Origin of the sequence: Candidatus Photodesmus blepharonis (genome assembly GCF_000731795.2) — a bacterium.
GTDB lineage: Bacteria > Pseudomonadota > Gammaproteobacteria > Enterobacterales > Vibrionaceae > Vibrio > Vibrio blepharonis.
Genome location: NZ_JGVK01000006.1, coordinates 1 through 57,671, shown reverse-complemented (window position 1 = coordinate 57,671; position 57,671 = coordinate 1). Strand labels below are relative to the sequence as shown.

Annotated in this window: 49 protein-coding genes, 1 tRNA gene, 1 other RNA gene and 4 pseudogenes (1 of these 55 running past the window's edge); 30 read left to right on the top strand and 25 right to left on the bottom strand. The window is 36.2% G+C overall.

Annotated elements, in window-relative coordinates:
• Both nhaB and dsbB read left to right on the top strand, forming a co-directional pair.
• Positions 1 to 359, top strand: partial view of a Na(+)/H(+) antiporter NhaB gene (gene nhaB, locus CF67_RS01040; protein WP_034413424.1) — the 3' end only. It extends 1,183 nt beyond the left edge of the window; 359 of the gene's 1,542 nt are visible here — the last part of the coding sequence; the start codon falls outside the window, past its left edge; the stop codon is at positions 357 to 359.
• 10 nt (positions 360 to 369) lie between these two features.
• Positions 370 to 888: a disulfide bond formation protein DsbB gene (gene dsbB, locus CF67_RS01035; RefSeq protein ID WP_034413422.1), complete on the top strand. Its 519-nt coding sequence runs from the start codon at positions 370 to 372 to the stop codon at positions 886 to 888.
• 19 nt (positions 889 to 907) lie between these two features.
• Here dsbB and CF67_RS01030 read toward each other — a convergent pair.
• A pseudogene (locus CF67_RS01030) lies at positions 908 to 3,139 on the bottom strand (DNA translocase FtsK); the annotation flags it as partial.
• Between the two features lie 138 nt (positions 3,140 to 3,277).
• The gene (gene lrp, locus CF67_RS01025; RefSeq protein ID WP_034413230.1) at positions 3,278 to 3,772 is read right to left on the bottom strand and encodes a leucine-responsive transcriptional regulator Lrp; all 495 of its coding nucleotides are present in this window, start codon (positions 3,770 to 3,772) and stop codon (positions 3,278 to 3,280) included.
• Between the two features lie 410 nt (positions 3,773 to 4,182).
• On the opposite strand from lrp, the gene panE reads away from it, so the two are divergent.
• The gene (gene panE / locus CF67_RS01020; RefSeq protein ID WP_034413227.1) at positions 4,183 to 5,061 is read left to right on the top strand and encodes a 2-dehydropantoate 2-reductase; all 879 of its coding nucleotides are present in this window, start codon (positions 4,183 to 4,185) and stop codon (positions 5,059 to 5,061) included.
• A gap of 67 nt (positions 5,062 to 5,128) precedes the next feature.
• Here panE and nadC read toward each other — a convergent pair whose 3' ends face one another.
• Positions 5,129 to 6,034 carry a carboxylating nicotinate-nucleotide diphosphorylase gene (gene nadC, locus CF67_RS01015; RefSeq protein ID WP_034413412.1) on the bottom strand — a complete coding sequence of 302 codons (906 nt, stop codon included), beginning with the start codon at positions 6,032 to 6,034 and terminating at the stop codon, positions 5,129 to 5,131.
• Between the two features lie 172 nt (positions 6,035 to 6,206).
• Here nadC and xerD point away from each other — a divergent pair, with 172 nt between their 5' ends.
• From xerD to groL, 9 genes and pseudogenes are all read left to right on the top strand, one after another.
• Positions 6,207 to 7,115: a site-specific tyrosine recombinase XerD gene (gene xerD, locus CF67_RS01010; RefSeq protein ID WP_034413225.1), complete on the top strand. Its 909-nt coding sequence runs from the start codon at positions 6,207 to 6,209 to the stop codon at positions 7,113 to 7,115.
• A 111-nt stretch (positions 7,116 to 7,226) separates the two neighbouring features.
• Entirely contained in the window at positions 7,227 to 8,966 is a 1,740-nt protein-coding gene (gene recJ, locus CF67_RS01005) for a single-stranded-DNA-specific exonuclease RecJ (protein WP_034413222.1), read from the top strand.
• A gap of 320 nt (positions 8,967 to 9,286) precedes the next feature.
• Positions 9,287 to 11,965, top strand: a complete 2,679-nt coding sequence (gene aceE / locus CF67_RS01000) for a pyruvate dehydrogenase (acetyl-transferring), homodimeric type (protein WP_034413220.1) — start codon at positions 9,287 to 9,289, stop codon at positions 11,963 to 11,965.
• A 16-nt stretch (positions 11,966 to 11,981) separates the two neighbouring features.
• Positions 11,982 to 13,211 (top strand): annotated as a pseudogene (locus CF67_RS00995) (2-oxo acid dehydrogenase subunit E2); the annotation flags it as partial.
• Between the two features lie 100 nt (positions 13,212 to 13,311).
• Positions 13,312 to 14,736 carry a dihydrolipoyl dehydrogenase gene (gene lpdA, locus CF67_RS00990; protein ID WP_034413218.1) on the top strand — a complete coding sequence of 475 codons (1,425 nt, stop codon included), beginning with the start codon at positions 13,312 to 13,314 and terminating at the stop codon, positions 14,734 to 14,736.
• Between the two features lie 707 nt (positions 14,737 to 15,443).
• Positions 15,444 to 16,640, top strand: coding sequence for an acetate kinase (locus CF67_RS00985; protein WP_034413216.1), 1,197 nt, complete (start codon positions 15,444 to 15,446; stop codon positions 16,638 to 16,640).
• A gap of 84 nt (positions 16,641 to 16,724) precedes the next feature.
• Positions 16,725 to 18,869 carry a phosphate acetyltransferase gene (gene pta / locus CF67_RS00980; protein WP_034413215.1) on the top strand — a complete coding sequence of 715 codons (2,145 nt, stop codon included), beginning with the start codon at positions 16,725 to 16,727 and terminating at the stop codon, positions 18,867 to 18,869.
• 262 nt (positions 18,870 to 19,131) lie between these two features.
• A complete protein-coding gene (locus CF67_RS00975) occupies positions 19,132 to 19,422 on the top strand; it encodes a co-chaperone GroES (RefSeq protein ID WP_034413213.1) in 291 nt (96 codons plus the stop codon).
• Between the two features lie 62 nt (positions 19,423 to 19,484).
• A complete protein-coding gene (gene groL, locus CF67_RS00970; RefSeq protein WP_034413212.1) occupies positions 19,485 to 21,128 on the top strand; it encodes a chaperonin GroEL in 1,644 nt (547 codons plus the stop codon).
• 96 nt (positions 21,129 to 21,224) lie between these two features.
• Here groL and gltX read toward each other — a convergent pair whose 3' ends face one another.
• Positions 21,225 to 22,646: a glutamate--tRNA ligase gene (gltX, locus tag CF67_RS00965; RefSeq protein WP_034413211.1), complete on the bottom strand. Its 1,422-nt coding sequence runs from the start codon at positions 22,644 to 22,646 to the stop codon at positions 21,225 to 21,227.
• A gap of 655 nt (positions 22,647 to 23,301) precedes the next feature.
• Between gltX and fadR the strand changes: the two genes are divergently transcribed.
• Positions 23,302 to 24,141 carry a fatty acid metabolism transcriptional regulator FadR gene (gene fadR, locus CF67_RS00960; RefSeq protein WP_034413209.1) on the top strand — a complete coding sequence of 280 codons (840 nt, stop codon included), beginning with the start codon at positions 23,302 to 23,304 and terminating at the stop codon, positions 24,139 to 24,141.
• Positions 24,142 to 24,189: 48 nt separating this feature from the next.
• Here fadR and ffs read toward each other — a convergent pair.
• Together ffs and zapB are read right to left on the bottom strand one after the other, a co-directional pair.
• Positions 24,190 to 24,284: signal recognition particle sRNA small type (gene ffs / locus CF67_RS00955), an RNA gene on the bottom strand.
• Between the two features lie 265 nt (positions 24,285 to 24,549).
• Positions 24,550 to 24,792 carry a cell division protein ZapB gene (gene zapB / locus CF67_RS00950; RefSeq protein ID WP_034413208.1) on the bottom strand — a complete coding sequence of 81 codons (243 nt, stop codon included), beginning with the start codon at positions 24,790 to 24,792 and terminating at the stop codon, positions 24,550 to 24,552.
• A gap of 307 nt (positions 24,793 to 25,099) precedes the next feature.
• Between zapB and CF67_RS00945 the strand changes: the two genes are divergently transcribed.
• The 7 genes from CF67_RS00945 to yacG all read left to right on the top strand — a co-directional run bounded on the left by CF67_RS00945 (position 25,100) and on the right by yacG (position 29,709).
• Positions 25,100 to 25,324, top strand: coding sequence for a YcgL domain-containing protein (locus CF67_RS00945; RefSeq protein ID WP_034413408.1), 225 nt, complete (start codon positions 25,100 to 25,102; stop codon positions 25,322 to 25,324).
• A gap of 226 nt (positions 25,325 to 25,550) precedes the next feature.
• Positions 25,551 to 26,216, top strand: coding sequence for a carbonate dehydratase (can, locus tag CF67_RS00940; protein ID WP_034413206.1), 666 nt, complete (start codon positions 25,551 to 25,553; stop codon positions 26,214 to 26,216).
• Between the two features lie 291 nt (positions 26,217 to 26,507).
• Positions 26,508 to 27,113, top strand: coding sequence for a LuxR/HapR/OpaR family quorum-sensing transcriptional regulator (locus CF67_RS00935; RefSeq protein ID WP_034413204.1), 606 nt, complete (start codon positions 26,508 to 26,510; stop codon positions 27,111 to 27,113).
• Between the two features lie 152 nt (positions 27,114 to 27,265).
• Positions 27,266 to 28,144, top strand: coding sequence for a prepilin peptidase (locus CF67_RS00930; protein ID WP_034413203.1), 879 nt, complete (start codon positions 27,266 to 27,268; stop codon positions 28,142 to 28,144).
• Positions 28,132 to 28,743: a dephospho-CoA kinase gene (coaE, locus tag CF67_RS00925; RefSeq protein WP_034413199.1), complete on the top strand. Its 612-nt coding sequence runs from the start codon at positions 28,132 to 28,134 to the stop codon at positions 28,741 to 28,743. The genes CF67_RS00930 and coaE overlap by 13 nt, the downstream gene beginning before the upstream one ends.
• A gap of 36 nt (positions 28,744 to 28,779) precedes the next feature.
• Positions 28,780 to 29,517, top strand: a complete 738-nt coding sequence (zapD, locus tag CF67_RS00920; RefSeq protein WP_034413196.1) for a cell division protein ZapD — start codon at positions 28,780 to 28,782, stop codon at positions 29,515 to 29,517.
• A 30-nt stretch (positions 29,518 to 29,547) separates the two neighbouring features.
• Entirely contained in the window at positions 29,548 to 29,709 is a 162-nt protein-coding gene (gene yacG, locus CF67_RS00915; protein WP_420887585.1) for a DNA gyrase inhibitor YacG, read from the top strand.
• 95 nt (positions 29,710 to 29,804) lie between these two features.
• On the opposite strand, the gene rplS is transcribed toward yacG, so the two are convergent.
• The 5 genes from rplS to ffh all read right to left on the bottom strand — a co-directional run bounded on the left by rplS (position 29,805) and on the right by ffh (position 33,362).
• Positions 29,805 to 30,158, bottom strand: a complete 354-nt coding sequence (rplS, locus tag CF67_RS00910; protein ID WP_034413193.1) for a 50S ribosomal protein L19 — start codon at positions 30,156 to 30,158, stop codon at positions 29,805 to 29,807.
• 46 nt (positions 30,159 to 30,204) lie between these two features.
• Positions 30,205 to 30,948, bottom strand: a complete 744-nt coding sequence (gene trmD, locus CF67_RS00905; protein ID WP_034413189.1) for a tRNA (guanosine(37)-N1)-methyltransferase TrmD — start codon at positions 30,946 to 30,948, stop codon at positions 30,205 to 30,207.
• A 34-nt stretch (positions 30,949 to 30,982) separates the two neighbouring features.
• Positions 30,983 to 31,519 (bottom strand): ribosome maturation factor RimM, encoded by a 537-nt coding sequence (gene rimM, locus CF67_RS00900; protein ID WP_034413185.1) that lies wholly within the window; start codon positions 31,517 to 31,519, stop codon positions 30,983 to 30,985.
• 16 nt (positions 31,520 to 31,535) lie between these two features.
• Positions 31,536 to 31,799, bottom strand: a complete 264-nt coding sequence (rpsP, locus tag CF67_RS00895) for a 30S ribosomal protein S16 (RefSeq protein ID WP_034413183.1) — start codon at positions 31,797 to 31,799, stop codon at positions 31,536 to 31,538.
• A gap of 198 nt (positions 31,800 to 31,997) precedes the next feature.
• Positions 31,998 to 33,362, bottom strand: a complete 1,365-nt coding sequence (ffh, locus tag CF67_RS00890; RefSeq protein ID WP_034413180.1) for a signal recognition particle protein — start codon at positions 33,360 to 33,362, stop codon at positions 31,998 to 32,000.
• A 176-nt stretch (positions 33,363 to 33,538) separates the two neighbouring features.
• Here ffh and CF67_RS00885 point away from each other — a divergent pair, with 176 nt between their 5' ends.
• The 9 genes from CF67_RS00885 (at position 33,539) to gpsA (ending at position 42,756) form a co-directional block, all read left to right on the top strand.
• Positions 33,539 to 34,333, top strand: coding sequence for a cytochrome C assembly family protein (locus CF67_RS00885; protein WP_034413405.1), 795 nt, complete (start codon positions 33,539 to 33,541; stop codon positions 34,331 to 34,333).
• Positions 34,334 to 34,436: 103 nt separating this feature from the next.
• Entirely contained in the window at positions 34,437 to 35,726 is a 1,290-nt protein-coding gene (locus CF67_RS00880) for an HlyC/CorC family transporter (protein WP_034413177.1), read from the top strand.
• Positions 35,727 to 35,997: 271 nt separating this feature from the next.
• Positions 35,998 to 36,444 carry an RNA polymerase-binding protein DksA gene (gene dksA / locus CF67_RS00875; protein ID WP_034413174.1) on the top strand — a complete coding sequence of 149 codons (447 nt, stop codon included), beginning with the start codon at positions 35,998 to 36,000 and terminating at the stop codon, positions 36,442 to 36,444.
• An 876-nt stretch (positions 36,445 to 37,320) separates the two neighbouring features.
• Positions 37,321 to 38,886 (top strand): glutamate--cysteine ligase, encoded by a 1,566-nt coding sequence (gshA, locus tag CF67_RS00870; RefSeq protein WP_034413171.1) that lies wholly within the window; start codon positions 37,321 to 37,323, stop codon positions 38,884 to 38,886.
• Between the two features lie 84 nt (positions 38,887 to 38,970).
• A complete protein-coding gene (gene luxS, locus CF67_RS00865) occupies positions 38,971 to 39,483 on the top strand; it encodes an S-ribosylhomocysteine lyase (protein WP_034413168.1) in 513 nt (170 codons plus the stop codon).
• Between the two features lie 120 nt (positions 39,484 to 39,603).
• Positions 39,604 to 40,575 (top strand): elongation factor P--(R)-beta-lysine ligase, encoded by a 972-nt coding sequence (gene epmA, locus CF67_RS00860; protein WP_034413166.1) that lies wholly within the window; start codon positions 39,604 to 39,606, stop codon positions 40,573 to 40,575.
• 85 nt (positions 40,576 to 40,660) lie between these two features.
• Positions 40,661 to 41,095: a rhodanese-like domain-containing protein gene (locus CF67_RS00855; RefSeq protein WP_034413163.1), complete on the top strand. Its 435-nt coding sequence runs from the start codon at positions 40,661 to 40,663 to the stop codon at positions 41,093 to 41,095.
• A gap of 56 nt (positions 41,096 to 41,151) precedes the next feature.
• Complete coding sequence (gene secB / locus CF67_RS00850) at positions 41,152 to 41,610, top strand: protein-export chaperone SecB (RefSeq protein WP_034413160.1); 459 nt, start codon at positions 41,152 to 41,154, stop codon at positions 41,608 to 41,610.
• Between the two features lie 99 nt (positions 41,611 to 41,709).
• Positions 41,710 to 42,756: an NAD(P)H-dependent glycerol-3-phosphate dehydrogenase gene (gene gpsA, locus CF67_RS00845; RefSeq protein WP_034413158.1), complete on the top strand. Its 1,047-nt coding sequence runs from the start codon at positions 41,710 to 41,712 to the stop codon at positions 42,754 to 42,756.
• A gap of 176 nt (positions 42,757 to 42,932) precedes the next feature.
• On the opposite strand, the gene CF67_RS00840 is transcribed toward gpsA, so the two are convergent.
• Positions 42,933 to 43,469, bottom strand: a complete 537-nt coding sequence (locus CF67_RS00840) for a PadR family transcriptional regulator (RefSeq protein ID WP_034413156.1) — start codon at positions 43,467 to 43,469, stop codon at positions 42,933 to 42,935.
• Between the two features lie 844 nt (positions 43,470 to 44,313).
• On the opposite strand from CF67_RS00840, the gene crp reads away from it, so the two are divergent.
• Complete coding sequence (gene crp, locus CF67_RS00835) at positions 44,314 to 44,946, top strand: cAMP-activated global transcriptional regulator CRP (RefSeq protein WP_034413154.1); 633 nt, start codon at positions 44,314 to 44,316, stop codon at positions 44,944 to 44,946.
• A gap of 180 nt (positions 44,947 to 45,126) precedes the next feature.
• Here crp and truB read toward each other — a convergent pair whose 3' ends face one another.
• The 13 genes and pseudogenes from truB to greA form a co-directional block, all read right to left on the bottom strand.
• Positions 45,127 to 46,092 (bottom strand): tRNA pseudouridine(55) synthase TruB, encoded by a 966-nt coding sequence (truB, locus tag CF67_RS00830; RefSeq protein ID WP_034413152.1) that lies wholly within the window; start codon positions 46,090 to 46,092, stop codon positions 45,127 to 45,129.
• A 17-nt stretch (positions 46,093 to 46,109) separates the two neighbouring features.
• On the bottom strand, positions 46,110 to 46,499 hold the full coding sequence (gene rbfA / locus CF67_RS00825; RefSeq protein ID WP_034413402.1) for a 30S ribosome-binding factor RbfA: 390 nt from the start codon (positions 46,497 to 46,499) through the stop codon (positions 46,110 to 46,112).
• 108 nt (positions 46,500 to 46,607) lie between these two features.
• Positions 46,608 to 48,806, bottom strand: a pseudogene (gene infB, locus CF67_RS00820) (translation initiation factor IF-2); the annotation flags it as partial.
• Between the two features lie 44 nt (positions 48,807 to 48,850).
• A pseudogene (locus CF67_RS05170) lies at positions 48,851 to 49,163 on the bottom strand (translation initiation factor IF-2 associated domain-containing protein); the annotation flags it as partial.
• A gap of 24 nt (positions 49,164 to 49,187) precedes the next feature.
• On the bottom strand, positions 49,188 to 50,672 hold the full coding sequence (gene nusA / locus CF67_RS00815) for a transcription termination factor NusA (RefSeq protein ID WP_034413147.1): 1,485 nt from the start codon (positions 50,670 to 50,672) through the stop codon (positions 49,188 to 49,190).
• 37 nt (positions 50,673 to 50,709) lie between these two features.
• The gene (gene rimP, locus CF67_RS00810; RefSeq protein ID WP_034413144.1) at positions 50,710 to 51,168 is read right to left on the bottom strand and encodes a ribosome maturation factor RimP; all 459 of its coding nucleotides are present in this window, start codon (positions 51,166 to 51,168) and stop codon (positions 50,710 to 50,712) included.
• A gap of 268 nt (positions 51,169 to 51,436) precedes the next feature.
• Positions 51,437 to 51,520, bottom strand: a tRNA-Leu gene (locus CF67_RS00805).
• Between the two features lie 12 nt (positions 51,521 to 51,532).
• Positions 51,533 to 51,862 carry a preprotein translocase subunit SecG gene (gene secG, locus CF67_RS00800; protein ID WP_034413141.1) on the bottom strand — a complete coding sequence of 110 codons (330 nt, stop codon included), beginning with the start codon at positions 51,860 to 51,862 and terminating at the stop codon, positions 51,533 to 51,535.
• A 169-nt stretch (positions 51,863 to 52,031) separates the two neighbouring features.
• On the bottom strand, positions 52,032 to 53,375 hold the full coding sequence (gene glmM / locus CF67_RS00795) for a phosphoglucosamine mutase (RefSeq protein ID WP_034413139.1): 1,344 nt from the start codon (positions 53,373 to 53,375) through the stop codon (positions 52,032 to 52,034).
• Between the two features lie 22 nt (positions 53,376 to 53,397).
• On the bottom strand, positions 53,398 to 54,237 hold the full coding sequence (gene folP, locus CF67_RS00790) for a dihydropteroate synthase (RefSeq protein ID WP_034413136.1): 840 nt from the start codon (positions 54,235 to 54,237) through the stop codon (positions 53,398 to 53,400).
• Between the two features lie 17 nt (positions 54,238 to 54,254).
• Positions 54,255 to 56,144 (bottom strand): ATP-dependent zinc metalloprotease FtsH, encoded by a 1,890-nt coding sequence (ftsH, locus tag CF67_RS00785; protein WP_034413133.1) that lies wholly within the window; start codon positions 56,142 to 56,144, stop codon positions 54,255 to 54,257.
• A 104-nt stretch (positions 56,145 to 56,248) separates the two neighbouring features.
• Positions 56,249 to 56,878 carry a 23S rRNA (uridine(2552)-2'-O)-methyltransferase RlmE gene (gene rlmE, locus CF67_RS00780; RefSeq protein WP_034413130.1) on the bottom strand — a complete coding sequence of 210 codons (630 nt, stop codon included), beginning with the start codon at positions 56,876 to 56,878 and terminating at the stop codon, positions 56,249 to 56,251.
• A gap of 251 nt (positions 56,879 to 57,129) precedes the next feature.
• Positions 57,130 to 57,603 (bottom strand): transcription elongation factor GreA, encoded by a 474-nt coding sequence (greA, locus tag CF67_RS00775; protein WP_034413127.1) that lies wholly within the window; start codon positions 57,601 to 57,603, stop codon positions 57,130 to 57,132.
• Positions 57,604 to 57,671: the final 68 nt, after the last annotated feature.

Sequence of the window (57,671 nt, the reverse complement as noted above, 5' to 3'; positions counted from 1 at the left end):
TTTATATTGTCGATGGCATATTATCAATGATTTCAGATAATGTATTTGTTGGAACTGTTTATATAAATGAAGTGAAGTCTGCTTTAATGAAAGGTGTTATTAGTCGAGAACAATTTGATTACTTTGTTGTTGCGATCAATACTGGTACAAATCTCCCTTCAGTCGCTACTCCAAATGGTCAAGCAGCTTTTCTTTTTTTGCTAACTTCAAGTTTAGCGCCAATAATTCGATTGTCTTATTATCGTATGATTGTCATGGCGTTGCCATATGCTGTGACTTTAGCACTTGTAGGTTTATTTTCTATCCTATTTTTTCTAGAGCCCATGACATCTTATTTTTATAGTGTTGGTTGGATATAAGATAGATAGGTTGAATTTTTTTTCTAGGATTAATTTTTTTTCTCAAAGGCGTTTTTGTTGGCTACTATTGTTGATTTTCGCTTTGTCTTGGGAAATTATCGCGTTGTTTTTTCAACATGTTATGATGCTTCGTCCATGCGTAATGTGCATTTATGAACGTGTAGTACTGTTTGGTATCATTGGTGCGGCTATGCTTGGATTCATCTCTCCTAGGAATGTAATGATCCGTTGGTTTGCCTTAGCGATTTGGACTGGAAACGTAATTTTTGGTTTTAAAGTGGCTATTCAACATCTTAATTATCAATTAGACAGTCCATTTTTTCGCACCTGTGACACTTCTGTCGATTTCCCTAGTTGGATTCCACTAAATCGTTGGCTTCCTTGGATTTTTGAAGCCTATGGAGACTGTAGTGAAGTCTTGAAATATCTCGGATTATCTACGCCGGAGTGGTCAGTGATTATATTTGTAGCCAACTTATTTCTGATAACTTTGACTGTAGTTGCACAGTTTTTTTCATCAGGAAACTAGAAGTATTTATTGCTTTTCAGAGTGAATTCTCGTCTGATCTCTCAGAATTAGTGATTTTGTCAATGTAATTTGGTTTACCTTTTCCTTTCCAGTTATTTACTACTGCATGCACATCATCATCGGGTGCGAAGGTACCATGTATTCTTATCGTATGACTTGAATCAGAAGGTAGATAAAGCATATCACCCATACCAAGGAGTGATTCTGCTCCTCCTTGATCTAGAATAATACGCGAATCGGTCCTAGTTGAAACTGTAAATGCGATACGAGTTGGAATGTTTGCTTTGATTACGCCCGTGATCACATCCACTGATGGACGTTGAGTGGCCAAGATAAGGTGAATACCTGCAGCGCGTGATTTCTGCGCTAGTCTTGTGATCATTTCCTCAATTTTTCTACCAACTACCAGCATTAAATCGGAAAGCTCATCGATTATAATAACAATATAAGGCAATTTTTTCAATGTGGATGTTGAGTTCATGTTAGCCTCTTTATACCAAGATGGTTTTGGGATGGGATTTCCAGATTTGTGAGCTATCTTTAACTTATTATTAAATCCTTTAATGTTTCGAACACCAAGAGCAGACATTAGTTTATAACGAGATTCCATTTCACCTATGCACCAATTTAATGCATTTGATGCATCTTCCATATTTGTTACAACTTTAGATAATAAATGAGGAATACCCTCATATATTGACAGTTCGAGCATTTTGGGGTCAATCATAATAAATTTGACGTCTTCAGGTGTTGCTTTGTAAAGCATACTAAGTATCATAGCGTTCACACCAACCGACTTACCCGAACCAGTAGTACCGGCAAGTAAAACATGTGGCATTTCAGATAGGTCAGCAACAATAGTATCTCCCGCAATACCTTGGCCGAGTACAATGCTTGTCGGTGATTCAGCTTTAATAAATTCTTGACTTCCTACGACATCAGAGAAATAAATTGTTTTGCGGTTTGTGTTTGGTAGCTCAAGTCCAATGTAAGGTTTTCCAGGGATCACTTCAACGATACGAACCGCTGTTGTTGAAAGCGAACGAGTTAAATCCATTGATAAACTTGAGATACGACTGGCCTTTATCCCAGGAGCGAGCTCAAGTTCAAAGCGAGTAATAACAGGACCAGGGAAAATAGCGACAACCTTTGATTTTATTTTATATTCTTCTAATTTCTTTTCAATAAGACGAGAGATATTTTCAAAATTTTCATGATGAGGAAGGTTTTTACATTTTTCGGGTTGATAGAGCAATTCTAAGGTTGGCATAGGCGTAGTTATGTCTTCATCTTCGATAAAATCAAAATTTTGGGTAGAAATTTCATTTTTTTGTATTGTTTTTTTAGTACACTCCGTTCGTTTTTCTGATTTATTCAGTTGTAATGGTGTATTAGAATGAAGCTTTTGTTTTGAATCCTTCGATTGATTCTGAGAATTTTTTTCATATTTATACAGTCCTATTCTTTCAATTGAACTTTCTGACATGCTAAAGTCGAAACTTCGAGCTAAAGCTGTTTGTCCCCTTGTTGGTTCGCTGGTGTTAATAGAGCCAAAATTTATATAAACGTAAGTTCTGCTACCCTGCTTTCTTTTCGTTTTCTGATCACAAGGGATATACTTAATTAAGTGTGTAAAGCCTTTAATAATTTGTTCCCCTAAGCATTCAACAACTGTTAACCAGGAAATGCCAGTTAGAAGCGTAAATCCTGCTCCCCATAGAAACAGAAAAACTAGTATAGTTCCTAATATGTTTAAAGTTGGTAAAGAAAGGTTAGTGAGCACGTCACCGATTACACCACCAGATGAAAAATACCAGATATCATCAAAGTTAATGTCTGCTAAACCGCAGCTGGTTAGAGTCAAAGTTATGAATCCAAGTATACGTGTGCCCCATAACATTAAGTCAAGTGGCAATGCGGCGTTGTTCCTATCGTTTCTTAGAAATCTCCATGCTGTAATTATAAGAAATATAGGAATGGTGTAGGCTAAAGAACCGAAAGTGAAAAATAGTGTGTCAGCCGCCCAGGCCCCTAACGTACCGTCAGCGTTCTTTATTTCTACCCAGCCAACTTGAGACCAAGATGGGTCTGCGGGGTTGAATGTGTAGAGTGCTATTGATAGTAAAACCGAAGATAGAACTGCTAATATGAGTAAACATTCTTTAAGACGTTGTATGCTATTTAAACGGCGAGGATAAGATTTTTGTTCCGTTTTAGCAGTTATCGCTTTTTCTCTGTTATTTTCGAGCATAAAATGACTCAAATCTAAGTGCAGCTGAACTTATCAGTTCAATTATCTTGTGTCGTCGAGATCATACCATGTTTTGATTTCTAAATGAAAGCATGTTTAATTGGAAAAAAAATCGTGACTTTGAAGTTTCCGACAAAATTAAGGATTTTTTATAACTAATTGATTAGTTTGCTTTACTTCTTCCATCACTACGTAGGTGCGTGTATCACTGACACCAGGCAAGCTTAGTAACGTATAACCTAGCAGCTTACGGTAAGCCTTTATATCAGATACGCGAATTTTTATAAGGTAGTCAAAATTGCCTGAAACTAGATGGCATTCTTGCACTTCAGCCAACCTTTGTATTGCAATGTTGAAGTGTTCAAATACGTCAGATGTATCACGATTTAGTGTAATTTCAATGAATACAAGCAGTGACGCATCAAGATGCTGTGGATTGAGAAGCGCTATATAACCTGTAATATATTTTTGTCTTTCCAAACGACGAACACGCTCTAGGCATGGAGTTGGAGATAACCCAACTCGTTTAGAAAGTTCTACATTAGAAATGCGACCATCTTTTTGAAGTTCACTGAGAATATTACGATCAATACGGTCTAGACTTTTAGACGGCTTTTTGTAGTTGTTTGCCATTTCTCTATTCTTTTTGCTATTTTTTTTGCAAAGAAATATGATACAGCCTTTCGATATTCAGTATCAAGTTTTTATTATTTAGGCTGTAAAAGACTTTTCAATATCATTGTATATTTTGTTTTTCATCAGACTTATTGTTTTTGTTTGCACTGATTCTATCAGTTAGTTGGATTTGATGATTTGTATTTTTCAGATAAGCGGACAGGTATGTTTGAAAAGAGGAGAGAATGTCTATAATTTTTTATTGAGATAAGTAGAATTTTTTACTGTGGGTAAGATTTGCAAGTAGTATTATTTTTGAGAAATATCTGTGATAATTTACTAGTTTCTTTTAAGACGATTCTATTTTTGTTTGATTTTAAATTTGTCCTCATTATGCTAGTAAAAAACTTTTTGATAAAGAGCGGAACGTGAATATTGTTGTGATTGGTCCTGGTGCAATTGGCGTTTTGTGGGCGTATAACTTAGCAAATTCAGGGCATAATGTTTCTGTTTGGGGTAGGAGTTCATTTTCAGTAATGAATTTGCAACTTGGCGAAGAGAAGCGACCGTTTACTAATCGCAATCAAGAAGCTTTGGTGGACGCAGATCTGATTTTGGTGACTGTCAAAGTTTGGCAAATACGAAATGCGATCTTACCTATAGAATCTTATTCTCATCGGGATTGTATCATTTTATTAATGCATAATGGAATGGGAGCTGTTGAAAGTATTTATTCTCAAATTTGTCATCATCCTGTCTTATTAGCGACGACTACACATGGAGCATATAAAGTAAATTCGATGCAAGCATTCCATACAGGTGTCGGAGTAACACAAATAGGTGGATATAACGATAAAGGTAAGGAGTGTAATTTTTTAGTTGGAGTACTGAATCAAGCGTTGCCTGAAGTGGTTTGGAATTCTTCAATCAAAGTGGCTTTGTGGAAAAAATTGGCAATTAACTGTGTAATTAATCCGCTTACTGCTATTGAGCAATGCAGGAATGGAAAACTGGCTAAAAGTCAATATCGAAGTAAGTTAGAGAGCTTATTGAATGAAGTTAAAGAGGTTATGTATGCGGAAGGTATTGAAGCAGATCTTGATGATTTAAAAAAGTCTGTGATTCAAGTGATCAGTGCAACTGCAGAAAATTTTTCTTCGATGCAGCAAGATATTTTTTATAAACGAAAAACGGAAATAGATTTCATTACGGGCTACCTCATTGACCGAGCTAAATTATATGGAATTCCAGTTCCTGAAAATAGTCGTCTCTATCAGCAAATTAAAGCTAAAGAAAATAACAAGTAAACAAAATTCAAATAATTATCTTCATTTTTGGGTAGAATAACTTGATATGGACAAGATCAAAGTGTTCTTACTTAAAGCGCATGGAGAAGTCCATTGCTTTTAAGTTTTTAGTTAATCTCCCGATTGAAATATAATCAACTCCAGTTTCTGCGTATTGGCGAACATTTTCTAGATTGATGTTGCCTGAGTTTTCTAATACTACACGACCTGCGTTGATCTTGACTGCCTCACGTACCATACCTATGTTGAAGTTGTCTAGCATAACGATATCGGCACCTGCCTCAATTGCTTGTTGTAGTTCGTTTAGGTTTTCAATTTCGATTTCGATAGGTTTATGCAAATTTAGTTTTTTAGCTGCTGCAATAGCATGGGCAATTCCACCACAGGCCGTGATGTGGTTTTCTTTAATGAGATAGGCGTCAAAAACGCCAATACGGTGGTTATAGCCTCCGCCGCATACCACTGCGTATTTTAATGCGCTACGAAGGCCAGGAATAGTTTTACGAGTATCTAATATGCGACAATTGGTACCGCTAATTCTTCTAACGTATTGAGAAGTGGTTGTTGCACAACCGGAGAGAGTCTGCATAAAGTTTATAGCATTGCGTTCACCTGTGAGCAGCAATCGTGCAGATCCTGACAAAGTGCACAATGTTTGATTAAGTTCTATTTTCTCACCATCTTGTACATGCCATTCAATAATAACTTTAGAAATATTTTTGTGCATCATCGCTAGTTGCGAAAAAATCTCATCAGCCCATGCCCTTCCGCAAAAGATACCATGTTCTCGAGTAACAATGGCGGCCACATTACAGGTATCTTCAGAAATGAGATTTGCAGTAATGTCAGAAGTGGGATGAAGATCTTCACCGAGATCTTCTCTTAAAGTATTAGCCACAGAACGAGTAATTTCTGCTGGCAGTCTTTGTTTTAAACAATTAAGGCGATCTTGGTTGTTGTGTATACTTTTCATCAATATAGTCATGGGAGAATCCAGCTAGTCTAAGTGCGATACGTGACGTTGTAGAAAAAGCTTACTAGTTTAGAACTTTATCAAAAGTGCAGACAATGCTGTAATACAACCTGATTCTCATTGCTTAGCAGAAGAATTTTCCATATCAAAAGAAATCAACGAAGGGGTGATTATGACAGAGATACTATCATCTGAGCAAGAAATAATTGAACAATTTCTTGATGATATGTGTATGGAACGTGGTTTATCTAAGAATACTCTACTTTCTTATCGTAACGACTTAATGAAGCTATTGCAGTGGATGGTTCTGCATAATTATTGTTTAGTTTCTATTAATCTATCTAATTTACAAAAATATCAGATGTGGTTGGTAGATCAAAATTACAAAAAGACGTCCTATTGTAGAATGTTGTCAGCAATTCGTCGTTTATTTCAGTATTTGAATCAGGTAGAAATTCGTTCAGATAATCCGAGTGCATTGCTTATTAGTCCTAAATTACCTAGAAAGTTACCGAAAGATTTAACAGAAGAGCAAGTCATTATACTGTTAGATGCTCCAAATCCCTCCAATCCTTTAGAATTGAGAGATAAAGCTATGCTAGAATTGTTGTACGCAACTGGATTGCGTGTAACTGAGCTTGTTAGTTTAGATATGGAAAATATTGGTTTACGTAAAGGTGTAGTACGTGTAATGGGGAAAGGTGGAAAAGAGCGCTTGGTTCCAATAGGTGAAAGCGCTATTAGTTGGATTGAAACTTTTCTGAAAGATGGTAGATCTAATTTATTGGGTGGGCTCAGTTCCGATGTGTTGTTTCCAAGTAGGCGTGCTAAAAAAATGACTCGACAAACTTTCTGGTATCGTGTGAAATATTATGCAATGAGCGTTGGAATTGATGTTAAGTTGCTTTCTCCGCATGTTTTAAGGCATGCGTTTGCTACACATCTGCTGAATTATGGCGCAGATCTTAGAGTCATTCAAATGTTGCTTGGTCATAGCGATTTATCTACTACTCAAATTTACACTTATGTTGCTACAGAACGTCTAAAAAAACTTCATAGTAAACATCATCCTAGAGCTTGATTGTTGATCAGGCAAGCTAATGATGCAGAACATTTTTTTTTGATATTTTGAGCTATTTAGATTTTAACTGTTTTTTTACTTGGGAAGCAAGCGAGTATAGTTTGTTCTACTATGAGAAAAATCCAACGTCGACCTGAACCTGATCTCTCTCTTTTACCGGATACCATTGCTCCAATACTCAAGCGTATTTACATTAATCGTGGAATACGATCGACTGATGAACTGGAAACTGGTGCAAAGGCACTACATTCATACAAAAAATTGGCTGGAATTGATGCAGCAGTACAACTGTTGTTCAATGCAATTCAAGAAGGTAAGCGAATTATCATCGTTGGTGATTTTGATGTCGATGGAGCAACGAGTTCAGCATTGTCGTTGTTAGCCATGCGGATGCTTGGAAGCAATAATGTGGATTATTTCGTACCTAATCGTTTTGAAGATGGCTATGGCCTTAGTTCTAAAGTAGTTACTCAGTTGATAAATCTTGGTGCTGAAATTATTATGACAGTTGATAATGGAATTTCATCTATTGATGGGGTTCGTTATGCAAAACAACTAGGCTTACAAGTTTTGGTGACTGACCACCATTTACCAGGGTCTAGATTGCCTGAGGCAGACGTGATCGTTAATCCGAATCTCAGTAGTTGTAATTTTCCTTCAAAAGCCTTATCCGGAGTTGGTGTAGCGTTTTATCTGATGATGGCACTTTGTGTTTATATGAGAAAAGCAAACTGGTTTAGGACGCAAGGTATGTTGGAACCTAAACTTATGGAACTTGTTGATTTAGTTGCTTTGGGAACTATAGCTGATGTTGTTCCGTTAGATAAAAATAACCGTATTTTGGTCTATCAAGGATTGCAAAGAATACGAGCTGGTAAAGCTAGAGTGGGTATTCAGGCACTGATTGAAATTTCACAATGTAGTGCGAAATGTTTAGTAGCATCTGATTTAGCTTTTTCATTAGGACCGAGAATTAATGCAGCAGGACGTTTAGATGATATGTCACTTGGTGTTGAATTATTGATAAGCAATAGTATTCATGTAGCGCGTCATATAGCTCGTAAACTTAACAAGTTAAATGACATTCGTAAGGAAATTGAAGAAGATATGCAGCAAGATGCTGAAGTTTTGTGTGATACACTTCGGTTTGCTCAAAACAAGCAATTGCCGTATGGTTTGGTATTATTTCAGCATAATTGGCACCAAGGTATCATTGGTATTCTTGCATCAAGAATTAAGGAGAAATTTCAGCGTCCTGTCATTGTTTTTGCTTCTTGCGGAAAAGGGATGATCAAGGCTTCTTGTCGTTCTATTGCCGGATTTCATATGTACGATGCACTTAGTAAGATGCATGCTGCAACACCAGACTTAATTAGTAAATTTGGTGGCCACTCTATGGCAGCAGGATTGATTATTCAGGAAAAAGATTTTAAAAGGTTTTCTAAGTTATTTGATCAAGTAGTATGTAAAGAACTTGATAGTAGAATACTAAAAGGTATTATTCTGAGCGATGGAGAACTAAAACCAGAAGAATTTTCCATGCGTACTGCTGAGTTATTACGAGCTAGTGGACCGTGGGGTCAGGGTTTTCCTGAACCGACTTTTGATGGTAAATTTAAATTGTTGAGTCAAAAGCTTGTAGGTAAGAGACACTTAAAAGTGATACTTGAGTTTTTATTTAAGGGCTGTTCTACTGGTGTTGTAGCTAATGGTATTGCCTTTAATGTGGATTTGTATTGTTGGCCTGATGTATTAGTTGACACCGTTCATTTAGCTTACAAACTTGATATCAATAAATTCCGTGGTAAGCAGTCGTTGCAATTGTTAATCGAGCATATTGGAGTAGCATAATCGATGTTGTAAATTGTTGAATAATTTTCATTTATGTATAACGATTTAGTGTTTGATTACAATATGCAAAGCGATTTTTTTACTAAAAAGGTGCTTGTCCAAAAAATAAATGCAGATAAGGATGAAAATTATATCTTATTTTTTTAGCTTCTAAATTCTTGTAAGGATATAGTTGATAAAGTAAACAAACACCGATATTGTTAAACTTGGTTTCTAAGAAATCTTAGAAAGTCTTTGTTTTATATCAAACGCAGCAAGGAAGTGAATCTGAGTTAAGATTCATTAAATTAATAATCCAATCAATAGAAGGATAGACCGCTATGTCCGGTATGCAGCATGACGTAGATATATTGGAAACTCAAGAATGGATTGCAGCGCTTGAGTCGGTTATTCGTGAGGAAGGTGTAGAACGTGCTCAGTATTTACTGGAAAAAATTTTAGGCATAGCACGCTTAAATGGTATAGATATGTCAACTGATCTAAATACGGATTACATTAACACCATTTCAGCTGCACATGAGCCTGTTTATCCAGGTGATATAGTCATTGAACGTCGTATTCGTTCTATTATTCGTTGGAATGCGATTATGATTGTGTTGCGTGCCTCTAAAAAAAAATTAGATTTAGGTGGTCATATAGCATCGTATCAATCTGCAGCAACGTTCTATGAAGTTTGCTTTAATCACTTTTTTCGTGCCACAAATGAGAAGGATGGTGGTGACTTAGTTTATTATCAAGGTCATATCGCTCCTGGTATTTATGCCCGTGCTTTTCTTGAAGGTCGTGTAACTGAAGAACAGCTAGATAACTTTCGTCAAGAAGTAGATGGTAAAGGTGTTCCTTCTTATCCTCACCCTAAACTCATGCCTGAATTTTGGCAATTTCCAACAGTATCTATGGGGCTGAGTTCTATCTCCGCTGTATATCAAGCACGCTTCTTGAAGTATTTAAATAATCGAGGCTTGAAAAATACTACTTCTCAAAGAGTATACGCATTTTTAGGAGATGGGGAGATGGATGAGCCAGAATCACGTGGTGCGCTTTCTTTTGCCGCTCGTGAGAAATTGGACAACCTATGCTTCTTAATTAATTGCAACTTACAGCGTTTAGATGGTCCTGTAGTTGGCAATGGAAGCATTATCCAAGAATTGGAAAGTTTATTTAGAGGTGCTGGTTGGAATGTCATTAAGGTCATTTGGAGTGGAGATTGGGATGTATTACTGACTAAAGATACCACGGGTAAACTCATCAAGTTAATGAATGAAACTATTGATGGTGATTATCAAACATTCAAATCAAAGGATGGTGCGTATATTCGTAAGCACTTTTTTGGCAAATATCCAGAAACAGCTAAACTGGTTGCTGATATGACTGATGATGAAATTTTTTCGCTTAAACGTGGTGGGCATGATTCACTTAAGTTGTTTGCTGCATTCAAGAACGCAAAAGAAACGAGTGGAAAACCAACGGTAATTTTAGCCAAAACAGTAAAAGGTTATGGTATGGGAGAGGTAGCTGAAGGTAAAAATATTGCTCATGGCGTTAAGAAAATGGATTTGGCGCATATCCAACATTTACGTAATAATCTAGGTTTACAAGATATTGTTGCCGATGATGAGCTTGGAGAGCTTCCTTACCTAAAGCTAGCAGAAGGTTCTATCGAGTATGAGTATATGCATGCTTGTCGCAAAGCTTTACATGGTTATACTCCTAGACGCTTACCTAAATTTACTCAGGAATTCAAAGTGCCTGGAGTTAATTTATTTAGCGTATTACTAGCTGAGCAGAAGCGAAGTATCTCTACGACTATGGCATTTGTTCGTATACTTAACATTTTGCTTAGGGATAAGAATATTGGTAGGAGTATTGTCCCTATCGTTGCTGATGAAGCTCGAACATTTGGTATGGAGGGTCTGTTTCGTCAGGTTGGAATATACAATCCTCATGGTCAAGAATATACTCCAGAGGACAGAGGTATAGTATCTTATTATAAGGAGACTACCTCTGGTCAAGTACTTCAGGAAGGTATTAATGAACTAGGTGCTATGGCTTCGTGGGTTGCAGCTGCGACTTCCTATAGCACGAGTGATTTGCCAATGATTCCATTTTACATATACTATTCCATATTTGGTTTTCAGCGTATTGGTGATATGGCGTGGATGGCAGGTGATCAACAAGCTCGTGGTTTTTTATTGGGTGCTACGGCAGGTCGTACAACACTTAATGGTGAAGGTCTGCAACATGAAGATGGTCATTCTCATATTCAAGCTAGTGTGATTCCGAACTGTATTTCTTATGACCCAACATTTGCTTATGAGTTGGCAGTTATTGTACAAGATGGCATTCGTCGTATGTACGGTTCAGGGCAGGAGAATGTGTTTTATTATTTAACATTGATGAATGAAAATTACTCGATGCCATCAATTCCAGAGGGTGCTGAAGAAGGAATTCGTAGAGGAATTTATAAGCTCGAGTCGTATATAAATACTATTTCTGATGGAGAAAGCAAGAAAGTTCAGTTATTGAGTTCAGGTGCCATTATGAATGAAGTACGGAAAGCTGCTCAAATTTTAAGCGAAGATTATGAGGTGTCATCTGATGTTTATTCTGTGACCTCTTATAATGAACTTGCTCGCGATGGTCAAGCTATAGAACGTAATAACATGCTTCATCCAGAGTCTGAACAAAAGATACCATATATTGCTCAAATTCTTGGTGAAGATCCTGCTATTGCAGCAACGGATTATATGAAAAATTATGCAGAACAAGTACGTGCCTTTGTTCCTGCTAAATCATATAAAGTACTCGGTACTGATGGTTTCGGTCGTTCTGACAGCCGTTCAAACTTGCGTCGTCATTTTGAAGTCGACGCTGGTTATGTAGTTGTGGCTGCGTTAACTGAATTAGTTAAATGTGGCGATCTTAATAAATCTGTAGTTGTTGAAGCAATTAGAAGATTTAATATCGATGTTGAAAAGACTAATCCGCAGTATGCATAAGGTAGATATTGTGATGGAAATCGAAATTAATGTGCCTGATATTGGCGCTGATGAGGTTGAGGTAATTGAAATCTTGGTTAATGTTGGTGATGAGGTTGAAAAGGAGCAGTCACTAGCTACTGTTGAAGGAGACAAAGCTTCCATGGAGTTGCCTGCCCCATTCCCAGGTATTGTAAAAGAAATCAATATAGCCGTAGGTGACAAAGTATCAGCTGGATCTTTGATAATGATCTTTATTTCAGAAGATGCCACGTTAGTTCCAGAAGGTAATGCAACAATAGAAAACAATCTTCAAAACAACAATGATGATTGCATTCATTCATCTCCGGTTGTTCGTCGTTTAGCTCGCGAATTTGGCGTAGACCTTTCTGATATTAAAGGTACTGGTCGCAAAGGTCGTATTTTAAAAGAAGATATTCAACTTTATGTTAAAAAAGCACTGAAACGTCCTGATTCTAGTGTTGAAAAAATAGAAAAAGGAGTTAATGGTAATGATAGTGCTTTTAATCTGTTACCTTGGCCGAAAGTTGATTTTGGAAAGTTTGGTGAAATAGAAACCAAACTTCTTTCTCGTGTTAAGAAAATTTCTGGGGCTAACTTACATCGTAATTGGGTGATGATTCCTCATGTTACGCAGTGGGATAGTGCGGATATTACTGAGTTGGAAATGTTTCGAAAGGAACAAAATATTGCTGCAAATAAAAAAAATACTGGCCTAAAAATCACCCTGCTCCCGTTTGTTATGAAGGCTGTTGCTAAGGCATTGGAATTATTTCCTAGATTCAATTCTTCGCTTTCAGATGATGGTGGAAGTTTAATTCTTAAGAAATACGTAAATATTGGTATTGCTGTTGATACACCAGATGGTTTAGTTGTTCCTGTGTTTCAAGATGTGAACAAAAAAGGTATTTACGAATTGTCCGAAGATTTGGTGGTTATTTCTCAAAAAGCGCGTGCGGGTCGGTTAACAGTTGCAAACATGCAGGGTGGATGTTTTACTATTTCTAGTCTTGGTGGTATTGGTGGTAGCGCATTTACCCCAATTATAAATGCGCCAGAGGTAGGGATTCTTGGCATCTCTAAATCTGAAATGCAACCAGTGTGGGATGGTAAAGAGTTTCAAGCACGTTTGAGGCTTCCGCTTTCTCTGTCATATGACCATCGTGTCATTGATGGTGTTGAAGGTGCACAATTCATTACTTTTTTAAACAGTGCATTATCAGATATTCGTTGTTTTGTTTTGTAAGTTCGAGGGTTAGCAAGCAAAGGATTTTTTTAATTTTTCCCTAAATATGGAGTTACTCTATTGATATTTGTTTGGAGATAGTGGTTGATAAGAGGTTAAAATGAATAAAAAAATTAAGGTGAAAGTAGTGGTGCTTGGTGCAGGCCCTTCTGGTTATTCTGCTGCATTTCGCTGTGCAGATTTGGGTTTAGAAACGGTTCTTATCGAGCGTTATGATTCGCTTGGTGGTGTTTGTTTAAATGTGGGTTGTATCCCATCAAAGACATTATTGCATGTATCTAAAGTTATTGGAGAAGCACAAGCACTTGCTGAATACGGTATTGTATTTGGTGAGCTGAAAATTAATTTTGAAAAAATTGGCTTGTGGAAAGAAAAAGTTGTTAACCGTTTAAATGGTGCTCTTAGTAACATGGCTGAGATGCGTAAAGTCAAGATAGTTAAGGGATTAGGTAAATTTACAGGCCCTAACTCAATGCGGGTGAATGATGAAAATAGTCAAGTAGTTGTTGATTTTGAATATGCTATCATCGCCGCTGGTTCTAGATCAATTAAATTGCCATTTATTCCGCACGAGGAAGCACGTATTTGGAATTCTACGGATGCTTTAGAGCTGCGAGAGGTTCCAAGTAAATTGCTTATTATGGGAGGTGGAATAATCGGTTTGGAAATGGCAACGGTTTACCACGCTCTCGGTTCTAAAATAGATATTGTAGAAATGTCAGATCAGCTAATTCCTGCAGCTGACGAGGATATTATCAAGGTTTATACCAAGCGTATCAGAAATAAATTCAAGCTAATGTTAGAAACGGAAGTAGTAGCTATGAAAGTAGAGAAAAATGGTGTATCTGTTTCAATGCAAGCTAAAAAGGAAGTTCCGGAAAAAACTGAATATTACGATGCTGTCTTAGTTGCTGTCGGTCGTGTGCCAAATGGTCAAAGTATTGGTGCTGAAAATGCAGGCGTTGAGGTTGATGAGCATGGATTTATCCGGGTTGATAAGCAAATGCGTACGAATGTTCCTCATATCCATGCTATTGGTGATATCGTTGGTCAACCAATGCTTGCCCATAAAGCTACACATGAAGGTCATATAGCTGCTGAAGTTATTTCAGGGAAGAAACACTATCTAGATCCTAAGGTGATTCCTTCGATTGCTTATACTGAACCAGAAATTGCGTGGGTTGGTAAAACTGAAAAAGAAGCAAAAGAAGAAGGCATTAATTATGAAGTTGCTGTATTTCCATGGTCGGCTTCAGGTCGCGCAATTGCATCTCATTGTACTGATGGTATCACTAAGCTTATTTTTGATAAAGAAAACCGTCGCGTTATAGGTGGAGCTATAGTTGGTACTAGTGGCGGTGAATTGTTAGGAGAAATTGGACTCGCTATCGAAATGGGTTGCGATGTTGAAGATATCGCATTGACTATTCATGCTCACCCAACTTTATATGAATCTGTAGGTTTAGCTGCGGAAATGTTTGCAGGTACAATCACAGACCTTCCAAATGCAAAGAAAAAAGGGTAGTTTTACATTTCTGCGATTAAAGCAGGGCATGAAAATTAGTTAAACAAATACTAATGTTGATTATAACATCTATAAGTCTATCTGTTTATATTACTGACCTTTCTTCAAAATTAGAAAAGATTTTTAAAAAATCAGAGATGTTCAGCAAATCGTATTACGCTTAAAGGTAAATGTTATTTCTTACGACATCAGACTTACTGTGCGATTTAAAGAATTCTATTTTTACGTCAGAAGTAGGTCAAGTAACGCAATTCATTTGCAGCTGTTTCGGATAACAAGTCACATGCTTCTTTACTGATATGCCACAAGTTATCATTTTTAATTATGGCATACCGTGACTACGGCGTTTATTTTTCACTTGCGAAAAACTGATTTAGGTATTTAGTCAAAGTTTATTTAGGCACTTCACAATACATGGTAGCAACTAGGATACTGTATATTGAGTAATAATTGTAATATTCTTGTTCGTTTCCTAACTATAAATTAGCATTTACAGCTTTGATTGACAGTTTAAGCGTCGGTATTATTTATAAAAATTGTGAAGTTTTTAATAGCGCAACATGTCGTTTTAAAAAATACAATAAGGTTAAGCCATTTGTGCGTGCATACGATTTTTTTCAATCAAGATAGTACACAAAAATGAGATTATTCTTGATTTTTTATGCTTCGTGTAAGTTGATTAATTAAATAAGTAGGTAAAATAAATCATGTGCAAGTTGGTTTTAGTTTTAAATTGCGGTAGTTCTTCTCTTAAGTTTGCTGTTGTTAATGCGAAAAGTGGTATGGAATACTTAACAGGGCTTGCGGAATGCCTATATCTTCCAGAAGCCTGTATTAAATGGAAATTTCACGATGAACATGAAAAACGATCTAATGATATTACTATTCATGGAGAAGCTTTAACATTTATAGTAAAAACTATTTTAACTTCTAAGCTAGAAATTTCGAAAAATATAGCTGCCATCGGTCATCGTATCGTGCATGGTGGTGAAAAGTTTACTCAATCTATTCTCATTACTGATAAAGTATTAAAAGGTATTGAAGAATGCGCAATGCTAGCACCACTCCACAATCCTGCTCATGTGATTGGAATCAAAGCAGCACAAAAATCTTTTCCAGGACTTAAAAACGTCGCTGTGTTTGATACTGCTTTTCATCAAACAATGCCTGAAGAGTCATATTTATATCCTTTACCCTATTATTTGTATAAAGAGCATGGTATTCGCCGTTATGGTATGCATGGTACTTCCCATTTTTTTATTACTCGTGAATGTACACGCATTCTTAATAAAGCTGTAGAGAAAATAAACATCATTAGCTGTCATTTAGGTAATGGTGCTTCTATATGTGCTATTAAAAATGGATGTTCTGTAGATACCTCGATGGGTTTGACTCCGCTTGAAGGTTTGGTAATGGGAACTCGTTCTGGTGATATTGATCCTGGGATTATTTTCCACTTACATGACACTCTTGGTTATTCAGTTAAGAAAATAAACAATATATTAACTAAGGAGTCTGGTTTTATTGGTTTAACTGAAACAGTTTCTGATTGTCGTTTTATTGAAAGTAATTATGATAAGAAAGAAGAGGCAAGTCGCGCGATGGACGTGTTTTGTCATCGCCTAGCTAAATATGTTTCTGGATATACTGCAGTATTGGAAGGACGTCTCGATGCCATTGTGTTTACTGGTGGAATTGGTGAAAATTCAGGTTTAATTCGTGAAATGGTTCTTAAGCGTATAAGTATCTTGGGTATTAAAGTAGATAAAGAAAAAAATCTAAAAGCTCGTTTTGGTGTTCAAGGCGTTATTACTACTGAATGTAGTAATATTCCTGCAATGGTTATTTCAACCAACGAAGAATTAGTCATTGCAGAAGATACTGCTAGGCTAGCAAGTATTTAGTTAATTTTCGGATTTGACTTTAGATGATTATCTATCATCAGTTGAGATTTTATTTCAAATAAATACATTAGAGGTATTATAAGAATGTCACGTGCTATTATGCTGATTCCCGCTGGTGCTGGTGTTGGGCTCACTAGCGTTAGTATGGGAGTATTACGTGCAATGGAGCGCAGAAGTGTAAAAGCTTCTTTCTATAAACCAATTACTCAAACTCGTAACGGTGTGAATCAATCAGATTTAACCTCAACGATTATCGCTGAAAAGGGTAATGTTATCGTAGGTGATCCTATCCCAATTAGTACAGCTGAGGCTTTAATTGGTCGCGAGAAGATGGATATACTTCTTGAGTTTGTTGTCGAAGAATACAATAAGATTAATAAGGAAGCTGAAGTAGTACTGATAGAAGGACTCGTTTCAAGTCGTAAACATCTGTTCGCAAACCAAATAAATGAAAAAATTGCCAAAACACTTGACGCCGAGATTGTTTTTATTACGACTCCATACAGCAATAATCCAGCTCAACTCAAGGAACATATCGAAGTGACATGTTCGAACTTTGGAGGAACCAAAAATAAAAATATTTCAGGTGTTATAGTTAATAGACTTAATGCTCCAATTGATGAAGCGGGCAGAGCTCGTCCTGATTTGTCTGAAATTTTTAGTGATGCAAACAAAGTTGATCAAATGCATATTGAGGTAATGCAAATATTTAGTTCTAGTCCAATTCGTGTTCTTGGTTGTGTTCCTTGGAGTATCGATCTAATTGCAACACGTGCTATTGACATGGCAGCATATCTTAAAGCTGAAATTATCAACGAAGGTGAAATCGAAAGTCGGCGAATCAAGCACATTACCTTTTGTGCACGTTCTTTACCATACATGATCGAATATTTTAAATCAGGTTCGTTGCTTGTAACTTCAGCAGATCGCTCAGATGTAATTGTTGCGGTAGCGCTAGCAGCTAAAAACGGCATTGAAATTGGAGCTATTTTACTCACTGGTGGTTATAACATACCAGAGCAAATCATTGCACTGTGTAAGTCTGCATTTGAAACTGGTCTTCCAATTTTTAAAGTTCAAGGTGATACATGGTCAACTTCTCTTAGTTTGCAAAATTTTAATCTTGAAGTGCCAGCTGATGATAAAGAGCGTATTGAATATGTTAGTGATTATGTAGCTAGGTATCTTAGCGATTCTTGGATCAATTCGCTATCTAAAGATATTCAGAAGATTTGTCGTTTTAGTCCGCCGGCATTCCGTTACCAACTAACTGAATATGCACGTCAGGCAGATAAACGTATTGTTCTTCCAGAAGGTAGTGAACCACGTACAATTAAAGCTGCAGCTATTTGTGCAGAGCGTGGTATTGCGACATGCGTACTTCTTGGCAACCCAGAAGAAATCTGTCATGTTGCGAGACAACAGGACATTGAATTAGGCAAAGGTATTGAAATTATTGATTCTAATTCAGTTCGTAATAATTATGTTGCTCTTTTGGTGGAACTTCGTAGAGAAAAAGGCATGACGGAAGTAGCTGCACGTGAAAAATTAAAAGATTCCGTCTTTCTGGGTACTATGATGCTTGAAAGTGATGAGGTCGATGGCCTTGTATCCGGCGCGGTTCATACGACCGCAAACACTGTTATTCCTCCACTCCAAATAATTAAAACGGCGCCTGGCGTATCCATTGTGTCTTCGATCTTTTTTATGTTGTTGCCTGATCAAGTTTTGGTATACGGTGATTGTGCGATTAATCCAGATCCAAACGCAAAACAATTGGCTGAGATTGCCATACAATCTGCGGATTCTGCATCGATGTTTGGAATTGAACCTCGTGTTGCGATGATCTCTTATTCTACAGGTGAATCCGGAAAAGGTGTTGATGTGGACAAGGTGCGTGAAGCAACCAAGATTGTACAAGAAAAGCGTCCTGATCTTGTGATTGATGGTCCTTTGCAGTATGATGCAGCGATTATGGAGAATGTGGCTGCTTCTAAAGCACCTAATTCTCCTGTAGCAGGTAAGGCTACAGTGTTTATATTTCCAGATTTAAATACGGGTAATACAACTTACAAAGCAGTACAACGTTCTGCAGATTTATTATCGATCGGTCCAATGCTTCAAGGAATGCGTAAACCAGTTAACGATCTGTCAAGAGGAGCGCTTGTTGAGGATATTGTTTACACCATTGCATTAACTGCAATCCAAGCTAATCAGCCAAAAAACTAATTTCAGTTTTTAAACAGACAGTCTCCGATATGCTTAAAGTTTTGCGTTTAAAGATTAAATCTCTAGGGAAATTTCAGTCGAAGTTTCATTTCGTTGTAAATTAATGAATTATTTTGTAGTTTAAATCACAAAAAAAATAATTTCCCCCCCTTGGATTTACTAAATGTATCCCACATATCATCCGCGAGGCGTTGCTCCAAATTTATTATTTGGATAGTACGCATTTATCAAATCATATAGAAATTTTCAGGAGAGAGGACTGATGAATATTCGTCCATTACAAGACCGAGTTATTGTAGAGCGCCAAGAAGTTGAATCAAAATCAGCAGGTGGTATTGTTCTAACTGGCTCTGCTGCAGAAAAATCAACTCGTGGTACAGTTTTAGCCGTAGGTAAGGGCCGTATTTTAGAGAATGGTACAGTTCAACCACTAGACGTAAAAGTGGGTGATGTTGTTGTTTTTTCAGATGGTTACGGTACAAAAACAGAGAAGATTGACGGTAAAGAAGTCCTTATCATGTCTGAAAACGACATTATGGCGATCGTCGAGTAATTTTTTGCTCTGGTTCAAAACGTATAAACTAAAAAAATCGAATTAAGAAAAGGAAATTAAAGATGGCTGCTAAAGACGTTAAGTTTGGTAACGAAGCACGTATTAAAATGCTAGAAGGGGTGAATGTTCTTGCTGATGCAGTGAAGGTGACATTAGGTCCCAAGGGTCGTAATGTTGTTTTAGATAAATCTTTTGGCGCGCCAAGTATTACTAAAGATGGTGTGTCTGTGGCCCGTGAAATTGAGCTTGAAGATAAATTTCAAAACATGGGTGTTCAAATGGTTAAAGAAGTTGCCTCACAAGCGAACGATGCTACTGGTGATGGTACAACAACGGCAACAGTATTGGCTCAATCTATTATTACTGAAGGCTTGAAAGCGGTAGCTGCAGGCATGAACCCAATGGATTTAAAGCGTGGTGTCGATAAAGCAGTAGGAGCAGCAGTAGAAGAGTTAAAGGTACTTTCTGTCCCATGTGCTGATGCGAAAGCAATTGAACAAGTCGGTACTATTTCTGCAAATTCGGACTCTACGGTGGGTAAAATCATTGCTGAAGCTATGGAGAAAGTAGGTCGGGATGGTGTGATCACTGTTGAAGAAGGTCAGGCGTTGCAAGATGAGTTAGATGTAGTAGAAGGTATGCAATTTGATCGCGGTTACCTCTCTCCTTATTTTGTTAACAATCAAGAGTCTGGTTCTGTCGAACTAGATAATCCATTTATTCTTTTAATCGATAAGAAAGTTTCAAATATTCGTGAACTTCTTCCAATTTTAGAAGTAGTAGCGAAAGCTTCTCGTCCTCTGTTCATTATTGCTGAAGATGTAGAGGGTGAGGCGTTAGCTACCTTAGTTGTAAACAATATGCGTGGTATTGTTAAAGTAGCTGCTGTTAAAGCACCTGGTTTTGGTGATCGTCGTAAAGCAATGCTACAAGATATTGCTGTACTAACTGGTGGTACAGTAATTTCTGAAGAAATTGGTTTAGAGCTTGAGAAAGTTACATTGGAAGATTTGGGACAAGCTAAGCGTTTAATCGTGACTAAAGAGAATTCAACTATTATTGATGGTTCTGGTGAAGAGTCAATGATCCAAGGTCGTGTAGCGCAAATTCGTCAACAGGTTGAAGATGCAACTTCAGACTACGACAAAGAAAAACTTCAAGAGCGTGTGGCAAAATTAGCTGGTGGTGTTGCAGTAATCAAAGTTGGTGCAGCAACTGAAGTGGAAATGAAAGAGAAGAAAGATCGTGTTGAAGACGCACTTCATGCAACTCGTGCTGCGGTTGAAGAGGGTGTAGTCGCTGGTGGTGGTGTTGCTTTGATACGAGCTGCTTCTAAAGTTTCTAAACTTGAAGGTGATAATGAAGAACAAAATGTGGGAATCCGTGTGGCTTTACGCGCAATGGAAGCACCAATTCGTCAAATTACTAAAAATGCAGGTGATGAAGGTTCAGTAGTTGCCAATAACGTCCGTGCTGGTGAAGGTAACTACGGGTATAACGCTGCAACAGGGGAATATGGTGATATGATCGGAATGGGTATTCTCGATCCTACTAAAGTAACTCGTTCTGCTCTACAGTTCGCAGCATCAGTAGCGGGTTTAATGATTACGACTGAAGCTATGGTAACTGAAAAGCCTCAAGATACTTCTTCTCCTACAGTGCCTGATATGGGCGGTATGGGTGGTGGCATGGGCGGTATGATGTAGAGTTCGCATAAAGCTGTATTGTCATTATTTTTCAGGATTAAGGTCGAAACGAAAGTTTCGACCTTTTGTTCGATTAGACTGTATCTTTCTTTAAATTTATTCCACCTTTAGCGTAGCAATAAAATCTAAAGCTACTTTGATGCGCGTGATTGTACGGTCTTGACCAATTAAATGCATCACTAAATCAATAGAGGGAGATTTAGCCTTTCCTGTTACTGCTACACGTAATGGCATACCAACTTTAACCATGCTAATTTCTAGTTCTATGCATACTTCAGAAATCATGTTACGAAGGTTTTCTACTGTCCATTCAGTTAAATTTTGTATTTTCTTAAGAGCAAGTGTAAGCGGTTTTTCGGCTATTTTACACAGATATTTGTTTGCAGCGTTTACTTCAAATTCAGAAAAATTTTCATAAAAATAACGAGATTGCTCTACGAGTTCAACTAGTGTATTACAGCGCTCGCCAACTATCTCTATTACTTTAGTTAACGGGGGGCCATTTTTTTGCTTAATGCATTGTTTATTTAAGTGCCATTGAAGGTGTTTGGCTACATATTCAGGCTTTGAAGTTTTTATGTAGTAGTTGTTTAACCAAAGTAATTTTTTTGAGTTTAGTGAAGATGCAGACTTGGAAATTGCCTCCAAGCTAAAAAAATTTACCATTTCCTCTTTGGAAAAAATTTCTTGATCACCATGAGACCAACCTAAACGAATTAAATAATTATTTAATGCATTCGGCAAATAACCTTCATCACGGTATTTTGTGATGGATATGGCACCATGACGTTTTGATAGTTTGGTTCCGTTATCGTCTAAGATCATCGCGCAGTGTGCGAAAGTTGGTACTGGTGCTCCAAGAGCTTTATAGATATTAATTTGGCGAGGTGTGTTGCTAATATGGTCTTCACCGCGAACAACATGAGTAATGCCCATATCCCAGTCATCAATGACAACACAAAAATTATATGTTGGTGTACCATCAGCACGACGGATGACTAGATCATCTAACTGTTTGTTAGCGACTTTAATACAACCATGCACTTGATCGTTAAAGACGACATTACCTGATTTTGGATTGCGAAAACGCACAACGTAAGAATCACCGTTTTTAGCTACCGCATTTTGTTTTTTGATTTTAGGGTGATTTGCATCATAGCGAGGTATTTCTTTATTTATTTCTTGTTCTGTTCGAATTTCATCTAATAATTCTTTGGAGGCATAGCACTTAAATGCTTTATCTTCAGCAAGAAGTTTGTCTATTATTTGATTATAACGATCAAAGCGTTTCGTTTGATAATAAGGTCCTTCATCCCATTCAATCTCCATCCATTTAATCCCTTCAAGAATTTCATTTACGGCGTTCTCAGTGGAACGTTTTATGTCTGTATCTTCTATTCGTAGTACGAATTTTCCGCCTTGATTTTTTGCAAAAAGCCAGGAATAAAGTGCTGTCCTTGCTCCACCAACATGCAGATAACCAGTAGGACTAGGAGCAAAACGAGTTTTAATTGTCACAAAAATATTATCCTAATTAACGTATTGGACGCAGCCAAGATTTAGATCGTATTTCCATATTACTAAATTTTTACAGTTCAAGCAGTTTAAATTTTCGTGATACCGATAATTTTTGGCTATCTTTGCAGGCTAACATAGATGAATCCGTGCCAATGATGAAGCTATTATTGATGACAGCGATGACTATTGCCAATGAATGTTAGGTTATTTCATTAATTTAGTTCATTTGAGAAAGCAAAGATATCATAGCTTGTTTGTAGTGAAATTTGTTGAATTAAGTATTATCTTTTTTATTTTCTGTTGTTATCTTGATTATCTTATCTTCGGTTCTAGTCTTCTATATTTTGTGCTCCAGAACGAAAATTTAACTATTAAGTTGAAGCAATCAATATTCTTAAGCAACAGTACCGTTTAGCTTGAGATAGCGATATACTAAAATAACGTAAATTGTTTATTTTTCTATTTAAAACTAAGTTTATATTTAGATGTTTTATTGTTTTTATTTCTCTAAATTTAGTAAAACCATTGTATGATAGCGAATATTAGATCTAGATCTAATTGTTGAATCTAGTTAGTTTGATGTTTATTTCCGGATCGCTTTAATTAATGGTACAATGGTCAGACTTGTATCGGTAAGAAACTGGAAAAATGCTTAATGGTGATTAAAGCGAAAACTCCAGCAGGATTTGCGGAAAAGTATATAATTGAGAGTATTTGGAATGGCCGCTTTCCTCCAAGTTCTATCCTTCCTGCAGAACGTGAATTATCAGAGTTAATTGGCGTTACTCGTACAACTTTGAGAGAGGTACTGCAACGTTTATCTCGCGATGGTTGGTTGACTATTCAGCATGGTAGGCCAACAAAAATAAATAAATTTATGGAAACCGCTGGACTAAATATCTTAGACACATTAATGACATTGGATTCTGATAACGTAACTTCTATTGTTGAAAACTTCATTTTAGCTAGGACTAGCATTAGTTCTATTTTTATGATCGATGCTTTCAAAGCGAATAAAGATGTTTCTAAACGGACTATTTTAAATGCGATTGAGTCTTGTAAAGCAGTACAAAAAATGAGAGATTGGGATGAGTTTTTGAAATCATCACTATATGTCGATCCACTCTTTCAGCAAGTTAAGAGCGAAAGCAAGGACAATGATCAGAGATGTCAGGGTACTTGGGTCGCAAAGGTATTTAGTTATCATGATTATATATTATTTCAACGATTAGCATTTTACTCTCGCAACCGGATTTATGGTTTAATCTTTAATGGTCTAAAAAAGTTGTATTATCGTGTTAGTAATTATTACTTCTCAAACTTAGAAGCTAGAGAGTTGGCTCTTAGCTTTTATTTTAAATTGCTTGATGTTTGCGAAGATGATGATCTCGAAAAAGTTTCATCTGTTATATATTCTCATGGATTCAGTAGTTTAGATATCTGGAATGAAATGAAAGTGAACTTACCAAAAAATTTTACTGACGACAATAGTTAAGGCTTGGAATCAATCGTTACCGCTCGACCAAGTAAGAAGCCGATGGTGGAGACCCTGGCTAAATTTTGCACACAAAACACACGCTGTGGCTGCTTCCTTCCGAACCTGACCAGGTTACGAGCTATTGTTGCAAATGCTAAGATCTCCATGTACTCCATTGTGTAATAGCACACAAATCTTGGTAATTCTGCCTTATATTTACGATCAATTCAAGCGAAATGTCTACAGACGACGCAGATAATGTGCAATGAAAAATATTATACTGCAAACACATTGTTTAAAACTATGCTTTAGATTACTCATAAACCATTTATGCAGTATAGTACAATTACTAAAGTGTTGATACGTAAAATAATCAAGCTAATCTATCGTGAGTTGATTTTTTATCATTTAAGTTTTTGCTTTTGATTATTCAACATTATTCATTTTATCCAGGAGATTACGAATACGATCTTGCCATGCAGCATGCTCTTGTTGAATTTGTTGAGCTTTGGATTCAAGTTTTTCTCGGCTTTTTTTTAGTTCGTTTGTTTCCTTGGTAAGTCTTTCTTTGTCTGCTTTCAGTTCTTCAACCTCCATTTGAAGGAGTACAATTGTGTCTACTGCTGCTTGAATTTTCGCTTCTAATTGTTCTAGTACTTCAAAAGACATCTTAGCCTACCCTTGCTCATTCAGTATCAAACTATGTTGTATTGTTCTACTCAGCGTTGCGCTGAGAAACAGGATCTACATTCTACAATATGTACTATAAAAAATAGCATTTGATAATGACTTAATCGCTTGTATTTTTGTAAGAGAACGTGTTCTTAATATAAATGAAAGAAATATTAATTTCTATACTATCAATAAAATTAACTGCGAATTTTTATTCTATCGGAAGAACAAATAGTATAGAATGGGTACTAGTGAGCCTATAGTCTATTTGTTTGAAAATTGTTCATTATTTTATAGGTTAGTTATGTTTTGTTTTCTTTATAAAAGTTTAAAAAAGGAAGGTGTTTATCTTTATATTCCTAGGAAGGATGATTTTTCAGAAGTTCCTGATGTTTTACTCCAAATGTTTGATAAACCAGTGTTTATGATGGTGATCAAGATGGAAAAGCATAAATTGCCTAAAATTAAAAAATCCCTTGCTAGTGATGGTTATTTCTTACAGGTAGTGTCATTTGTACCATTTTCGTAAAACGACATAGAACAGACGGTCATTTACTTCTCTAAAAGTTCTCTCTAATAACAGTTATAGTTTAAAGACTCCTCTTTAAATGCAACTTCATTAATTTAGAAAAGATAATGTACTTGTTGGTTAATAAATTCGGTTATTACTTTTTATCAGATTTTGTTACTTATGTTTGCGTTATACCTACTGAACTTTCTAAATAAATAAAAATTATCAGGAATACTAAGTAATAATGTCAACGATAGAGCAACTTTTTAAAAATAATTTATTTTGGTCTGATTCAATCAAGCTAAAATCCCCAGAGTATTTTACAAAATTAAGAGAAAGGCAAGATCCAGATTTTCTATGGATTGGATGTTCTGATAGTCGAGTGCCTGCAGAGTACTTAACGGGTCTCAATTCCGGCGAGTTGTTCGTACATCGTAATATAGCGAATCAGATAATTCATACAGATTTAAATTGTTTATCTGTAATTCAGTATGCTGTTGATATACTTCAGGTAAAGCATATCATTGTTTGTGGGCATTATGACTGTGGTGGAATAAGTGCAGCAATTAAAAACGCACCACTGGAACTTATGAATCAATGGTTACTGAATATTCGGCACATGTTCTTGAAACGTAAAAGTTGGTTTAGCGATGTTCGTAAAGAAAAATGGACAGATAAGCTATGTGAAATAAATCTTGCTGAACAAGTGTATAGCCTAGGTAACTTAGCAGTGATGCAAAATGCTTGGAAACGTAACCAAGATGTTGAAATACATGGTGTAATCTACAATATTAGCGATGGAAAGCTTGAAGCTACTGGTATGCATTGTTCAAGTATAGAATCCTTACGAGTTTCTTATAAAACGGTGATGTCTAAAATTTTAAGTGATAGAAAGAAGATTTATTCTTGATTGGTAATAAAAATATTAAACCTTAGATAGTCTGTAGTTAACCGTGCAAGACCCTAAACAACTCTCTAGGCTACAGTTTGGTATTTTAGATATTTAACGGTTTTCTGAGTAATTAATTTAAATTAATCTCATTGAATTTCAAAGGATAAATATTATAGTCTATGATTTAATTTTCAAATATTGACCTATGCTATATGCACTATTACACTTATATGGTCTGAAGAAATTAGTTAATAATTGATAGGGTAAAGCCAAGTAAAACAAAATAACTCAATTGGCAAGGATTAGAATATGGATTTAACAGTTAAAAGACCGCGTACGCGTCTTTCTCCTCAAAAACGCAAATTGCAGCTGATGGAAATTGCATTAAAAGTGTTTGCAAAACGAGGAATTGGTAGAGGCGGACACGCTGATATTGCTGAAATAGCACAAGTATCAGTTGCTACAGTATTTAACTACTTTCCAACCAGAGAAGATTTAGTTGATGATGTACTGAATCATGTTGTTCGCCAGTTTTCAAATTTTCTTTCTGACAATATTGATCTGGATATACATGCCAAAGAAAATTTGCGTAATATCACTAGTGAAATGGTTCATTTAGTAATTCGGGATTGCCATTGGTTGAAGGTCTGGTTTGAATGGAGCGCTTCTACTCGCGATGAAGTTTGGCCGCTTTTTGTATCAACAAATCGTACTAATCAAATGTTGGTGCAGAATATGTTTGTTAAGGCAATCGATCGTGGTGAAGTTCGTAGCGGGCTTGAAGCGGAACAAATAGCAACGCTTTTCCACGGTATTTGTTATTCATTGTTTGTACAGGCCAATCGTGTACAAAATGAATCTGAGATGCATAAGTTAACTAAGAGTTATCTTGATATGCTTTGTATCTACAAATAATAACATGAAGTAACTAGGTTAGTAGATAGAAAACTAATCTTGAAACTTCTTTTATCTGCTTGTTTTTTTAATAAAGATTCTTATAAAAAATTGGTAGTCTGACTGGTGAACAAATTTGATCTTAAGATCAGCCTTAGTTTTTGAGTGAAAATATGGAAGTGTTTAATTTTTATCCATGGCTGTTTACCTTGTTAGCGACAGTTTTTGGTTTAGTTGTCGGTAGTTTTTTGAATGTAGTGATTTACCGTTTGCCCGTTATTATGGAATGTGAGTGGAGACGGGAATGCGCAGTCTTTTTCCAAGAATACAAAAAAATAGCGCCACCTTCTAGTCGATATTCCCTCAGCGTTCCTCGTTCCGTTTGTTTAAGTTGTGGTTATCAACTAAGATTGATAGATATTATTCCGCTTGTGAGTTGGTTTCTACTCAAAGGTAAATGTCATAAGTGTCAAGAGAATATTAGTTTTCGCTATCCTTTAGTTGAATCGCTGGCTGCAAGTACAAGTTTTATTGTTGCTGATCATTTTGGATTTAGCTATTTTGCAGTTGCATTGTTATTTTTCACTTTTGCTTTAATTGTCATTGCTTTTATCGATTTAGATACAATGTTGTTGCCTGACCAGCTAACTTTACCACTAATTTGGTCTGGTATTCTGTTATCATTGCTGAAAATCAATCCTGTTTCTTTAGAAGATTCTGTAGTCGGTGCGGTGAGTGGTTATCTTTTTTTCTGGACTATCTATTGGTTGTTTAAACTTTGTACTGGAAAAGAGGGAATGGGTTATAGTGATTTTAAGCTACTAGCGGCTATTGGTGCCTGGCTTGGTTGGCAATATTTAGGAATGGTTGTTTTGTTTTCTTCGTTGTTTGGTTTATGTTTTGGTTTACTTCAACTGAGATTAGAAAATAAAGAGATAGGTCAGGCCTTTGCTTTCGCTCCTCATCTTGCTATGGCTGGTTGGATTAGCTCAGTGTTTGGTGAGAAGATTATGGTTTGGTATTGGGAGTCAGTTGTGGTGTGGTATATATAATTGGGCTGACTGGTGGTATATCTAGTGGAAAAACTACCGTAGCTAATTTGTTTAGTCGTTGTTTTAGTATTGAAGTAATTGATGCTGATATTATTTCAAGAGAAGTTGTTGAGCCTGGTACGTCTTGCTTAAAAGCTATAACAGAACATTTTGGCACAGAGATTTTATTGCCTGGAGGAGAGCTTAATCGAGGTTTGTTGAGAGAAAAAATATTTTTTGAGAATGAGAAAAAAAATTGGCTTAATCAACTTTTACATCCGTTAATTACGAAACGTATGTTATCGTGTCTGAGTAATGTGCACTCACCTTATGTACTTCTTGTTATTCCGCTATTAGTAGAAAACAACTTACACAAGATGGTTGATAGAGTAGTTGTGGTTGATGTCGAGGAAACAATCCAAGTTAGACGAACTATGCGTCGTGACAATATTTCTGAATGCCAGGTCAGGTCTATTTTGAACTCGCAAAGTAGCAGAGAGGAAAGGCTTCTCGTCGCTGATGATGTAATCGAAAATAGTAGTGTGGAAGAAGGAGAGATTCTTCTTCAAGTTAAGGAATTACATCAAAAGTATCTAGCTATTTGCGGTGTAAATCTATGAGAGTGAAGCTGAATAGGTGGATGAAAGGCACGCTAGATGATTCATAAATTTGAACATCCTCTAAATGAGAAGATACGTATTTATCTTAGGATTGAATTTTTTCTTAAGCAGCTTTGTTTGTCTTCTCAGTTCACTGAGAATCTTCAGTACTTGTTGTTTTTTCGCTCTTTATTCGATTTATTGGAAATTTTTGAACAAATTCAGCTTAAGAGTGAGTTAGCTAAAGATATTGAAAAACAAAGGTTAATTTATGCAAATTGGCTTCATGTTGATGGCGTAGATCAAGCTATTCTAGTTAAGATTCTTCAGGAAGTAGATTGTGTTTATGGCGAGCTAATTAACGCAGAACGTTTTGGTCAATCGCTGAAGGAAGATCGTTTTTTAAGCGCAATTCGACAACGCTTCAATCTTCCAGGTGGCTTTTTCTGTTTTGATCTTCCTGCTCTCGGACATTGGCTTCATCTGCCAGTTGATCAGAAAAATGCTGACACTAGTTTATGGATGCATACTTTAAAACCTCTTGCTGATGCGCTGAAATTGTGGCTTAAACTTGCTCGAGAGACTGGACATTTTCACGCTGAAAAAGCCTGTAATGGTTTTTTTCAAGGTGATACTGAAGGTGCTAATATTTTAAGGCTCAAGATTCCAATGGATTATGGAGCATATCCTATGATTTCTGGTCATAAAAATCGTTTTGCAATAAAATTCATCAATTTCAAAACAGGTCAAGCGTCTACTCAAGACATCAATTTTGAATTGGCAGTTTGTTGTTAACATAAACCTATTACATTATACAGGATAAATTTGGTATTGAAAAAAGTTATTTGGGTTAAATGTCCACAATGTGGTAGGAGTGTCAAATGGAGCAAGCGGAACTTTTATCGCCCTTTTTGCGGAAGAATATGCAAAATAATAGACTTTGGTGAGTGGATCGGTGAAGAAAGTAGTAATACTCAGGATAATTAAACGAATTCTGCTTTTTACTAAAGAAAGACAGAGCAATTGTTATTTATTAAAAGTTCCGTCTTCCTTCCTTAAAAAAGTAAAACTTTATTTTTATGTTACTTAGTAAGTAGTTTTTCTCTGATACGAGCTGACTTACCTGATCGTTCACGCAGGTAGTATAGTTTTGCTCGACGTACTGCACCACGACGCTTAATTTCAATGCTGTCTATAATTGGGGAATGAGTCTGAAATGTGCGCTCAATACCTTCACTGTTAGAAGTTTTGCGTACAGTAAATGAAGAGTTTAAACCACGATTACGTATCGCAATTATAATTCCTTCAAAAGCTTGTAGGCGTTCGCGGTCACCTTCTTTAACTTTGACTCGAACGACAACAGTATCACCTGGTGAAAATTTAGGTAGATCTAGTTTCATTTGCTCTTCTTCAAGAACCTTGACTATGTTGCCCATTTTTTTATTCCTGTATTAATCGATAGTAAAATAAAGTGAATTGTTGCTATCTGTTTGAGTTGTGTTCTTCAATGAATTGAGTTAATAAGCTCTCTTGTTCGTTAGTTAAAGGTAGGTTTTTTAGAAGTTCAGGTCTTCTAAGCCAAGTCCTGCCTAGCGACTGTTTAGTTTTCCAGCAATGAATTTCCTTATGGTTGCCAGACTTTAATACCATTGGTATTTTTTTCCCATCTATTATTTCAGGGCGCGTATAATGAGGATGATCTAGTAAGCCGTTAGAAAAAGAATCCTCTTCTGCTGATTTTAAATTACCTAGTACGCCTGGAATAAATCGTGATACTGAATCAATCAAGGCCATGGCTGGTATTTCACCACCTGTCATGATAAAATCCCCGATCGACCATTCCTCGTCAATCTCAGACTCGATAATGCGTTCATCTATTCCCTTGTAACGACCACAGATAAGAAGTAAACTTTTATTCGCAGCTAGTTTTTTAACATTAGATTGATTTAGTTTGCGGCCCTGAGGAGAAAGATATATAGTTTTTGTTTTTCCCGGTGAGCTTTTTTTTGCAATACTGATAGCGTCGCGCAAAGGTTGGACCATCATTAGCATTCCAGGACCGCCGCCATAAGGTTTATCATCTACAGCGCGTTTATTATCAATAAAATTTCGAGGGTTCCATATTTTTATTGATAAAAGGCCATTTTTCACCGCTCGACTTGTGATTCCAAAATTAGTAATAGCAAGGAACATTTCAGGAAATAGGCTAACTACTCCAATCCACATGTATTTGCTCTCCAGCTCTAAAATTCAAAAAAAATTAAAAATCAGGATCCCACTCAACTTCTATCTTTTGAGCACCTCGAACAATTTTTTTTATGACACTTCCCTCAAGGAACGGAATTAACCACTCTTTTTCCTTAGAAGCATTTCTAAGACTTACAACTAAAACATCATTGGATCCAGTCTCTAAAATACTTGTAACGATGCCTAATTTGCGACCGTAAACAGTCGAAACTTGCATTCCTAGCAGTTCATGCCAATAAAACTCATCTTCCAGTAATTGAGGAAAAGACCTAGAATCTACAAAGATTTCGCAATTAGTCAGCCAGTTTCTATCCTTCTGAAGATTTAGAGATTCTAACTTTGTTAGCATACTCCTGTTGTTTTGTTTCCAAATTGCTACTTTGAACTGGTGCCAACATTCTTTGTGTCTTACAAACCACGGCTTGTAATTAAAAATGTCTCTAGCATTCTCAGTATAGGAATGGACTCTAATCCAACCGATACCACAGACAGAGCCAAATTTACCGACGATAATCTTTTTGTCCTGTTTGTTATTTTTTCCTCTCGACATACTATAACAAAAAGTTTTATGAAAATAAAGTTAGGCTAGATTTTTTAAAATCATTGACTAATTTATTTACTCGATTAGATACGGATGCACCCTGACTAATCCAGTATTTGATGCGTTCCAGATTGATATATAGTTTTCTTTCTTGACTACTAGCAATGGGATTAAAGAATCCGACTTTCTCGATGAAACGGCCAGTAGCGGAATTTCTACTAGAAGCTACCATTATTTTATAAAACGGATGCCTTTTAGTGCCATGGCGCGCTAGACGAATGGTTACCATAATTGTGTTCCTTATTATTTTTTAAATGTATTGACTCTAAAAGAATTTACTCAAATAATTTACCAAGTTTTTTATGAAAACAAGACTCTGATGGATTTTACTATCATTCCGAGTTATTGCAAGAATTTTAGTTATAACAAACGTTTGCTGAGATAGACTTATTAGCTAATTTTTTTGTGGCTCATATACATATAATAGCTACGATCTAAATGGGTTAAAACTGCCACGTGTCATTTCTTGCATATTCCGAATTATTCCTGTCATTCCAACTTTTTTCATTTTTTGCATCATTTTTCGCATCTGTGTAAACTGTTTTAGAAGGTGATTTACGTCCTGTATTTGAGTACCGGAACCTGCTGCAATACGTTTTTTACGCGAACGTTTGATAATTTCTGGATACTGACGCTCCTTCATAGTCATAGAGTTAATTATCACTTCCATTTGCTTAAATACTTTGTCATCAACGTTTTTGAGGTTGCTGGAAAAGTTATTCATAGTTGGTAACTTGTTCATTATACTTGTTAAACCGCCGATATTTTGCATTTTTTCTAGCTGTTCTCTGAAGTCTTCTAAATCGAATTCCTTCTTTTTGTTGTTTTCTATATCTGCTTTTTGTTTTTTTTCATTGTTGACGTTGTTTTGCAAATCTTCAATAAGAGATAATATATCTCCCATCCCTAAAATACGGGATGCAATTCGATTCGGATGAAAAGCCTCTAAAGCATCGCTTTTCTCACCTGTACCTAAAAATTTGATCGGTTTTCCTGTAATATGGCGTACAGAAAGAGCTGCACCACCTCTGGCATCAGCATCAATTTTAGTTAGTATAATTCCTGTTAATGGTAGTGCATCACCAAACATTTTGGCTACGTTAGCTGCGTCTTGGCCGGTCATTGCATCGACAACAAACAAAGTTTCAACAGGAGAGACAGCATTATGGATGCTTTGTATTTCGGTAATCATTTTATGATCAATAGCTAATCGGCCTGCCGTATCGACTAAAAGTATATCATAAAACTTCTTTTTTGCGTGAATGATAGCAGCATTAGCGATATCAACTGGTTTTTGATTCGTTGATGATGGAAAAAAATCAATCCCAATCTCATAAGCTATAGTTTCTAATTGATTGATTGCTGCAGGACGATAGATATCAGTGGAAACTACTAATACTTTTTTTCTATTTTTTTGCGTTAATAATTTTGAAAGTTTTCCAACACTAGTTGTTTTACCTGCACCTTGTAGCCCTACCATTAAAATAACAGCTGGTGGTTGTGTTGCTAGCTCTAAAGTTACATTGGACTTACCCATGGTCATTTCTAGCTCAGCTTGTACGATTCTAATAAATTCTTGACCAGGGGTAAGAGATTTAGATACTTCAATACCTATTGCGTTTTTTTTTACTTGCTTGATAAAATCGCGAATAACAGGAAGTGCAACGTCTGCTTCAAGAAACGCTACGCGTATTTCACGTAATGTGTTCTTAATGTTATCCTCAGTTAGACGACCTTTTCCACTGATGTGTTTCAGTGTTTTTGCTAATCGATTACTTAAATTTTCAAACATTTTTATACTCTTTGCAGGTGATGTATTAAAATTAGTATACAATAATTATTATTCAGGATCATGTTTGTATCTTGTGGTTGTTCCGAATTAGATTGAATCAAGATCTATATATGACCTCAAAACTTGATACTGAATGTAATTCTTTAGGCATTAAAGTGCTAAATTTTGTGAGTTCAATGAACAATTTAATCGCCATTATCACAGCTGGGTTTTACACATTCGCCATAGTGACAATCGTTCTTGGATTGCTAAACCAGACTAGTATTAGTTCAAAAACTGTTTTACTGAGCGTCTCATTGGCACTAGCAGGCCATGGCCTACTGCTGAGTCATCTTATTTTTTCTGGTCATGGGCAAAATTTAAGCATTTTAAACGTTGCTTCTTTGATCAGTTTTATTATCTCTATTGTTATGAGTTTCGGGACACTAAAAACAAGATTATGGTTTTTGCTGCCTCTTGTTTATGGTTTTTCTGTCGTTAATCTTTCTATGGCTGTATTTCTCCCAAGTACTTTTATTACTCACTTACAAAATGATATAAAGTTGTTGATGCACACTTTTCTTGCATTATCTTCGTACTCTACATTAACGGTTGGTGCTTTATATGCTCTTCAGTTAACCTGGCTCGACTGCAAGCTTAAATCCAAAAAAGCTTTAGCCATTAATCCTAATACACCACCTTTAATGGTGGTTGAAAGACAGCTATTTAAGATCGTGTTTATTGGAACAGTGTTTTTAACTGGAACATTGCTTACGGGTTCTATATTTATTCAGGATACGCTTGTACGCAGTACTATACATAAAAGTGTATTATCATCTATTGCTTGGGTTATCTATTCTACTTTGCTTTTGGGCCATTATTATAAAGGTTGGAGAGGTAAAAAAATCACTTGGTTTTCCATTGTTGGAGCAATGGTACTGACGTTTGCTTATTTTGGCAGCCGTTTTGTAAGAGAAGTCATTCTTCAGTGAGTTATTTTGAAAGATCATATTTAAAATGAAACACTTAGATATATGTGGTTTATTAATCTTACCAATTTTAAATTAATATAACTAGTTAAGGAAAAAATAGATTTTGGACGATATTTCCACAGGTTTGTTGTTTGTTATACTTGTAAGTTTAATTGTAATTTCTGGTTATTTTTCTGGTTCTGAGACAGGAATAATGTCTCTTAATCGTTATCGTTTGAAGCATCTTGCTAACACCGGTCATAAAGGTGCAAAACGCGTTAAAAAATTGCTTAATCACCCAGATCGTTTAATTGGTCTGATTCTTATTGGTAACAATTTAGTTAATATTCTTTCCTCCGCTATTGCTACTATACTTGGCATGAGGCTTTACGGCGATTTTGGAGTTGCAATTGCGACAGGTACGTTGACACTTGTTATCTTAGTTTTTGCTGAAGTGACTCCTAAAACTATTGCTTCTCTGTATCCTGAACCTATTTCTTATGCTAGTAGTGTTCTACTTGGCGTGTTAATGAAGTTGTTTTCTCCGATGGTGTTTTTAGTAAATTTCGTTACCAACGGTTTTATCAATTTACTTGGTATTAAAATTGAAAATAATGCTAGAGATCATTTGAGTTCTGAGGAATTAAGAAGTGTGGTTAATGAAGCTGGAAGTCTCATTCCCCGTCGTCATCAAGATATGTTAGTTTCTATACTAGATTTAGAACATGTTACCGTAAATGATATCATGGTACCGCGTAACGAAGTTGCAGGTATTGATATTAATAATGATTGGAAATCAATCATGCGTCAGTTAACACATTCTCCTCATGGACGAGTAGTGCTTTACCGCGATCAGATTGATGAGGTAGTAGGAATGTTGCATTTGCGTGAAGCTTATCGTCTGATGTTGGAGAAAAATGAATTTAATAAGAAAACATTGCTCCGGGCTGCCGATGAGGTATATTTTATTCCAGAAAGTACTCCCTTAAATGTTCAATTACTTCAATTTCAGCGTAATAAAGAACGTATTGGTCTTGTTGTAGATGAGTATGGCGATATTAACGGTTTGGTTACTTTAGAAGATATTCTTGAAGAAATTGTTGGCGAATTTACTACCTCTATTGCTCCTAGTTTTTCTGATGAGATAACTCCGCAGAGTGATGGTAGTTTTTTGATAAAAGGTAGCTCTAATATTCGGGATATTAATAAAGGCTTGAAATGGCAACTTCCTACTGATGGACCCAGAACATTAAACGGATTGATTTTAGAGCATCTAGAAGATATTCCGGAAAATCACTTAAGTGTTCAGGTTTCAGATCACCCAATGGAGATTCTTGAACTTAAAGAGAATAGAATTAAGCTTGTTAGAGTATTTCCGAGATTGCAGAAAAGTTCAATAATGCTGAAAAAATAGTATACATTTGTATTTTTGAGTTAAGGATAGAAAAGTGTTTAAAGTCGATTAAATGATTTTACTACTACTTGGAAATATTTTAAGATACCTAACATTAGTAGAGCATTTTTAGGGTATTCTTTGCTGGTTTGAATGGAATCTGATCTAGTGTACCTAACAATGGTGTTACTTTATTAATAATTCAAATTCTGCTTTGCTAGTTTACTTTATATCTGTTTTAAACTTTTGTCTGCTTAAATGATTCATTAGGCATTTATGGGAGATATGCTGCATGCCAGAGTTGAAAAAAAAATCGCTGGGTATCCTAGCTGCTGCTGGTGTTGAACCTTATCAACAAAAGTTGGGTGAGGAGTATATGTCACCCAAACAAATGGCTCATTTTACAAAAATTCTGGGGGCTTGGCGTAATCAGCTCAGAGAGGAAGTGAATCGTACTGTTCATTACATGCAGGATGAAGCAGCAAACTTTCCTGATCCAATTGATCGTGCTTCACAAGAAGAGGAGTTTAGTCTTGAGTTGAGAAATCGTGATCGCGAGCGTCGTTTGATTAAAAAAATTGAAAAAACACTTAGTAAGATTGAAGAAGATAATTTTGGTTTTTGTGATTCCTGTGGTATTGAGATTGGAATTCGTCGTTTAGAGGCTCGTCCAACAGCTGAGCTTTGTATCGATTGTAAAACACTTGCAGAAATTAAGGAAAAACAGATGCAAGGCTGATTTATATCTGATACCCTAGTCGCTGATTGTTTTTAGAGTTTCGATATATCCATAGTAAAAATTAAATTAATGTAAAAAAGATTGATTAGTTTATTTGACTAAAGCCTCTGAATTGTATTTTAGTATTATGCTAAGGATTTAGTCTCTAAATATAAATCAGTGTTTCTACTCTTCCACAGAGTACACATACCAAAAATTAGTATTGATTCATAAGGGACATTGATTAGAAATTAGTCTGTATTTAAGATAGAATTTAAACTTGATTGGAATCGTAATTACCATATTAAGATGGGAGTGTTTTTTTGTTTTCCTGACCACTTCTTTATGTATCTCGTTTTTAGGAGAGGTTGTCTAGTGCGTCATTTTTAAAAAATAAATCCAACCAAATTTCTTAAATTGTCAGTCTTTATTTCACCGTTAGATAGTATCTAAATACATATTAGCAAATGTGTAAACAGATGTTGTTTTTATGTTGTTACTCAATATTATTTGTCAGACTCATATTATTGATGTAGATATATTGATGAAGGATTATCCTGGTGTTACCTTTCATTATTCATCTTAAGAACAGTTCGAGTTCCAGATAAAAGTTGACATAAGGATAGTTCTAAAAAACTTCTTGATACGTGTTATTTTGTCCGATTGTTTTTTTTCTTCTAAAGTTAGGTACTTTCAATAAACTGTTTCTTTGATTTTAAAATTTAGTAATCGAAATGGTTAACTTATTAATTTTTATAGGATATTGAAATTTCCCTTTTGTCTCGGTTGAGGTAAAATTACTCTGGCTTCTTTAATGTTTTAAGATTTGAAGGGCTGGTTTATGAGATTTTTAGAAAGTGTTTTAGTTTGAATACCTAGTATTAGGTGAACCTTATTTTGATTAATTTTTCTGCTCGATTGAACTTAATATCTCGAAACCTTGAAGTATTCACACAATACAGTCGTGGTGTAGAACGCGAGACATTACGCTACAAAGATGGAAAACTGGCAGTTACACCACATCCTCAAGGTTTAGGTTCTGCTCATTCGAATGAATGGATTACAACAGATTTTTCCGAATCTCTCCTAGAATTTATTACTCCTGTTTCAAATGATATATCAATGTTGTTATCTCAGCTGGAAGATGTCCACCATTTCACGCAAACTAAATTGGGTGAAGAAAAATTATGGCCGTTATCTATGCCTTGTGATGTGAATAGTGAAGATGATATAAATTTAGCACAATATGGTTCTTCTAATGCTGCGAAAATGAAGACTCTATATCGTAAAGGTTTGAAATGTCGTTATGGCGGTTTCATGCAAATTATTTCAGGCGTACACTTTAATTTTTCATTTCCAGAAAGTTTTTGGGATGTTTTATTTGGTGAACAGGATTATAAATCCCGCCAAGACAGTAAATCTCAAGCATACTTTTCTTTGATTCGAAATTACTACCGTTTCGGTTGGTTGATCCCCTATTTTTTTGGTGCATCTCCAGCTCTATGTTCATCATTTATTCAAGGAAGGGATACTAAATTTCCATTTAAAAATATAGGTCAAAGTCTATATTTGCCGCAAGCAACATCGTTGCGTTTGAGTGATCTTGGTTATATTAATAGTGTACAAAGTGCTTTTAAAATTGGTTTTAACAGCTTAGAACAGTATCTAGATGATCTAGATAAGGTTATTAAGACACCTTCTAAGGATTTTGCTAAAATTGGAGTCAAAATAGGCAATGATTACCGACAACTGAATAGTAATGTATTGCAAATTGAAAATGAATTATATGCAGCAATTCGTCCTAAGTGTGCACCTAAGAATGGAGAAAAACCTTCAGAAGCATTAAGAAATAATGGAGTTGAGTACATTGAAGTTCGTTCGCTAGATGTTAATCCATATAGTCCAATTGGTATTACTGAAGAGCAAATTCTTTTTTTGGATCTATTTTTAACCTGGGCTATTTTAATTCATTCTGCTCCAATGGATGATTACGATCTAAAGAATTGGCGCAATAACTGGAATAAAGTTGTTATTGAAGGCCGTAAAGTAGGTTTGAAATTACAGATTGGTTGTCATCATGAGCGATTAACTCTTCAAGAGTGGGCTAAATACGTATTTGGAGGGTTATTGCTAATTGCTGAACATATGGATGACGCTTATGGAGGGAGCAAATATCGGGATGTTTGTGGCAAGCTAAGTACTTGGATTGATGAGCCAGAATTAACTATTTCGGGTCAATTGTTAAAGCTCACTAAAAAATATGGAGGAGTAGGCGAAGTGGGTTGTTGGTTGGGTGACAAGTACACTGCTAAGTATTTGGCTCACGAATATAAAACATATTCCGAGCAACAAATGGAAAGTGAGGTAGCTCGCTCTTGGTATATACAAGCAAAGCGAGAACAAACCGATACTCAAAGTTTCGATGAATATTTAAATAGTTATTTTGCTTATTTAGTTAAATAACTATTTAAATCATACTCGGATATACCAAGAAGAATTTATGCTGATATATCTAAAATTAAGATAACATTATGAAGAAGAAATAAAATGCTACTATTAGATAGTTTTAAAGTAGATCACACACGAATGCGCGCTCCAGCAGTGCGCGTTGCGAAAATCATAACAACACCTAAGGGAGATATCATTATGGTGTTTGATTTACGTTTTACCAAACCCAACAAGGAGATTTTATCTGAAAAGGGGATTCACACTCTAGAGCATTTATATGTTGGTTTTATGTATAAATACCTAAATGATGAAAATGTGAAGATCATCGATATTTCTCCGATGGGTTGTCGCACAGGATTTTATATGAGTCTAATTGGTAGGCCGACAGATAATCAAGTTATTTCAGCCTGGTTGTTAGCAATGAAGGATGTATTGGAAGTGGAGAGTCAAAATAAGATTCCTGAATTAAATAAATATCAATGTGGTGCAGCTGAAATGCATTCTTTAGATGAAGCAAAAGATATCGCTAAAACTGTTATTGATAAAGGTATTTCGGTGAATAAAAATAGTGAATTAGAGTTACCTAATTCGATTTTGTCGCATAAAATTTGATTTTTTTAAAAAAAAATTATTCCGATGATATTACCGTAATTTTATTCTAGATTTTGATTTCGGTTCATGTAGTTAATGGTTATGAAAAAATAGAATTTTTTATTAGATGAGGTTTTTGAAATGCAAGCAATCTGGAAACCAGAAGCAACAATCAAGCGACTTAAACATCGTGCTAGTCTCGTTAATCAGATTCGTCAGTTTTTTCTTGAACGCAATGTTTGGGAAGTAGATACACCTAGCATCAGCCATTCTACAATAACTGATGTGCATGTGGAAGTTTTTCAAACGCATTTTATTACTTCTAGTCGTCCTGATACTAACCCTCTTTATTTAGTAACTAGTCCAGAATTTCACATGAAACGTTTATTGGCAGCTGGGAGCGGTTGTATCTACCAGATTTGTAAGTCCTTTCGTAATGGAGAGAGTGGACGTTGTCACAATCCAGAATTTACAATGCTTGAGTGGTATAGAGTAGATTTTGATCACTATGATCTTATGAATGAAATGGATGAACTACTTCAATTGATACTAAAGTGTAATGCAGCGCAGCGGATAAGTTATCAACAAGTTTTTATCGATATACTAGATGTATGTCCATTGGAAGATTCTATACAAAAGCTAAAAAAGGTAGGAAAGAAACTAGGATTTGGTGATATAGCTAATTCGGAACAAGATAGAGATTCATTACTACAGTTTTTATTTCGTTTTGGTATTGAAAAAAAAATAGGTAAGCAAGTTCCAGTATTTATTTATGATTTTCCTGCTTCACAAGCTGAACTTGCTAGGATAAATCTAAAAGACGGGCGGATAGCAGAACGTTTTGAGGTATATTTTAAAGGTGTTGAGCTTGCTAATGGTTTTCATGAGCTTAGTAATCCAACTCAACAATTAGCGCGTTTTGAGCGTAAAAACGCTTTGCGAACTAAGTTGGGCTTAGTAACTAGAGCTGTTGATTATAACCTAATTGCATCACTTCAAGCAGGTTTACCGGATTGCGCAGGGGTAGCATTAGGGATCGATCGCTTAATCATGCTTTCATTGAATTGTAATCATATTAATCAAGTGATAGCATTCCCGTTTCTTAAAGCGTAGTTGTATATTCTGTCACGAAGTTATCTGTTTACTTTGTTTGGGCAGCTTTTTAAAACCTACTATGAGCCTGTGAGAGTGGCAGCATATGCAAGAGTATATCGATTTTTTTCAACAAAATATGATCCTATCCTTGGTTTGGATCGCTCTTTTCTCTGCTTTGTTTATAAATATTGTTAAATCTTTAACTGCAACATATAAGTTGATTACAGTTTCAGAAATTATTCGATTGATAAATCGCGAGAACGGAGTAGTACTAGATGTTCGTTCAAAAGATGAATTTAAAAAAGGCCACATTATTGATGCAATTAATCTTTCACCATCCGAGATTAAATCTGGCAATTTTGGTAGTATTGAGCACCAAAAGTCTATCCCAATAATCGTAGTGTGTAAAACCGGTCAAATTGCTCAAGAAAGTGCAAGCGTGTTAGCAAAATTAGGTTTTAAGAGAGTGCATTTACTGAAAAATGGCCTGCTTTCTTGGAATGAAGCGAATATTCCTTTGGTTCGTGATAAGGGATAGTTTTTTAGCATAAAATACTACATTTGATATTGGCGATATTTTTAAGGATTTTGGATATGGTTGAGTCATTGCGACAAAAAGAAGTGTATAACTTTGCAATTCAACGTATTTTTTTAAAAGATGTGTCTTTTGAAGCACCTCACTCGTCGTCCATATTTCAAAAAAAATGGAATCCAGATATAAAGCTGGATATTGATACTCGAAGTTGCAAATTAGATGAAGGTATTTACGAAGTATTGCTACGTTTAATAGTGACTGTTAAAAATGCCCAAGAGATGGCTTTCCTATGTGAAATTCAGCAAGGTGGTGTTTTCAACATAAGTAAGATAGACACTAGTAAACTAGCTCATTGTCTAGGTGCTTTTTGTCCTAGTATTCTATTTCCATATGCTCGCGAAACAGTGTCAAATTTAGTTATTAAAGGTACGTTTCCTCAGCTTAACCTTGCTCCAGTTAATTTTGATGCATTGTTCATGAAGTACTTACAACAGAAGGTAGATCAAAGAAAAAATTAAACAGAGTCTTGAGTGAAGGAACTTAATAGTTTTTGTTTAGTAATTAAGTATACAAAATAGCTGTTATTAGCCATGATGTATTTGCATTTAGAAAGGGTAATGATAGATTTTAGTATGGATAATATATATGGGAAAAAGGTCGCTATAGCAGTGATTGGTGCAGGTTCTTATGGTACATCATTGGCTATTTCACTTTCTCGTAGTGGTACAAATATTGTTGTTCTGTGGGGACATAAAGCAGAGCACGTAGAAAAGTTGGATTCAGATCGTGCTAATCATGAGTTTTTACCTGGTATTTGTTTCCCTAAAACGCTCATTCTTGAACCGGATCTAGAGAAGGTAGTTAAGTTAAGTCGTGATTTATTGATTGTTGTGCCAAGTCGTGTATTTAGCGTTGTACTAAACAGTTTAAAACCTTATTTACGTACAGATACTCGAATTTGTTGGGCTACTAAGGGACTTGAGCCGGGAACGGGTCGTTTATTAGAAGAAGTGGCTAATGATATTATTGGCGATCAGTATGCACTAGCTGTCTTATCTGGTCCAACGTTTGCCAGGGAACTTGCGATGGGTATGCCAACTGCGATTTCAGTTGCTTCACCTAATGCCCAATTTGTACGAGAATTACAAGAAAAAATTCACTGTAACAAAACATTCCGCGTTTACGTAAATCGAGATTTTACTGGTATTCAAGTTGGTGGCGCAGTAAAGAACGTGATTGCAATTGGCGCTGGTATGTCAGATGGAGTTGGTTTTGGAGCAAATGCTCGTACTGCCCTGATTACTCGCGGTTTAGCAGAAATGACGCGTCTTGGGTGCGCGTTAGGTGCAAAAACCGAGACTTTTATGGGTATGGCTGGACTTGGAGATTTAATATTAACTTGCACTGATGATCAGTCTCGCAATCGTCGTTTTGGCTTGGCTGTAGGGCAGGGTAAAAGTGTGGATATAGCTCAAAAAGGAATAGGTCAGGTAATTGAAGGTTATCGTAATACAAAAGAGGTATGCATGCTTGCTGAACGTATGAATGTGGAGATGCCAATTGTTGAGCAGATATATCAAGTATTGTATCAAGGGAAGAATATACATTTAGCTGCTCAGGACTTATTAGGCCGTGATAAAAAATCAGAAGATAAGTTAAAGTAAATTTTTACTTCTTACAAGCTTACTGATTCAAAAACGATTAAAATGTTGGAATGGTTGTAAGCTACCGCTTCTGTGTAATCTGCAATTGTAGAAGTAAGAGTGCAGAGCCTTTTTTAAATTCTCTCAAGCGAAGGTGGAATCCCATCATATGTGGTGTCACTTTTTTATAGCTTTAACTAAATTTTGGAAAGTGAATCCAATTCTGATAGTGTTTCTTCAGCCCAGACAATCCATGCTCGACGAAGTAATAGATTACGACGTAAAGTCAAACGTTCTAGGCGTTGCTGTTTATTTAGTACAGCACTATACTTTGCTTCAATTTTTTGATAGGAAAGTACAAGTTTTCGAGATTCTTCAATTAATTCAGAAAATTGTGTTTGAAATGCTATAGAAGATTGAACCCCGCAGGCTACTAATTTTGCAGTAACTTCATCACGTATGGTTGGATGTGCAGTTGGTTGTTCGAACCATTTTTCTAGTGTGTCACGACCATCGTTAGTAATTGAGTAAACTTTACGATCAGGTTTACCCTCTTGAGGTTCATTTTTGTAAGTGACGAGCTTGCTTGAAGCCATCTTATTCAGTTCTCGATAAACTTGTTGATGGCTCGCTTTCCAAAAGTAACCAACGCTAGAGGAGAATTCTTTAGTAATATCGTATCCGGTAGCATCGCGTGTACTCAAAATTGTTAGGATTACGTGTGGTAGTGACATCTTTATATAAATCCAAATACTCAATAGGTTAAGTTGTAGGTATCAGAGTGTTTTACTAAATTTAGGAGTGCTATATTTAGCATATGTTAAAATTAACCGATTGATTAACATAAACAAAATAATTTTACTTATTTATTAAAACAGTATAAAACCAGCTTTGTCTTGTTGGTTCCATCAATTTATTAAGCAATGTGTTCTGCATTGACAGAACAAAATATTGAATCTGAAAACATATTGGTATTGAAATGTTTTCGCAGACAGGCCATAGTATACCCAACATAGCAAGTGCAGAGTAGGTATAGACAGACAAAAAATGATAAAAAACTCAATAAAAATATCTTATTAGTTTTAAATACTGTTTATTGTGTTGTTCCATGTATTTTTGATTGTATTTTAGTACCATGCTTTTGCAAATTTTCTAGAAATAGTTGTAACTTTAAAGAAAGTATATTTGATCTGTTTTAAAGTATAATGAGATTTTTCCTTATTTTTAAAATGATTTTAGTAAACATGTTGATTTCGGGGTTCAAGTCTGTTTGTTAACCTCGATCTTTCAAGAATAGACGAAAGTATTCAAATATGCTGAAAGGAGCGTGGCGTGATTTTCACTACTGGTTTTATAGTTAATTATTGAAGTGAATGATTAGGTTTTTTGCTTTTCCAATGACGTGATTGTTTTTACGATTTCATATACCATTAGGATTTTATCACCTGATTAATTATAGAGAAGTTGTATCCCGACAAGGATGCTATTATTGACTGAAATACAAGTTAGCCTACATATTAGCTTTTGCTAAGATATGGAAAGTAATGTGTGTGCCCCGTATAAAGGAAGTGAGATATTATGGTTCTAGGTAAACCTCAAACCGATCCGACGCTAGAATGGTTTCTTTCACATTGTCATATTCATAAGTATCCTTCAAAAAGCATGTTAATTCACGCTGGTGAAAAAGCTGAAACGTTATACTATATCGTTAAAGGTTCTGTTTCGGTCCTTATTAAAGATGAGGAGGGCAAAGAAATGATTCTTTCTTATCTCAATCAAGGCGATTTTATCGGTGAACTTGGTTTGTTTGAAGAAGATCAAGAACGTACAGCATGGGTTCGTACAAAGTCCCCTTGTGAAATTGCTGAAATTTCATTTAAGAAATTTCGTCAACTTATTCAAGTTAATCCGGATATTCTAATGCGTTTATCATCGCAGACTGCGAAACGTTTACAGGTTACCAGCCAAAAGGTTGGTGATTTAGCATTTTTAGATGTTACCGGTCGCATTGCACAAACCTTACTAAATTTAGCAAAACAACCTGACGCTATGACGCATCCTGATGGTATGCAGATAAAGATTACTCGTCAAGAAATCGGACAAATTGTTGGTTGTTCTCGAGAAACAGTAGGTCGTATTTTAAAGATGCTAGAAGAACAAAATTTAATTTCTGCTCATGGTAAGACCATTGTTGTTTACGGTACACGTTAATTTTGAATAGCTAATGAATTGAATGTTTTATTCTCTGTCTTTAAGTTATAAAACGTTCAGAATTTAAGATTAGGTAAAGTGGGTTTTGCTTATTAGCGACTTGTATTTTGGTTATTTGCATTGATTTAATGTTTATGCTTGCGCTTGAATTGGCATCAATGATTAAGTTTTTCTCTGGTGTTATTTCGCTCTGTTGTGTGTGTTAATTACTAGACGTTTTGGAGCCACTTGGCCATTATTTTTTATTGTTGCAGTACCAATAAAGGTTCTTTCTTCACCACTTGTTATTCGAGCAATAGTACCTCTGTCGAGCGATTCTGTTTCTGTTGCTTGAATTGATGTACCATGTTGAAATCGTTGTGCAAGCTCTTTGTTTATATTGATTTCAGGCAAATTTTCAACAGCAGCGTCTATTGGGATCAAAAGAAAATCTAAGAGTTTTTGTGGAGCAACCTTTTTTTTGACTTTTTTAAATAATTGATTAAGTTCTTCCAGTGTTACCATTTTTTCGCGCGGATATTTAGAAATACTAGTACGACGTAGGTAAGTTACATGCGCACCGCAACCAAGCATCTCACCAAGATCATCGACAATAGTGCGAATATAAGTTCCTTTTGAGCAGTGAATGTTTATTTTTATTTCACGATCTTTAAATTGGAGAAGTTTGATAGAATAAACGGTAACTTTACGTGTTTTGCGTAAGACTTCAATACCTTTTCGAGCATATTTGTAAAGTGGAGAACCTTGATATTTCACTGCAGAAAACATTGAAGGTATTTGATTTATTTCACCCTGAAAGCTGGCTATAGAACATTTTAATTGTTTATGGGTTATGTTTACTTCACGTACTTTAATTACGTTACCATAGGAGTCTGAAGTATTAGTACGTTCACCAAGTTTTGCTTTTACAACATAGGATTTATCAGCATTTAATGAAAATTGAGCAAATTTTGTTGCTTCACCTAAATAGATCGGTAACATACCTGTTGCCAATGGATCAAGCGTACCAGCATGACCTGCTTTTTGAGCAAAATAAATGTGCTTAACTTGTTGTAGCGCTTGATTGGATGAAATACCCATTGGTTTATCAAGCAAGATAATTCCATTAATCGGACGACTTTTGCGATTTGTAGCGTTACATTTCATCTTTTTTTCAGCAATTTTTACATATTTTTTATTTTATGTTGTTTACGTTTATCTTCGTTTACAGCTTTATCGATCATGTTAGAGGTACGCGTACTTTTAAGCAACGTATCATCGTAGATGAAACGAATTTCAGGTATTAGACGTAAACGAATGCGTTTAGCTAACATCATCCTAATATGTACTTTATGTGATTCCAGGGTAGATAAAAAGTTTTCTGGTCTTTGTTCATTATTGATATCTAAGAATGTTACAAAAACTTTTGCATGAGCAAGGTTTCGTGATACTTCAACCTTCGATATGGTCATTATACCTAAATATGAATCGGATATTTCACGTTGTAAAATTATCGCTAACTCTTTTTTTAGCTGTTGTGAGATACGTTGTATGCGGTTATATTCTTTTAACATAAAAAAATTCACTCGAAATCAGAAAGAGAGTTGCCATATGCTCCTGGGAAAGTTTGATTTGCTAAGTTAGTACTCTTTGAAATAATTTTTAAAAGCAACTGCCTTTAGCTAATTTAAAGTACGTTTAATTTCAAGAATTTCGCATACCTCAATTTGATCACCGACTCGAACATCGTTATAATTTTTAACGCCAATTCCACACTCGTATCCATTTTTGACTTCTTGAGTATCATCTTTGAAGCGGCGTAATGACTCGAGTTCACCTTCGTAAATAACTACATTATTACGTAAAACACGGATTGGATTGTTCCGTTTAATAATTCCATCAGTTACCATGCAACCCGCAATTGCACCTAATTTGGGTGATTTAAATACATTACGAACTACAGCAAGACCAATAATTTCTTGCTTAAATTCTGGAGTGAGCATCCCACACATTGCTTGTTTAATTTCATCAATTAACTGGTAAATAATTGAATAGTAACGTAGATCGAGATTTTCTACCTCAACAATACGACGTGCTGAAGTGTCAGCACGGACGTTGAAACCAATTATGATAGCATTAGAAGCTGTTGCAAGCACTGCATCAGTTTCAGTAATACCACCAACACCAGAACCAACAATGTTGATTTTAACTTCATTGCTAGATAACTTTATTAAAGAATCTGAGATAGCTTCAACAGAACCTTGAACATCAGCTTTAAGCACAATATTAAGTTCTGCGGTGTCGCCTACGGTTATGTTTGAAAACATACTTTCAAGTTTCGTTTTATGTTGACGTGCAAGTTTTACATCACGAAACTTACCTTGACGATAATTTGCTACTTCACGAGCTTTTCGCTCATCACGAACCACTGTTGCTTCATCGCCTGATGTTGGCAGAGCAGAAAGCCCAAGAATTTCTACAGGTATAGATGGACCTGCAGTTGTAATTTCATGACCGTTTTCATCATACATAGCGCGAACACGACCATATGCCTGACCACAAAGAACAACATCGCCTTTATTTAGAGTACCAGATTGAACCAAAATTGTTGCAACTGGACCTCGACCTTTGTCTAAACGGGATTCAATTACAACGCCAGAAGCCATGCCTTCTTTGACAGCTTTCAGTTCAAGGATCTCAGATTGGAGAAGAATTGTTTCCAGAAGAGCACTAATATTAGTTCCTTGTTTTGCAGAAATGTGAACAAACATATTCTCTCCTCCCCATTCTTCAGGGATAATGCCGTGCTGGGATAGCTCATTTTTGACATTGTCTGGTTTTGCATCTTCTTTGTCGATTTTATTAACTGCAACAATTAGAGGTACTTTAGCTGCTTTGGCATGTTGAATTGCTTCGATTGTTTGCGGCATAACACCATCGTCGGCTGCGACAACAAGTACAATAATATCAGTTACTTGCACACCTCTAGCACGCATAGCAGTGAATGCTGAATGTCCGGGCGTATCCAAAAAGGTAATTATGTTATCTCCTACTTTTACATGGTATGCACCAATATGTTGAGTAATGCCTCCTGCTTCTTTAGAAACAACGTGTGTTTTACGAATATAATCAAGCGTAGAGGTTTTACCGTGGTCAACGTGACCCATAATTGTCACGACTGGAGCACGATTTTCTGCGACAGTATCTCTATCACGATCAGCTAATACTGCTTCTTCAAGTTCGTTTTCTCTGCGCAAAATGACTTTATATCCCATTTCTTCAGCAACAAGAGAAGCGGTTTCTTGATCAATTACTTGGTTGATGGTTGCTATAACACCCATTTTCATCATAGTCTTAATAACTTCAGCACACTTCACCGACATTTTATTTGCTAGCTCGGATACAATAACTGTTTCACCGATTACAATATCCTGCTTAGTTACTGTTGCTGCCTTGTTAAAAATATGCTGAGAAACAAGAGCTAATTTGTTGCATTTATTTTTATTGCGAACTTTAGCACGATGATTATCGCGATTTTGATCATTACTAGAAACCTTTCTTTTTTTACGAGGTCCACCTTCTTCTTTACGATCTGCATCGTCTTCGGCTTCACGAGCGTAACTAGAAGTGGTTATATGATAATCTGAATTTTCTAGCTCTTTCTTTTTCTCTTCTTCAGTCCAACGCGTCTGATTCTCTTCAGCAAACTTACGAGCCTCTTCTAGAAGTTTCGTTGCTTCTCGTTCTGCTTTGCGTTGAGCTTCTTCTTCTTGACGGCGCTTTAATTCATTAGATTTTTGCTTGGTTTTAGAATGAATATCCAGATTTTTTGCATTCATGTTTTTTTGGGGCTTCTCAGCTCTCATGCGTTTAGCTTTATCTCCATTTTTTTGTTTTATTTCGCATTCTTGTTCCACTTTATTATTTTCTATCAAATTACGTTTCACATACGTACGTTTTCTACGTATTTCAATTTGAATATCTTTACTCTTTCCCCCGACAGCTGCAATGCTTAGGGTACTGCGTGTTTTGCGTTGGAGTGTTAAACGCGTTGGCTCAGATTCACTTGATGTGTACCCATGTTCTTTTTTCAGGTGTGTAAGTAACTTTTGTTTTTCGATATCTGAAACTTGATCATTGCTTGTTTTTTTCATTCCTGCATCAGCAAGTTGCTCAATCAAACGATCAACCGGTATACCAATCTCTTCACTCAGAGCTTTAACCGTTAATTCTATCATGCAGCTTTCTCCTTGCTGAAATTATTATTCATTGTTAAACCAACAAACATTGCGGGCTGCCATGATCAGTTCAGCAGCGCGTTCTTTTGTTAATTCATCGATATCTTCTAGTTCATCGATGCTTTTTTCTGCTAGACTTTCCATTGTGGTTACGCCTTTTTCTGCAAGCTTAAATGCCATTTCACGTTCTAAGCCCTCGAGATTGAGCAAATTTTCGGCAAGTTCTATACCTTCAAATGCTTCTTCTTGTACTAAAGCTAAAGTTGTCAATGCATCTTTTGCACGATCACGAAGCTTTTGAACCAACACTTCATTTAAACCCTCTATTTTCAATAGCTCATTAATTGGTATATAGGCTATTTCTTCCAATGAAGAAAAACCTTCTTCGGCTAATTTTTTTGCGATATTTTCTTCAATATTCAAATATTTCATAAAATTTTCGATAGATACTTGTGATTCTTCTTGGTGTTTTCTTTGTAGATCTGTAACTGTCATTACACTAAGTTCCCAACCAGTTAGTTGAGATGCTAAACGCACATTTTGACCACTACGACCAATAGCTTGTGCTAAATTAGATTCTTCAACTGCGATATCCATAGAATGCTCATCTTCATCTACAATAATGGAAACTACATCTGCTGGAGCCATTGTGTTGATAACAAACTGAGCTGGATTGTCGTCCCAAAGCACAATATCGATGCGTTCACCACCTAGTTCACTGGATACTGCTTGAACCCGGGCTCCACGCATACCGACACATGCGCCGATAGGATCGATACGACGATCGTTAGTTTTTACTGCTATTTTTGCACGAGAACCTGGATCACGAGCAGCTCCTTTTAGTTCGATGAGGTCCTCACCAATTTCCGGTACCTCAATACGAAACAGTTCAGCTAACATTTCAGGCTTAGAGCGGGTGATAAAGAGCTGAAAACCACGAGCTTCAGGAATTACCTTGTAAAGAAGGCCACGCACACGATCACCTGGACGAAAATTTTCTCGAGGTAGTTGATCATCACGTAAAATAACCGCTTCAGCGTTATTACCGAGATCTAAAATAACTGTATCACGGTTCACTTTTTTTACAACACCCGTTACCAGATTCCCCTTATTATCAATGAATTGATCAACAATTTGTGCTCGTTCAGCTTCACGCACTTTCTGGACAATAACTTGCTTTGCTGTTTGGGTAGTAATACGATCAAAAGCTACTGAGTTAATTTCGTCTTCAATGGAATCGCCAATATTTATTGTGCTATCTTCATATTGAGCTGCTTCGAGAGAAATCTCTTTCGTTGGATTTTCAACTTCTTTCACTACTTTCCAACGTCGAAAAGTTTCAAATTTACCCGTTTTACGGTCTATGATAACGCGAACATCAATTTCGATTCCATGTTTTTTTTTAGTTGATGTAGCTAATGCAGTTTCAAGTGCTTCAAAGATACGTTCACGGGGTATAGCCTTTTCATTCGATACTGCTTCTACTACCGCTAAAATTTCTTTACTCATTTTAAATTTAGCCTCTTACATTCATTTTTCATGAGGATTAAAAGTTAGGGATCAAGTTAGCTTTTAAGATATTACCTAAAACGAATTCTTTTTTTTTGCCTTCAATAATTATTGTGATAGTTTTCGCTTTCTGATTAACAGAGTGAATAATTCCATTGAGTTTACGACAGTTTGTTGTTACGTTCAGAATAATGTTTACTCCGCGTCCACGAAACTTCTCATAATCTTCTGCTTTGAAAAGTGGCCTTGCTAAACCTGGAGAAGATACTTCTAAGTTATAAGAAACAGAGATCGGTTCTTCAACATCGAGTATAGCAGTGACATGGTGACTAACTTTTGCGCAGTCATCTAAGTTGATACCATTTTTTTTATCAATGTAAATGCGTAGTATTGGACGTTCAATTTTGTTAAGAAATTCTACTCCGATCAATTCGTAGCCTAATCCTAATATGGGTATGTTCAGTATCCCAGTAATTTTCTGTTCTAGACTAGTCATTATACACTCCAGAAAAAAAAGGGCACTAGAGCCCAATTTAAATTCCAAGTAACCACCTAAATTTCTTGGTTTGTAAAATTGAAGGTAACAAAAGAGCAAACCCTGCTTTTTAAAACTAATTATAAGTCTAAATATTCAATTTACAACGAAGAGCATGCATTATCAAAATAATCTGTGCATGAGTTTGAAAACAAAACAATTAGTAAATCCACAAATTTGTTGCAAACACTCTGTAAGATAACGCACTTGCGAAACAGCTTACTAAAGATGGTGCCGAGAGAGGGACTTGAACCCTCAAGCACAAGGCACTAGCACCTCATGCTAGCGTGTCTACCAATTTCACCATCTCGGCACATTGATTGGATTATTTAGGAATTTCGTCATTGTTCGTATCTGAAAGTTTACTTTTCAAATACTCAGATGACGCTATAAGTTCATTCTGGTGATCTACCCATGTTGATTCAATTTTGCTAGTAGACATATTGCCTAGTACTAAACTGAGTGAAAAAAATACAATTGCAAAAACTGCAGTCATTCGGGTTAGAAAACTTCCTGATCCACTAGTTCCCCAAATAGTATTGGAAGGAGTAGAGCCAAATGAAGCCATGTCCACACCTTTTCCCTGTTGTATTAACACAAGACTAACAAGAGTGAATGCTGTCAACAGGTAAATTATAAGCAAGATTGTAAACATAACATCATCCATTTTCAAGTTATTAATACAAACACCGAGAATACATCATAGCTAAAAATCCGGGAAATCTTAGCGAAAACTGACCATGCTGACAAGTAAAAGTTGTTAGAATAGAAAAGAAATTTTAGAAAAGCGCTTTCACAGTTGATTATAATTTTTCATCGTTTAATTAACAATTTTCACGAACTGCATCAGCGATTTTAATCGCTGAGCTTTTTACCAATTGAGCATCTTCTCCTTCAACCATTATACGTAACAAAGGTTCAGTGCTTGATTTGCGTAACAACACTCGACCTTTATTACCTAAAGCAGCCTTGACCTCAACGACTGAAGTTTGTACTGCTTCTGTTTTCAGCGGATTTGAGCTGCCGCTAAAACTCACGTTTTCAAGTGCTTGTGGGTATAATATCATCCCTTGCGAGAGCTTATTTAAGGAAGTCTCTCCTTTTATTACTGTTGCAAGCACTCGAAGCGCAGCGACGATTGCATCACCTGTTGTTACTTTGTCAAGCAGGATGATATGCCCTGAGCTTTCAGCGCCGATTTGCCAGTTTTTTTCCAATAATTTTGCCATTACATAACGATCACCAACAGCTGTATGAATAAATGGAATACCTAGCTTTTTAAGCCCGTTTTCCATGCCAAGATTAGTCATCAATGTACCTACAACGCCGCCTTTAAGTTTGTTGCGATATAACGCGTCACGAGCAATAATATAGGCAATCTGATCTCCATTTACTTTCTGACCTAGTTCATCTACCATAATGATTCGATCACCATCACCATCAAACGCTAAGCCTAAGTCTGCTTTTTCTTTGATCACTCGCTTTTGTAAAGCTCGAATATCCGTTGCTCCAACTTTGTAGTTAATATTTATCCCATTAGGTTTAATTCCTATTGCGATAACATCAGCACCCAATTCAGAAAATACATCGGGTGCAATGTGGTAGGTAGCACCGTTAGCGCAGTCAATGACGATTTTTAATCGTGCTAAATTGAGTTTTTTAGGAAAGGTGCTTTTGCAAAATTCGATGTAACGACCTGCAGCATCGTTTAGACGTATAGCTTTGCCTAAATCAGGTGATTGTACACATTCTATTTTCTTCTCGAGCTCTGCTTCAATTGCTAATTCAATATTATCAGGTAGTTTTGTTCCTGCAGAAGAGAAGAATTTGATACCATTGTCTTGGTATGGGTTATGTGATGCAGAGATAACGATCCCCGCTTCTGCACGAAATGTTTGAGTTAGGTAAGCAACAGCTGGAGTAGGAATAGGACCGGTTAAAATGGCTTTAAGGCCAGCGGCAGCAAGTCCTGCTTCTAGCGCAGACTCAAGCATATAACCTGAAATACGAGTATCTTTGCCAACAATAACTTTTTTTGTACCTTGTTTGGCTAATATACGACCTGCAGCCCAGCCTAATTTCAAAACAAAGTCAGGAGTAATCGGGTACTCTCCTACTTTTCCTCGAACGCCATCAGTACCGAAGTAACATCTTTTTTCATCAGGCATAATATTTCCTTAATATTACATTCTAGAGCTGATAGTTGGATTGAGTTATTTCAATAATTTTTATCGCTTGCAGTGTTTCTTCAACATCATGAACGCGAATGATTTTTGCTCCGTTTAAAATAGCAATCGCCGCACATACGACGCTGGCAGACATGCAATCTTTTGCTTTATTATTTAAGAGCTTAAATATCATAGATTTACGAGACATTCCAACTAAGATAGGTAAACCTAATTGCTGAAAAACTTTTAAATTTGAGAGTAAATGGTAATTATGCTGTAGGTTTTTATCAAAGCCGAAACCAGGATCAAGTATTAGCCGTTTTTTCTTTATTCCTAATGCCTCGCAAGCGCTGATTCTTTTTATAAAAAAATCCATAATTTCTTGAGTTATATCTTGATATTGCGGGTTGTTTTGTACTGCACAGGGCCGCTTTTGAGTATGCATTAAGCAAACTGGAACTTGAAATTTTGTTGCGATTTCTAGCGCTCCTGGCTCTTGTAAAGCGCAAATATCATTGATGATGTCAACGCCTGCTTCAAGAGCTTGTTTCATAACTTCAGGTTTATTGGTATCAATTGAAACCCACACATTGTGATATTTACTCCGGATTATTTTTATAATAGGTAATATACGCTTGAGTTCATCATCTAAACTTATTTGAGAAGATCCGGGTCTTGTTGACTCTCCACCTATGTCGATAATGCTTGCTCCGGCAAAGATCATTTTTTCCGTCTGATAAAGCGCTTTATTTAGAGAAGTGTACTTACCTCCATCATAGAATGAGTCAGGAGTGACATTTAGGATTCCCATAATATGAGGTTTAGATAAATCGAGTTGTTTGTTATTGGCTGAAATAATCATAGAAGTCGAATAATAATTCACTCAGTACTTTGTTTATCTGTTGACTTATTAGAAGTCAATTTTTGTTTTTCAGTTTTCTTATTTTTTTGATAGCTCGCAGGTTCACGTATTTTTGTTTTACGTTCCATAAGATCATCGATCTGTCCTGAATCGATAGTTTCGTATTTTATCAAAGCGTCTTTCATCGCATGCATAATATCCATATTATTTTCAAGAATCCGCTTAGCACGATCATAATTACGATCAATAACTTTACGAACCTCATCATCAATAAGTCTAGCTGTGTCATCAGACATGTGTTTAGTTTGGGTTACACTTCGTCCAAGAAAAACTTCACCTTCATCTTCTGCATATAATAATGGACCAAGTTTTTCAGAAAATCCCCATTGAGTTACCATTTTACGTGCAATGTCTGTAGCACGTTCTATATCATTTGACGCACCTGTTGAGACTTTCTCCTTACCATAGATGAGTTCTTCAGCTAGCCGGCCACCATAAAGGCTAGAAATCATAGATTCAAGATGCTGTCGATTCATGCTCACTCGATCCTGTTCTGGTAAGTACATAGTTATGCCTAAAGCTTGACCACGAGGGATTATAGATACTTTATAAACAGGGTCATGCTCAGGTACCAGTCGTCCAACGATTGCATGACCTGCTTCATGATAAGCAGTTGATTCCTTAGTTTCTTCAGACATGACCATTGAACGGCGTTCGGCACCCATCATAATTTTATCTTTTGCTAGTTCAAATTCAATCATTGAAACATTGCGTTTATTACTTCGGGCTGCAAATAAAGCTGCTTCATTAACCAGATTAGCAAGATCCGCGCCAGAGAAACCGGGAGTACCTCGTGCAATAAGGGAAGGTTCAACATTATCTGATAAAGGCACTTTGCGCATGTGGACTTTAAGGATTTGTTCACGGCCACGTATATCTGGTAAACCGACCACAACTTGACGGTCAAAACGACCAGGACGGAGCAGAGCTGGATCCAGCACATCTGGACGGTTGGTTGCTGCAATAACGATGATTCCTTCATTGCCCTCAAAACCGTCCATTTCAACTAACATTTGATTGAGTGTTTGTTCACGTTCATCATGTCCACCGCCAACACCTGCTCCACGTTGTCGACCCACCGCATCAATTTCATCGATAAAAATAATGCAAGGAGCTGATTTTTTTGCTTGTTCAAACATATCGCGTACACGAGATGCACCAACACCAACAAACATTTCTACGAAGTCTGAACCAGAGATAGTAAAGAACGGTACCTTTGCTTCACCAGCAATAGCTTTTGCAAGTAATGTTTTTCCTGTTCCTGGAGGACCAACCATCAGAATTCCTGTAGGAATTTTACCACCAAGTTTTTGAAATCGGTTTGGATCTCGAAGATAATCTACTAATTCTTTAACATCTTCTTTTGCTTCATCACAGCCAGCAACATCAGAAAAAGCTGTTTTAATTTGCTCTTCGCTTATCATACGAGCTTTACTTTTTCCAAACGACATGGCCCCTTTACCACCACCACCTTGCATTTGACGCATAAAAAAAATCCAAACGCCAATGAGTAAAATCATTGGAAACCACGAGATAAAGATGGTACCTAGAAGACTTTGTTCTTCCGGTGGTGTACCTTGTACTTTTACGTTTTGGTTTATCAAGTCATCAAGAAGTTTTTGATCGTAAATAGGCATATAGGTTACTGCTTTAGGACCACCACCACGGCGGATGAAGGTTATTTCCTCACCTTTAAATATCACCTCCTGTATTTGGCCTTGACCAACTTCTTGCACAAATGCGGTGTAATCAACAGTTCTATTGCTGTTTTCTCCAGGACCAAAGCTTTGGAAAATTGACATGAGTACCACAGCAATAATCAGCCACAGAATCAAATTTTTTACCATATCACTCAAGGTTTCAGCCTCGCGATAACTAATTTAAATTATAGGATAGGGTACTACAGTTTGTAATCGGTAGCCATAGTACAACTCTTCTTTGCTGCTAAAAGCTAGCCTTTGTAACCAGAGGCTACAATATAGACTTCCCTGGAACGAGCTTGTGAGGAATTCGGTTTTCTTATTTTAACAACTTTAAATGTATCACGAACATCTTCAAGATATTGTTCGAAGTCCTTTCCTTGAAAGACTTTAACGATAAAACTACCGTTAGGAATTAAAATTTTTCGACATGTATCCAAGGCTAGGTCAACTAAGTGCATAGTGCACGCTTGATCTATGGATGAGTTTCCTGTCATGTTAGGTGCCATATCAGACATGATTACATCAACCAAATTAGGCTGAACTTTATTAATCAAAGTTCTAATTACAGATTTATCAAGAAAGTCACCTTGCAAGATGCTAACTCCAGGAATTAAATCCATTGGTAGAATGTCGCAAGCGATCACTTTTCCCCTCTTTCCAACGATATTGACTGCATACTGTGACCATCCTCCAGGGGCAGCGCCTAAATCGACGACTGTCATTCCTGGTTTTAGCAGTTTATCCTTGTTTTGAATCTCTTCAATTTTGAATAAAGCACGCGAACGAAAGCCTTTTCTTTTAGCTTCTTTTACGTACCTATTGTTGAAATGTTCTCGTAACCAGCGCTTGGAACTGCTCGAATATTTTGGCTTGCTCATTTTTACTCTAACAAAAAATCTTTTCTTCAAGTAGTGGAAGCACGGAAAAATTGAGTTGCAATACTTGCAACGAATTCCTTGAGTACACTTAAAACAGCACACTAAGAGTTATTACTAAAAACAAGTATCTTAGCCTGCAGCTACAAAATCAAGGTAAACCTAACAGAACATAGAACTTAAAGCAGAAAAAATTGTAATATTTGGTAGACACTGCTTAGTTTCACGATTTTATCAACATAGTTATATAGTTATTAAGAATATGATACTTTATTGATTTCAAAGTCTTTATCTCCGCCTGGTGTTGAGATCACTACTTCTCCACCTTCCATTTTTCCTATTAAACCACGTGCAATTGGTGAGCTAACAGAAATACGGCCAGATTTGATATCTGCTTCATCATCCCCTACTATCTGGTAAGTTTTTTCTTCATCAGTATTAACATCAATAAGCGTTACAGTAGTTCCGAAAATAACTTTTCCAGTGTTTTTCATTTTGCTAACATCTATTATTTGAGCTACAGAAAGTTTATACTCGATGTCGCGTATTTGTGCTTCACAAATCCCTTGTTCTTCACGTGCGGCATGGTATTCGGCGTTTTCTTTCAAATCACCTAACTCACGAGCCTCAGCAATTGCTTCTGAAATTTTTGGTCGAAGCTTAAGTAGTCGATGCAACTCATCTCGAAGCAATCGAGCGCCACGCGAAGTCATAGGAATTTTCTTCATTTCATACCTCTAAAAATGCTAAGCGTCCAATCTGGTTGAAGGGAGCTATAAATATTAAATAAAAAAAA

Coding starts and splice junctions, on each gene's coding strand:
- CF67_RS00985 (WP_034413216.1), top strand. CDS start 15,444: ATGTGCAAGTTGGTTTTAGTTTTAAATTGCGGTAGTTCTTCTCTTAAG.
- rlmE (WP_034413130.1), bottom strand. CDS start 56,878: ATGAGCAAGCCAAAATATTCGAGCAGTTCCAAGCGCTGGTTACGAGAA.
- lrp (WP_034413230.1), bottom strand. CDS start 3,772: ATGGCAAACAACTACAAAAAGCCGTCTAAAAGTCTAGACCGTATTGAT.
- secG (WP_034413141.1), bottom strand. CDS start 51,862: ATGTTTACAATCTTGCTTATAATTTACCTGTTGACAGCATTCACTCTT.
- truB (WP_034413152.1), bottom strand. CDS start 46,092: ATGAAATGTAACGCTACAAATCGCAAAAGTCGTCCGATTAATGGAATT.
- trmD (WP_034413189.1), bottom strand. CDS start 30,948: ATGTGGATTGGAGTAGTTAGCCTATTTCCTGAAATGTTCCTTGCTATT.
- CF67_RS00855 (WP_034413163.1), top strand. CDS start 40,661: ATGCAAGAGTATATCGATTTTTTTCAACAAAATATGATCCTATCCTTG.
- CF67_RS00945 (WP_034413408.1), top strand. CDS start 25,100: ATGTTTTGTTTTCTTTATAAAAGTTTAAAAAAGGAAGGTGTTTATCTT.
- dksA (WP_034413174.1), top strand. CDS start 35,998: ATGCCAGAGTTGAAAAAAAAATCGCTGGGTATCCTAGCTGCTGCTGGT.
- secB (WP_034413160.1), top strand. CDS start 41,152: ATGGTTGAGTCATTGCGACAAAAAGAAGTGTATAACTTTGCAATTCAA.
- epmA (WP_034413166.1), top strand. CDS start 39,604: ATGCAAGCAATCTGGAAACCAGAAGCAACAATCAAGCGACTTAAACAT.
- CF67_RS00935 (WP_034413204.1), top strand. CDS start 26,508: ATGGATTTAACAGTTAAAAGACCGCGTACGCGTCTTTCTCCTCAAAAA.
- gpsA (WP_034413158.1), top strand. CDS start 41,710: ATGATAGATTTTAGTATGGATAATATATATGGGAAAAAGGTCGCTATA.
- recJ (WP_034413222.1), top strand. CDS start 7,227: ATGAGAAAAATCCAACGTCGACCTGAACCTGATCTCTCTCTTTTACCG.
- rimM (WP_034413185.1), bottom strand. CDS start 31,519: ATGTCGAGAGGAAAAAATAACAAACAGGACAAAAAGATTATCGTCGGT.
- rplS (WP_034413193.1), bottom strand. CDS start 30,158: ATGGGCAACATAGTCAAGGTTCTTGAAGAAGAGCAAATGAAACTAGAT.
- crp (WP_034413154.1), top strand. CDS start 44,314: ATGGTTCTAGGTAAACCTCAAACCGATCCGACGCTAGAATGGTTTCTT.
- greA (WP_034413127.1), bottom strand. CDS start 57,603: ATGAAGAAAATTCCTATGACTTCGCGTGGCGCTCGATTGCTTCGAGAT.
- ffh (WP_034413180.1), bottom strand. CDS start 33,362: ATGTTTGAAAATTTAAGTAATCGATTAGCAAAAACACTGAAACACATC.
- rimP (WP_034413144.1), bottom strand. CDS start 51,168: ATGACTAGTCTAGAACAGAAAATTACTGGGATACTGAACATACCCATA.
- fadR (WP_034413209.1), top strand. CDS start 23,302: ATGGTGATTAAAGCGAAAACTCCAGCAGGATTTGCGGAAAAGTATATA.
- pta (WP_034413215.1), top strand. CDS start 16,725: ATGTCACGTGCTATTATGCTGATTCCCGCTGGTGCTGGTGTTGGGCTC.
- zapD (WP_034413196.1), top strand. CDS start 28,780: ATGATTCATAAATTTGAACATCCTCTAAATGAGAAGATACGTATTTAT.
- aceE (WP_034413220.1), top strand. CDS start 9,287: ATGTCCGGTATGCAGCATGACGTAGATATATTGGAAACTCAAGAATGG.
- ftsH (WP_034413133.1), bottom strand. CDS start 56,144: ATGGTAAAAAATTTGATTCTGTGGCTGATTATTGCTGTGGTACTCATG.
- groL (WP_034413212.1), top strand. CDS start 19,485: ATGGCTGCTAAAGACGTTAAGTTTGGTAACGAAGCACGTATTAAAATG.
- CF67_RS00975 (WP_034413213.1), top strand. CDS start 19,132: ATGAATATTCGTCCATTACAAGACCGAGTTATTGTAGAGCGCCAAGAA.
- folP (WP_034413136.1), bottom strand. CDS start 54,237: ATGATTATTTCAGCCAATAACAAACAACTCGATTTATCTAAACCTCAT.
- zapB (WP_034413208.1), bottom strand. CDS start 24,792: ATGTCTTTTGAAGTACTAGAACAATTAGAAGCGAAAATTCAAGCAGCA.
- nadC (WP_034413412.1), bottom strand. CDS start 6,034: ATGAAAAGTATACACAACAACCAAGATCGCCTTAATTGTTTAAAACAA.
- lpdA (WP_034413218.1), top strand. CDS start 13,312: ATGAATAAAAAAATTAAGGTGAAAGTAGTGGTGCTTGGTGCAGGCCCT.
- rbfA (WP_034413402.1), bottom strand. CDS start 46,499: ATGTTAAAAGAATATAACCGCATACAACGTATCTCACAACAGCTAAAA.
- CF67_RS00840 (WP_034413156.1), bottom strand. CDS start 43,469: ATGTCACTACCACACGTAATCCTAACAATTTTGAGTACACGCGATGCT.
- nusA (WP_034413147.1), bottom strand. CDS start 50,672: ATGAGTAAAGAAATTTTAGCGGTAGTAGAAGCAGTATCGAATGAAAAG.
- glmM (WP_034413139.1), bottom strand. CDS start 53,375: ATGCCTGATGAAAAAAGATGTTACTTCGGTACTGATGGCGTTCGAGGA.
- luxS (WP_034413168.1), top strand. CDS start 38,971: ATGCTACTATTAGATAGTTTTAAAGTAGATCACACACGAATGCGCGCT.
- rpsP (WP_034413183.1), bottom strand. CDS start 31,799: ATGGTAACCATTCGTCTAGCGCGCCATGGCACTAAAAGGCATCCGTTT.
- xerD (WP_034413225.1), top strand. CDS start 6,207: ATGACAGAGATACTATCATCTGAGCAAGAAATAATTGAACAATTTCTT.
- CF67_RS00885 (WP_034413405.1), top strand. CDS start 33,539: ATGAACAATTTAATCGCCATTATCACAGCTGGGTTTTACACATTCGCC.
- CF67_RS00930 (WP_034413203.1), top strand. CDS start 27,266: ATGGAAGTGTTTAATTTTTATCCATGGCTGTTTACCTTGTTAGCGACA.
- can (WP_034413206.1), top strand. CDS start 25,551: ATGTCAACGATAGAGCAACTTTTTAAAAATAATTTATTTTGGTCTGAT.